38 protein-coding genes and 25 pseudogenes (1 of these 63 running past the window's edge) are annotated in these 57,671 nt (G+C 60.0%); 26 read left to right on the forward strand and 37 right to left on the reverse strand.

Annotation, left to right across the window (positions count from 1 at the left end; translation table 11 throughout):
* From CES87_RS26900 to CES87_RS26915, 4 genes and pseudogenes are all read right to left on the reverse strand, one after another.
* Positions 1 to 588 (reverse strand): annotated as a pseudogene (locus CES87_RS26900) (ArnT family glycosyltransferase); the annotation flags it as partial.
* Positions 589 to 591: 3 nt separating this feature from the next.
* On the reverse strand, positions 592 to 870 hold the full coding sequence (locus CES87_RS26905; RefSeq protein WP_128608500.1) for a lipid-A-disaccharide synthase N-terminal domain-containing protein: 279 nt from the start codon (positions 868 to 870) through the stop codon (positions 592 to 594).
* Complete coding sequence (locus CES87_RS26910) at positions 867 to 1,607, reverse strand: glycosyltransferase family 2 protein (protein ID WP_128608501.1); 741 nt, start codon at positions 1,605 to 1,607, stop codon at positions 867 to 869. Before CES87_RS26910 ends, CES87_RS26905 begins: the two co-directional genes overlap by 4 nt.
* A gap of 46 nt (positions 1,608 to 1,653) precedes the next feature.
* A pseudogene (locus CES87_RS26915) lies at positions 1,654 to 2,630 on the reverse strand (SDR family NAD(P)-dependent oxidoreductase).
* A 332-nt stretch (positions 2,631 to 2,962) separates the two neighbouring features.
* Here CES87_RS26915 and CES87_RS26920 point away from each other — a divergent pair.
* Positions 2,963 to 3,610, forward strand: coding sequence for a YceH family protein (locus CES87_RS26920; RefSeq protein WP_128608502.1), 648 nt, complete (start codon positions 2,963 to 2,965; stop codon positions 3,608 to 3,610).
* Positions 3,611 to 3,763: 153 nt separating this feature from the next.
* Here the strand turns inward: CES87_RS26920 and CES87_RS32705 are convergent.
* Positions 3,764 to 3,880, reverse strand: a pseudogene (locus CES87_RS32705) (cupin domain-containing protein); the annotation flags it as partial.
* Between the two features lie 159 nt (positions 3,881 to 4,039).
* A complete protein-coding gene (locus tag CES87_RS26930; RefSeq protein WP_128608504.1) occupies positions 4,040 to 4,858 on the reverse strand; it encodes a shikimate 5-dehydrogenase in 819 nt (272 codons plus the stop codon).
* A 243-nt stretch (positions 4,859 to 5,101) separates the two neighbouring features.
* On the opposite strand from CES87_RS26930, the gene CES87_RS26935 reads away from it, so the two are divergent.
* The 3 genes from CES87_RS26935 to CES87_RS26945 all read left to right on the forward strand — a co-directional run bounded on the left by CES87_RS26935 (position 5,102) and on the right by CES87_RS26945 (position 6,146).
* Positions 5,102 to 5,467, forward strand: coding sequence for a hypothetical protein (locus CES87_RS26935; protein ID WP_128608505.1), 366 nt, complete (start codon positions 5,102 to 5,104; stop codon positions 5,465 to 5,467).
* A 178-nt stretch (positions 5,468 to 5,645) separates the two neighbouring features.
* Positions 5,646 to 5,840, forward strand: a complete 195-nt coding sequence (locus CES87_RS26940) for a hypothetical protein (RefSeq protein ID WP_034149937.1) — start codon at positions 5,646 to 5,648, stop codon at positions 5,838 to 5,840.
* Positions 5,841 to 5,954: 114 nt separating this feature from the next.
* Positions 5,955 to 6,146, forward strand: a complete 192-nt coding sequence (locus CES87_RS26945; protein WP_128608574.1) for a hypothetical protein — start codon at positions 5,955 to 5,957, stop codon at positions 6,144 to 6,146.
* Here CES87_RS26945 and CES87_RS26950 read toward each other — a convergent pair.
* Positions 6,143 to 7,204: an AI-2E family transporter gene (locus CES87_RS26950; RefSeq protein ID WP_128608506.1), complete on the reverse strand. Its 1,062-nt coding sequence runs from the start codon at positions 7,202 to 7,204 to the stop codon at positions 6,143 to 6,145. The genes CES87_RS26945 and CES87_RS26950 overlap by 4 nt on opposite strands.
* Before the next feature lie 172 nt (positions 7,205 to 7,376).
* Between CES87_RS26950 and yegQ the strand changes: the two are divergent.
* Positions 7,377 to 8,701, forward strand: a pseudogene (gene yegQ / locus CES87_RS26955) (tRNA 5-hydroxyuridine modification protein YegQ).
* 48 nt (positions 8,702 to 8,749) lie between these two features.
* Here the strand turns inward: yegQ and CES87_RS26960 are convergent.
* Positions 8,750 to 9,613 (reverse strand): LysR family transcriptional regulator, encoded by an 864-nt coding sequence (locus CES87_RS26960; RefSeq protein ID WP_128608507.1) that lies wholly within the window; start codon positions 9,611 to 9,613, stop codon positions 8,750 to 8,752.
* Between the two features lie 98 nt (positions 9,614 to 9,711).
* Here CES87_RS26960 and CES87_RS26965 point away from each other — a divergent pair.
* Positions 9,712 to 10,619, forward strand: a pseudogene (locus tag CES87_RS26965) (DMT family transporter).
* A 110-nt stretch (positions 10,620 to 10,729) separates the two neighbouring features.
* Here the strand turns inward: CES87_RS26965 and CES87_RS26970 are convergent.
* Positions 10,730 to 11,436: pseudogene (locus CES87_RS26970) on the reverse strand (FadR/GntR family transcriptional regulator).
* A gap of 281 nt (positions 11,437 to 11,717) precedes the next feature.
* On the opposite strand from CES87_RS26970, the pseudogene CES87_RS26975 reads away from it, so the two are divergent.
* Positions 11,718 to 13,090, forward strand: a pseudogene (locus tag CES87_RS26975) (MFS transporter).
* Between the two features lie 12 nt (positions 13,091 to 13,102).
* Complete coding sequence (gene gudD / locus CES87_RS26980) at positions 13,103 to 14,446, forward strand: glucarate dehydratase (protein ID WP_128608508.1); 1,344 nt, start codon at positions 13,103 to 13,105, stop codon at positions 14,444 to 14,446.
* A gap of 120 nt (positions 14,447 to 14,566) precedes the next feature.
* On the opposite strand, the gene CES87_RS26985 is transcribed toward gudD, so the two are convergent.
* Positions 14,567 to 15,433 (reverse strand): LysR family transcriptional regulator, encoded by an 867-nt coding sequence (locus CES87_RS26985; protein WP_128608509.1) that lies wholly within the window; start codon positions 15,431 to 15,433, stop codon positions 14,567 to 14,569.
* A 159-nt stretch (positions 15,434 to 15,592) separates the two neighbouring features.
* Here CES87_RS26985 and ampC point away from each other — a divergent pair.
* A pseudogene (ampC, locus tag CES87_RS26990) lies at positions 15,593 to 16,758 on the forward strand (class C beta-lactamase).
* A gap of 150 nt (positions 16,759 to 16,908) precedes the next feature.
* Here the strand turns inward: ampC and CES87_RS26995 are convergent.
* Positions 16,909 to 17,459: pseudogene (locus CES87_RS26995) on the reverse strand (DUF4174 domain-containing protein).
* 180 nt (positions 17,460 to 17,639) lie between these two features.
* Between CES87_RS26995 and CES87_RS27000 the strand changes: the two are divergent.
* Positions 17,640 to 18,008, forward strand: a complete 369-nt coding sequence (locus tag CES87_RS27000) for a VOC family protein (protein WP_128608510.1) — start codon at positions 17,640 to 17,642, stop codon at positions 18,006 to 18,008.
* A gap of 20 nt (positions 18,009 to 18,028) precedes the next feature.
* On the opposite strand, the pseudogene CES87_RS27005 reads toward CES87_RS27000, so the two are convergent.
* Positions 18,029 to 18,813: pseudogene (locus CES87_RS27005) on the reverse strand (sulfite exporter TauE/SafE family protein).
* A gap of 217 nt (positions 18,814 to 19,030) precedes the next feature.
* Positions 19,031 to 19,711 (reverse strand): hypothetical protein, encoded by a 681-nt coding sequence (locus tag CES87_RS27010; RefSeq protein WP_128608511.1) that lies wholly within the window; start codon positions 19,709 to 19,711, stop codon positions 19,031 to 19,033.
* Positions 19,712 to 20,499: 788 nt separating this feature from the next.
* Here CES87_RS27010 and CES87_RS27015 point away from each other — a divergent pair.
* Positions 20,500 to 21,321: an aldo/keto reductase gene (locus CES87_RS27015; RefSeq protein ID WP_128608512.1), complete on the forward strand. Its 822-nt coding sequence runs from the start codon at positions 20,500 to 20,502 to the stop codon at positions 21,319 to 21,321.
* Positions 21,322 to 21,348: 27 nt separating this feature from the next.
* Entirely contained in the window at positions 21,349 to 21,819 is a 471-nt protein-coding gene (locus CES87_RS27020; RefSeq protein ID WP_128608513.1) for a DUF1810 domain-containing protein, read from the forward strand.
* Here the strand turns inward: CES87_RS27020 and CES87_RS27025 are convergent.
* Positions 21,784 to 24,139 (reverse strand): annotated as a pseudogene (locus CES87_RS27025) (DNA polymerase II). The gene CES87_RS27020 and the pseudogene CES87_RS27025 overlap by 36 nt on opposite strands.
* Positions 24,140 to 24,409: 270 nt before the next feature.
* Between CES87_RS27025 and CES87_RS27030 the strand changes: the two are divergent.
* Positions 24,410 to 24,850 (forward strand): CBS domain-containing protein, encoded by a 441-nt coding sequence (locus CES87_RS27030; RefSeq protein WP_128608514.1) that lies wholly within the window; start codon positions 24,410 to 24,412, stop codon positions 24,848 to 24,850.
* Positions 24,851 to 24,996: 146 nt separating this feature from the next.
* Here the strand turns inward: CES87_RS27030 and CES87_RS27035 are convergent, their stop codons facing one another.
* Positions 24,997 to 25,620, reverse strand: a complete 624-nt coding sequence (locus CES87_RS27035) for a glutathione S-transferase family protein (protein WP_128608515.1) — start codon at positions 25,618 to 25,620, stop codon at positions 24,997 to 24,999.
* A gap of 218 nt (positions 25,621 to 25,838) precedes the next feature.
* On the opposite strand from CES87_RS27035, the gene CES87_RS27040 reads away from it, so the two are divergent.
* Positions 25,839 to 26,243, forward strand: a complete 405-nt coding sequence (locus CES87_RS27040; RefSeq protein WP_128608516.1) for a hypothetical protein — start codon at positions 25,839 to 25,841, stop codon at positions 26,241 to 26,243.
* Between the two features lie 78 nt (positions 26,244 to 26,321).
* On the opposite strand, the gene CES87_RS27045 is transcribed toward CES87_RS27040, so the two are convergent.
* Entirely contained in the window at positions 26,322 to 27,407 is a 1,086-nt protein-coding gene (locus tag CES87_RS27045) for a DUF1615 domain-containing protein (protein ID WP_128608517.1), read from the reverse strand.
* 248 nt (positions 27,408 to 27,655) lie between these two features.
* Here CES87_RS27045 and CES87_RS27055 point away from each other — a divergent pair, with 248 nt between their 5' ends.
* A complete protein-coding gene (locus CES87_RS27055; RefSeq protein WP_128608518.1) occupies positions 27,656 to 29,191 on the forward strand; it encodes an FAD-dependent oxidoreductase in 1,536 nt (511 codons plus the stop codon).
* A 142-nt stretch (positions 29,192 to 29,333) separates the two neighbouring features.
* On the opposite strand, the pseudogene CES87_RS27060 reads toward CES87_RS27055, so the two are convergent.
* Positions 29,334 to 30,043, reverse strand: a pseudogene (locus tag CES87_RS27060) (glutathione binding-like protein).
* Positions 30,044 to 30,410: 367 nt separating this feature from the next.
* Here CES87_RS27060 and CES87_RS27065 point away from each other — a divergent pair.
* Complete coding sequence (locus CES87_RS27065) at positions 30,411 to 31,085, forward strand: histidine phosphatase family protein (RefSeq protein ID WP_128608519.1); 675 nt, start codon at positions 30,411 to 30,413, stop codon at positions 31,083 to 31,085.
* A gap of 127 nt (positions 31,086 to 31,212) precedes the next feature.
* On the opposite strand, the pseudogene mnmH reads toward CES87_RS27065, so the two are convergent.
* The 5 genes and pseudogenes from mnmH to CES87_RS27090 all read right to left on the reverse strand — a co-directional run bounded on the left by mnmH (position 31,213) and on the right by CES87_RS27090 (position 35,621).
* Positions 31,213 to 32,315, reverse strand: a pseudogene (mnmH, locus tag CES87_RS27070) (tRNA 2-selenouridine(34) synthase MnmH).
* Positions 32,315 to 33,349, reverse strand: a complete 1,035-nt coding sequence (gene selD, locus CES87_RS27075; RefSeq protein ID WP_128608520.1) for a selenide, water dikinase SelD — start codon at positions 33,347 to 33,349, stop codon at positions 32,315 to 32,317. Before selD ends, mnmH begins: the two are co-directional and overlap by 1 nt.
* Before the next feature lie 141 nt (positions 33,350 to 33,490).
* Positions 33,491 to 34,446, reverse strand: a pseudogene (locus tag CES87_RS27080) (zinc-binding alcohol dehydrogenase family protein).
* A gap of 30 nt (positions 34,447 to 34,476) precedes the next feature.
* Positions 34,477 to 34,650 (reverse strand): DUF1427 family protein, encoded by a 174-nt coding sequence (locus CES87_RS27085; RefSeq protein ID WP_128608521.1) that lies wholly within the window; start codon positions 34,648 to 34,650, stop codon positions 34,477 to 34,479.
* A 170-nt stretch (positions 34,651 to 34,820) separates the two neighbouring features.
* Positions 34,821 to 35,621, reverse strand: a complete 801-nt coding sequence (locus tag CES87_RS27090) for a helix-turn-helix domain-containing protein (RefSeq protein ID WP_128608522.1) — start codon at positions 35,619 to 35,621, stop codon at positions 34,821 to 34,823.
* Between the two features lie 148 nt (positions 35,622 to 35,769).
* On the opposite strand from CES87_RS27090, the gene CES87_RS27095 reads away from it, so the two are divergent.
* Positions 35,770 to 35,997, forward strand: coding sequence for a DUF6555 family protein (locus tag CES87_RS27095; protein ID WP_074880815.1), 228 nt, complete (start codon positions 35,770 to 35,772; stop codon positions 35,995 to 35,997).
* Positions 35,998 to 36,056: 59 nt separating this feature from the next.
* Here CES87_RS27095 and CES87_RS27100 read toward each other — a convergent pair whose 3' ends face one another.
* The 4 genes and pseudogenes from CES87_RS27100 to CES87_RS27110 all read right to left on the reverse strand — a co-directional run bounded on the left by CES87_RS27100 (position 36,057) and on the right by CES87_RS27110 (position 39,602).
* Entirely contained in the window at positions 36,057 to 36,218 is a 162-nt protein-coding gene (locus CES87_RS27100) for a metallothionein (protein WP_128608523.1), read from the reverse strand.
* A 218-nt stretch (positions 36,219 to 36,436) separates the two neighbouring features.
* Complete coding sequence (locus tag CES87_RS34600) at positions 36,437 to 37,258, reverse strand: methyl-accepting chemotaxis protein (RefSeq protein WP_371858270.1); 822 nt, start codon at positions 37,256 to 37,258, stop codon at positions 36,437 to 36,439.
* A 36-nt stretch (positions 37,259 to 37,294) separates the two neighbouring features.
* Positions 37,295 to 38,227, reverse strand: a pseudogene (locus CES87_RS34605) (cache domain-containing protein); the annotation flags it as partial.
* A gap of 58 nt (positions 38,228 to 38,285) precedes the next feature.
* Positions 38,286 to 39,602, reverse strand: a complete 1,317-nt coding sequence (locus tag CES87_RS27110; RefSeq protein ID WP_128608525.1) for a Na+/H+ antiporter family protein — start codon at positions 39,600 to 39,602, stop codon at positions 38,286 to 38,288.
* Positions 39,603 to 40,137: 535 nt separating this feature from the next.
* Here CES87_RS27110 and CES87_RS34610 point away from each other — a divergent pair.
* The 3 pseudogenes from CES87_RS34610 to CES87_RS27120 form a co-directional block, all read left to right on the forward strand.
* A pseudogene (locus tag CES87_RS34610) lies at positions 40,138 to 41,208 on the forward strand (HAMP domain-containing protein); the annotation flags it as partial.
* A 345-nt stretch (positions 41,209 to 41,553) separates the two neighbouring features.
* Positions 41,554 to 42,066: pseudogene (locus tag CES87_RS34615) on the forward strand (methyl-accepting chemotaxis protein); the annotation flags it as partial.
* Between the two features lie 237 nt (positions 42,067 to 42,303).
* Positions 42,304 to 43,978, forward strand: a pseudogene (locus CES87_RS27120) (MFS transporter).
* A 148-nt stretch (positions 43,979 to 44,126) separates the two neighbouring features.
* Here the strand turns inward: CES87_RS27120 and CES87_RS27130 are convergent.
* From CES87_RS27130 to CES87_RS27140, 3 genes and pseudogenes are all read right to left on the reverse strand, one after another.
* Positions 44,127 to 45,442: pseudogene (locus CES87_RS27130) on the reverse strand (sensor histidine kinase).
* Positions 45,439 to 46,107 carry a response regulator transcription factor gene (locus CES87_RS27135; RefSeq protein ID WP_128608527.1) on the reverse strand — a complete coding sequence of 223 codons (669 nt, stop codon included), beginning with the start codon at positions 46,105 to 46,107 and terminating at the stop codon, positions 45,439 to 45,441. The pseudogene CES87_RS27130 and the gene CES87_RS27135 overlap by 4 nt, the downstream one beginning before the upstream one ends.
* A 3-nt stretch (positions 46,108 to 46,110) precedes the next feature.
* On the reverse strand, positions 46,111 to 46,434 hold the full coding sequence (locus CES87_RS27140) for a PepSY domain-containing protein (RefSeq protein WP_128608528.1): 324 nt from the start codon (positions 46,432 to 46,434) through the stop codon (positions 46,111 to 46,113).
* 317 nt (positions 46,435 to 46,751) lie between these two features.
* Between CES87_RS27140 and CES87_RS27145 the strand changes: the two are divergent.
* From CES87_RS27145 to codA, 4 genes and pseudogenes are all read left to right on the forward strand, one after another.
* Positions 46,752 to 47,829: pseudogene (locus CES87_RS27145) on the forward strand (patatin-like phospholipase family protein).
* A gap of 86 nt (positions 47,830 to 47,915) precedes the next feature.
* Positions 47,916 to 48,272 (forward strand): 6-carboxytetrahydropterin synthase QueD, encoded by a 357-nt coding sequence (gene queD / locus CES87_RS27150; RefSeq protein ID WP_047527439.1) that lies wholly within the window; start codon positions 47,916 to 47,918, stop codon positions 48,270 to 48,272.
* A gap of 205 nt (positions 48,273 to 48,477) precedes the next feature.
* Positions 48,478 to 49,304: pseudogene (locus CES87_RS27155) on the forward strand (alpha/beta fold hydrolase).
* A 198-nt stretch (positions 49,305 to 49,502) separates the two neighbouring features.
* Positions 49,503 to 50,746 (forward strand): annotated as a pseudogene (gene codA / locus CES87_RS27165) (cytosine deaminase).
* Between the two features lie 104 nt (positions 50,747 to 50,850).
* Here codA and CES87_RS27170 read toward each other — a convergent pair.
* A pseudogene (locus CES87_RS27170) lies at positions 50,851 to 51,842 on the reverse strand (diaminopimelate epimerase).
* Positions 51,843 to 51,986: 144 nt separating this feature from the next.
* Here CES87_RS27170 and CES87_RS27175 point away from each other — a divergent pair.
* Positions 51,987 to 53,137, forward strand: a pseudogene (locus CES87_RS27175) (MFS transporter).
* Between the two features lie 175 nt (positions 53,138 to 53,312).
* On the opposite strand, the pseudogene CES87_RS33730 reads toward CES87_RS27175, so the two are convergent.
* The 5 genes and pseudogenes from CES87_RS33730 to CES87_RS34625 form a co-directional block, all read right to left on the reverse strand.
* Positions 53,313 to 53,429, reverse strand: a pseudogene (locus CES87_RS33730) (hypothetical protein); the annotation flags it as partial.
* Positions 53,430 to 53,446: 17 nt separating this feature from the next.
* On the reverse strand, positions 53,447 to 54,127 hold the full coding sequence (locus tag CES87_RS32710; RefSeq protein ID WP_256591114.1) for an amidohydrolase family protein: 681 nt from the start codon (positions 54,125 to 54,127) through the stop codon (positions 53,447 to 53,449).
* On the reverse strand, positions 54,058 to 54,945 hold the full coding sequence (locus CES87_RS33735) for a hypothetical protein (RefSeq protein ID WP_256591116.1): 888 nt from the start codon (positions 54,943 to 54,945) through the stop codon (positions 54,058 to 54,060). The genes CES87_RS32710 and CES87_RS33735 overlap by 70 nt, the downstream gene beginning before the upstream one ends.
* A gap of 53 nt (positions 54,946 to 54,998) precedes the next feature.
* Positions 54,999 to 55,763: an amidohydrolase family protein gene (locus CES87_RS34620; protein ID WP_371858271.1), complete on the reverse strand. Its 765-nt coding sequence runs from the start codon at positions 55,761 to 55,763 to the stop codon at positions 54,999 to 55,001.
* A complete protein-coding gene (locus CES87_RS34625) occupies positions 55,708 to 55,854 on the reverse strand; it encodes a hypothetical protein (protein ID WP_371858273.1) in 147 nt (48 codons plus the stop codon). The genes CES87_RS34620 and CES87_RS34625 overlap by 56 nt, the downstream gene beginning before the upstream one ends.
* Positions 55,855 to 56,052: 198 nt before the next feature.
* Here CES87_RS34625 and CES87_RS34630 point away from each other — a divergent pair, with 198 nt between their 5' ends.
* A complete protein-coding gene (locus CES87_RS34630; RefSeq protein WP_371858269.1) occupies positions 56,053 to 56,238 on the forward strand; it encodes a hypothetical protein in 186 nt (61 codons plus the stop codon).
* 35 nt (positions 56,239 to 56,273) lie between these two features.
* Here CES87_RS34630 and CES87_RS27195 read toward each other — a convergent pair whose 3' ends face one another.
* Both CES87_RS27195 and CES87_RS27200 read right to left on the reverse strand, forming a co-directional pair.
* Positions 56,274 to 57,041 carry an ABC transporter ATP-binding protein gene (locus CES87_RS27195; protein ID WP_128608529.1) on the reverse strand — a complete coding sequence of 256 codons (768 nt, stop codon included), beginning with the start codon at positions 57,039 to 57,041 and terminating at the stop codon, positions 56,274 to 56,276.
* 25 nt (positions 57,042 to 57,066) lie between these two features.
* Positions 57,067 to 57,671 carry the 3' portion of an ABC transporter permease gene (locus CES87_RS27200; RefSeq protein WP_128608530.1) on the reverse strand. It continues 109 nt past the right edge of the window, so the window shows 605 of its 714 coding nt (coding positions 110-714); the start codon falls outside the window, past its right edge; its stop codon occupies positions 57,067 to 57,069.

Below are 57,671 nucleotides of genomic sequence, written 5' to 3' on the forward strand. Positions count from 1 at the left end.
CGCACCGCAAAGGCATACGGGATCAGCAGCAGCGCTGGCAAAACCCCACCCCTTGGTGATCACGCCGATGCCCATGGCCGCGCAGCCGACGTAGAACCAGCGCCAGGCTGGCCCGAGCAGCAGATGACGCGCCAGGCCGTACAGCCCCAGGGACGTGAACAGCACCAGGTAACTGTCAATCTGCCCGGTGCGCAGGATGCTGTAGGTCTGATAGGTCGCCAGGTACAACAGCGCGGCGGTAAACCCGATGCGCTGGTTCCACAACCGTCGGCCCAGGTCATACACCATCGCCGTGACCGTCACCGCCGAAAAAAGCCCCGGTATGTACAGGGCCAGGTTGGGCTTGCCGGTGAGCCAGGCGAAGAACGCCACCGTCCACATGAATACCGGCGGCTTGTCGCCATAGATCTCGCCAGCACGGTGCGGAATCAGCCAGGAGCCGTGGTTCAGCATTTCCAGGGCCACACCGAGGAATCGCTCCTCATCGACGTTCTGTGCCTGACGCAGCCCCAGACCGGCGCCGACCAACAGCAAGGCGAGCAGCATCAGGCCCAGGCATTCAACCCTGGGCGATAGCGATCGGCGCATGATTTATTCCTTGAGATTTTTGCTTTTGGCAATCAATTGCAGGTTGCGCAGATACACGATCGAGCCAAAGGCCTGACCGGCAATGAACACCGGGTCCTGCCGGTAAATGGCATACGCCAGCAGCAAGGTGCTGCCGACGATGCTCAAGTACCAGAAGCTGGTCGGAATCACGCTGCGCTTTTTGTATTCGCTGTACAGCCACTGCAAGACAAAACGGCCGGTGAAGGCGATCTGACCGACGAAACCGACTATCAGCCACAGGGTTTCACGGGTCAGGGTCATACTTCGATCTCCTGGGCAGTGGTGTTCAAGCGGGTGCGCTTGATCAGCCACCAGACGCCCATCAGGTCGAGAATGCCCACCAGCGCCCGGTCGAGGTTGCCGTACTTGGACACCCCGACGGTGCGAGGCCGGTGGTTGACCGGATGAACGATCATTCGGCCGTTGTGGCGCTGAATCAATGCGGGGATGTAGCGATGCATGTGGTCGAAATACGGCAGGCGCAAAAACGCCGCCCGTTCGATCAGCTTCAATCCGCAGCCGGTGTCCGGGGTGGCGTCCTTGAGCAGACGGCGACGCAGGTTGTTGGCAAACCGCGAGGCCCAGCGCTTGCTCGCCGTATCGCGGCGGTTGACCCGATGCCCGGCGACCAGTTGCACATCGACCATGCCCGCCTCGCCGCGCACCAGCGCGAGCATGCCGGGAATGTCCGCCGGATCGTTCTGGCCATCGCCATCGAGGGTGGCCAGCCATTTTCCGCGTGCCTCCTGCGCCGCGTGGTACAGCGAAGTGCTTTGCCCCAGCGAGCGCTCATGGCGCAGGATCCGCAGGGTGCTCAGGCCGTCGTGCTTGATCTGCCGCAGCTCGTGCAAGGTGGCGTCGGTGCTGCCATCGTCGACCACGATGATTTCATAGGATTCCTCGGCCAAGGCCACGCGAATTTCCTCGAGCAAGGGCTTGAGGTTGTTCGCTTCGTTCTTGGCTGGAATCAGTACCGATACAAAAATGTCATGGCTCATAGAGTTCCCTCGTATTTTTTGATTTCTGCTATCAGAGGCGAACGCTTCAAATCTGATAAAACTGGCGATACCACTTAACAAACTCCCCCACCCCGGTGGCAACAGCCACCTGCGGCGGAAATCGATCCACTCGGTCAGTGCCGATACGTCGGCCCAGGTCTTGACTACATCGCCGGCCTGCAGCGGCATGTAGTTGCGCTGGGCCGCAATGCCCAGGGCGGCTTCCAAACAGTCGACGAAGTCCAGCAAGGCCACAGGTTGACCGCGACCGATGTTGAACAGGCGGTTCACACCCTCGGCTGGCTGGACCGGCACCGGTGGTTTCAGACGCAACCGGGCAATGCCTTCGACGATGTCGTCGATATACGTGAAGTCCCGCGCCATCTGCCCCTGGTTATAGATGTCGATGGGCAAGCCCTTGAGCATCGCCTCGGTGAACTTGAACAGCGCCATGTCCGGCCGGCCCCAGGGCCCATAAACGGTAAAGAAGCGCAGGCCGCTGGCCTTGAGGCCGTACAGATGGCAATAGCTTTGGGCCAGCAGCTCATTGGCGCGCTTGCTGGCGGCGTACAGCGAAATCGGATGTTCGACGGCATCTTCAACGCAAAACGGCATCTTGCTGTTGGTGCCATACACCGAGCTGCTCGACGCATAAATCAGATGCTCGGGGCGATGGTGCCGGCAGGCTTCCAGCATATTGAGGAAACCCACCAGGTTCGACTGGGCGTAGACATCAGGGTTGTCCAGCGAATAGCGCACTCCGGCCTGGGCGGCCAGGTGCACTACCTCAGTGAAGCGGTGTTCACCGAACAAGGCCATGAGCGCCGGTTTGTCGACGAGGTCGATTTTCCGGAAGCGAAAACCCGGCAAGGCTTCAAGTTCCTTGAGCCGTGCCTGCTTGAGCGTCACATCGTAGTAGTCGTTGAGGTTGTCGATCCCGACCACCTCAAGCCCTTCCTGACACAAGCGTTTGACCGTGTGAAAGCCAATGAAACCGGCAGCGCCGGTGACCAGAACAGTCATGACCCGTGCGCGCCCATCAGCGAATAGTAGCGGGTCAAAAACAGCGTCAGTTCCATGCCTTGCTCCAAATCTCAATGATAAAGCTGGTGACGTTGTCGAAGCGTCAAACACGCGGCACACTCTCTTGTTGAGCGGCCGCGCGCAGCCCCGCATACGGTGCCCGGCAAATTGTAAAAAATTTGTGAATGTTTTGTTCGTGTTTCATTCAGGCTACGTTCAGGTTTCAAATTTGTCGAGCAGATGACGCAACGATTTGTGTTGCCATTGGCGCGCGCCAATCTAAAGTGCATCCACGGCAGAGAAAAACATGAACCGGGTAGGGACGCAGAACCATGAGCACTGAGCAAGAAACGACCTTTGACGAACCGCGCCTCAACAGCACGGAAATCCGCATCCTGGGTTCGTTGATCGAGAAACAGGCTACCAGCCCGGAAACCTATCCATTGACCCTCAATGCGCTGGTGATTGCCTGCAATCAGAAAACCAGCCGCGAACCGGTGATGAACCTGACCCAGGGTCAGGTCGGCCAGAGCCTGCGCGCCCTCGAAGGACGCGGTTTCACCAAACTGGTGATGGGCAGCCGCGCGGATCGCTGGGAGCATAAGGTCGACAAGGCACTGGAACTGGTCCCGGCCCAGGTGATTCTGATGGGGCTGCTGTATCTGCGCGGCCCGCAAACCGTCAACGAACTGCTGACCCGCAGCGGGCGCATGCATGACTTCGAAGATACCGAGCAGGTCGTGCATCAGCTTGAACGGTTGATTGCCCGAGACCTCGCGCTGTTGATTGCGCGCCAGGCCGGACAGCGCGAAGACCGCTACATGCATGCCATGGGCGATCCGGCGGACATTGAGGTGATCCTCGCCGCGCGGCAGAATCCGGTCGAACGTGGTGGCGGCAGCGGTGTTTCGGTCGAGCGCATTGAAGAGCTGGAGGCCCGGATCGCAGCGCTGGAAGAGCGCTTGGCGCGGCTGGAGTAGTCTTTGTAGGAGCGAGCTTGCTCGCGATGAACTCAAATGCAACGCGTTTATTCAGAAAGAACGCGTTATCGTTAACGCCCATCGCGAGCGAGCTTGCTCCTACAGGGGATGCGCGATTCCGGAGGTTATTCACCCTCCCAATCATCCACCCCAGCCGCCCGCCGGGCAGGCAATCACGTCACCGGCGCGGATCGGAAAGCGTTCAGCGCCCAGACGCACTTCACCCTCTCCGGCCACGATATAGAACATACCGAGGTTTGCATGCATCCTGCGATTATAGGCAGGGGTTTACTTGCAAGACCGAGTCGCCCCCTTCGCGAGCAAGCCCGCTCCCACAGTTGACCGCATTTCATCTGGAGGACTCGATCGAATGTGGGAGCGGGCTTGCTCGCGAAGAGGCCAGCACAGACAACTAAAAATTTGAGCTAATCAAACCCGAGCAAAAGCCACCGCTGCCTGAAACTGCTCATCAGTCGGCCTCACGCCGGTATAAAGCACAAACTGCTCCAGCGCCTGGATCGCAATCACTTCGAGCCCGGTAATCACCTTTTTACCCTCGGCCCGCCCAAATACGATCATCGGTGTTTCCGAGGGAATCGCCACCACATCGAAGACGATATCCGCATCTCTGATGACGTCGGCCTCGAACGCCAGTTGACCGGCTTCCGGACCGCCATCCATACCGACAGGGGTCACGTTGACCAGCATCTGCGGTCGCTGGGCACCGAGTTCCGCTTGCCATTCGTATCCCAGTGAATCGGCCAGCGTATGGCCGGCACGTTCGTTCCGTGCCACGATCAGTCCGTTTTTGTAACCGCCATCGCGCAAGGCGCTGGCTACGGCCTTGGCCATGCCGCCGCTGCCGCGCAGGGCAAAAGTCGCGTCCTTGGGCACATCGTGGGTCTCCAGCAACTGGGCAATGGCGATGTAATCGGTGTTGTAGGCCTTCAGATGGCCGTTGGTATTGACGATGGTGTTTATCGACTGGATGGCGGCGGCAGACGCGTCAAGTTCGTCGACCAAGGCAATGCACGCTTCCTTGAACGGCATCGACACGCCACAGCCGCGAATGCCCAGGGCACGAATGCCACCCACCGCCCCCGACAAGTCCTGACTGCTGAACGCCTTGTAGTAAAAATTCAGCCCCAATTGTTCATACAGATGATTGTGAAAACGCAGGCCAAAGTTACCGGGGCGCCCGGAGAGGGACATGCACAGTTGGGTGTCTCTGTTCGGGTTCATCTGCATGCGGATCTCCTTGCAATGCACTTTCAGATGGACGGGATAGCCGGCCCACCTGTTCTGATCGATCATATTCCCGTGCCTGCACGCGGAATTACGCGACCCTAAGCAGGCCGGTACAGACCTTACACAAAATTTACCTGGCGGCTGTGCTGATTTTCAAAAAAACGCTGTCTTAGAAGTATCCCCGCGACAATCCTTGGGTCTATTGCAGACGCAAGCGCCGGGTCGAAGAACCGAGGAATTATCATGATCCGTAAAATCCCCACAGTTGCCTTGCTCATTGGTGCTCTGGCTATCGCAGGGCAGGCGCAAGCCCATGGTGGTGGTGGTGGTAATGACGCGGCGGTATTTGGAGCGATTGTCGGTACGGCCATCGTCGGTTCGGCCCTGATCAATGCCAACCGGCCGGTGTATGTCGCGCCGCAACCGGTTTATGCCCAACCGGTCTACGCCCAACCCGCGCCGGTTTACTACGCGCCACCGCCACCGGTTTATTACCAACCGGCTCCGGTGTACGTGCAACAACCGATCTATTACAGCCCGGCACCGGTTTATTACGGACCACCCCGTGGTTATTACTACGGCCATCCCCACGGTTATGGTCGCTGGTAACAGCCCCATCAGGCCCCGCCCCATCGGCGGGGTTTTTTATGGCCGTTCGTCGGCAGTGGTCTGGATAAATCTTGTCAGTGTCGTTCTCGGACAGTATCGACGGTTCAAGCGGGCAAGATTGATTCGCCTGTCCGCCAGCAACAGGTTGATCACAGGTTACAAAAACAAGGACGCCCTCATGCCCACTCAGAACCCGCACCGCATTGTCGGCCTATGTACCTCCAGCAAGGTGTACAACGCCCTGACCGAACTCAAGCACCTGGAAGGTCATCGCAGCGCCAAATTTCTCTCGCTGCTGACGCAAAACCTGGTGCGCAAAGGCCTGCTCAACGAGCAGGAAGTGGTCCATATGCTCGATCAGGTGGTCGACTGACCGACAGACGGTCTGTCTGGCCACAATCGCGTCAATGACCACTATCGAAAACGTTGATTGTCAGAAAATCGCCGGGCCTTAAGGTAGCTCCATAGATTGATGGAGGTACCTATGATGTCTCAAGTTCAGATCATGTCCGTTATCGGCAGCGCCGTTCCCGCATCGCTCAGAGAGTCCGGATTGCTTGCCTGCTGGTATCTGATGCTGGACGGCGAACCGATCAGCGGTCCGCTCACCTCGCTGCCGGCCGCCAAGGCGATGTCGCAACGTGTCAGCCCGGACCAGACCGGCAAACTCAGCGCTTAAGGCAGCTGAACCCGCGGTTTGGTTTCAAGGAAAATGTCCCAGCTCGACATGAATAGTGCCGCAATCAACGGGCCGATGACAAAACCGTTGATCCCGAAAACCGCCAGGCCACCGAGGGTCGAGATCAGGATCAGGTAGTCCGGCATTTTCGTGTCCTTGCCCACCAGGGTCGGGCGCAGCACGTTATCCACCAGCCCGATCACGAACACCCCGAACAACCCCAGCACCACGCCTTGCCAGATCGCGCCCGTGAACAGCAAAAACGCTGCCACCGGCCCCCAGACGATTCCCGCCCCTACCGCTGGCAACAGCGACAAAAACGCCATCAGCACCGCCCAGAGCAACGCACTGGGGATGTCCAGAAACCAGAAAATCAAACCACCCAATACGCCTTGCGTGATGGCCATCACCAGGTTGCCCTTAACGGTAGCCCTGACCACGCGATTGAACTTGAGCTGCAGACGACGTTTCTGCTGTTCTTCCAGCGGTATGGCGGCGCGCACCTTGCGTGCGAGATCCGCGCCGTCGCGCAGAAAAAAGAACAGCAAGTACAGCATGATGAAAAAGCTGACGATGAAGTCGAACGTCCCCTGGCCCAAACTGAATGCCTGAGTCGCCAGCACTTGCCCTCCGGCCACCGCGCTCTTGATAATTTTTTCCCGCATTCCGTCCAGCCCGCCCAAGCCGAAACGATCAAGTAAATGCTGGAAATACGGCGGCAGGCTGTGTTTGAACTGCGCCACGTAACCGGCAATGTCCAGTTCACCGCTTTCAATGCGCTGGTACACCGCCGCGCCCTCCTGCACCAGCAAGATGCTGAGGATGATCACCGGCAGGATCGCAATCACCAGACAGATGCCCAGGGTGAGCAACGACGTGAGATTGCGTTGCCTGCCGAACTTCAATTGCAGCCGGCGCTGCATGGGCGCAAAGAGGATGCCGAGGATCACGGCCCAGAACACCGCGCCGTAAAACGGCAGCAGAATCCAGACAAAAGCGATGCTCACCACACCCAGCAGAACCATCAGCGATTTGTCTTGCAGAGTCTCTTCGTTCATGTCCGATCCATGCCAGTGCGCCGGGACGCCCAAATGCGCCCAGGTTACGCCCTGATGCTTAGGCCGCAACGGCTCGCGCGAGTGCCATCCGTTTGTTCAAAAACATAGATCCAGATCAATAAACCCTCGGGGCAAGCCGTTTACCCTCGACGGCTTTTGCGATCGAGCCGCCATGAACCTCATTGCTCCAGAACTGCTCGCCCCCGCCGGCACCCTGAAAACATGCGTTATGCCTTCGCCTATGGCGCCGATGCCGTGTACGCCGGCCAGCCGCGCTACAGCCTGCGGGTGCGCAACAACGAATTTGATCATGCCAACCTGGCCCTCGGCATTGACGAGGCACAGGCTCAGGGCAAGCGCTTCTATGTGGTGGTGAACATCGCACCGCACAACGCCAAGCTGAAAACCTTCCTCAAGGACCTGGCGCCCGTCATCGCCATGGCGCCTGACGCCCTGATCATGTCCGACCCCGGTCTGATCATGCTGGTGCGTCGGCACTATCCGCAGATGCCGATTCACCTCTCGGTGCAGGCCAACACAGTGAACTGGGCAAGCGTGGAGTTCTGGCAACAACAGGGCTTGAGCCGGATCATCCTCTCGCGGGAACTGTCCCTGGAAGAAATCGCCGAAATCCGTCAACAGGTCCCGGCGATGGAGCTGGAGGTGTTCGTTCATGGCGCGTTGTGCATGGCCTACTCAGGTCGCTGCCTGCTGTCGGGCTACATGAACAAGCGCGATGCCAACCAGGGTAGCTGCACCAATGCCTGTCGCTGGAAGTACTCGGCGCAGGAGGCCACGGAAAATCAGTCAGGCGAGATCGTCCAGCTCTGTCAGCCGGAACCAACCCTGGGCATCGGCGCGCCCACCGGGCAAGTGTTCCTGTTGCAGGAAGCCAATCGTCCGGGCGAGCTGATGCCGGCATTCGAAGATGAACACGGCACCTACATCATGAACGCCAAGGATCTGCGCGCGGTTCAGCATGTCGAGCGCCTGACGCAGATGGGCGTGCATTCATTGAAGATCGAAGGGCGGACCAAATCGCACTTCTATTGCGCACGCACCACTCAGGTCTATCGCCGGGCGATCGACGACGCGGTGGCGGGACGGGCGTTTGACCGCAGCCTCATGACCGACCTGGAATCCCTCGCCCAGCGCGGCTACACAGAGGGTTTCCTGCGTCGGCATGTGCATGACGAATACCAGAACTACCAGAACGGCAGCTCGGTGTCGGAACGCCAACAGTTTGTCGGCGAACTGACTGGCGAGCGGCGGGATCGGCTTGCAGAGGTGAAGGTAAAAAACCGCTTTGTGCTGGGCGATCACATGGAACTGATGACCCCCAAGGGCAACTTCCACTTCGACCTGCATCAGTTGCATAACGTCAAAGGCGAGCCCATCAACGTGGCGCCAGGGGATGGGCATACGGTGTACTTGCCGATACCGGATGCAGTGGATTTGCGGTTTGGGTTGTTGATGCGGGATGTGGGCGGTATTTGAAAATACTACGGCCAAGACACATCGCTTTTTGTAGGAGCAAGGCCGCTCTCAGGCGAATTCTTCGCGCAACATCGCCACAAACGCTTCCCGCGCCGGGTGCACCCCGGCGTTTTCATGCCAGTAAAACAAGTTATCGATGGCAGTCAGCTCAGGGAATTCGTACCCCACGCAACCAGCACCCTTGGCGTATTGATCAAACACACCCTTGGGCACCAGTGCCACACCAGCCCCGGCACTGACGCATCCGACAATCGCGCCGTAACTGGCCAGGCTGACAATCGGCAGCGCCTGCCCCTGGCGTAATAACCAATGCTCCAGCGCCGCCCGATACGGACAGCCCTGGGGCCACATGAATACGGTTTTGTCGTGCAAATCCGCCATGTCGCGCACCGGTCCTAGCGATGTCGAGGCAATCAGCAACAAGTCTTCGCGGTACATCGGTGTGCGTTTGAGGTGCGAGCGCTCGACATCTACTGCGACGATGGCGCCGTCGAGCCGATGGCTCAGCGTGTCATCCAGCAACTGGCCCCAGGTGCCGGTGGTCAGTTCAAGCGCCACCGCTGGATATCGCTTGTGGAATTTCGCCAGCAAGCGCGGCAGGCGACCGGTGGCCGAAGACTCGATGGCACCAATGCGCAACGGACCGGACGGTTCGGCGGATGGGTCCACCGCACGCTTGGCTTCTGCCGTCAAAGCCAGAATCTTCGAGGCATAGGCCAGAAAAGTCTGGCCCGACGGGCTGATGCGCAGACCGCGACCCTCGCGCAGAAACAGCGCGACACCCAACTCGGCTTCCAGCGATTTGATGCGTGCCGTGATGTTCGACGGCACGCAATGCAGCACCTCGGCCGCGCGGGCGATGCTGCCGACCTCGGCCACGGTCTTGAACATGCGGATCTGCGCCAGCTCCATATACATCACTCAAAGTGAATGGTTCGCGCAGTATAAGTCAGTTGTGGCGAATGATCCCGGTTCAGATACTAAGTGCATCTGCCTCTCGGTGCACAACCATGAATGTACTCACGCCCTCCTCCAGCTCCCCCTTGAAAATCATTTTGGCCATGGCCTTCGTCGTGGCCTGCTGGGGTTATTCTCCGACCGGCATTCACATTGGCTTGCAGGCCTACAACCCTGGACATCTGGCGTTGTCGCGCTTTCTGCTGGCGTCGTTGTTCATGGCCGTGGTCGCGGTGTTCAGAGGCATTCATCGGCCAAAACTTCGCGATGTACCACTGCTGATGGCGCTGGGTTTCTTTGCGGTGAGCCTGCATCACGTGGCGATCAATTTCGGCCAGCAGGGTGTCAGCGCCGGCGCGTCGAGTGTGCTGGCGCAGTCGACGCCATTGTTCAGCACCATGCTGGCGCGCTTTGTGTTCAAGGACCGAGTGAGCCTCTGGCGCTGGGGTTGCGTGGTTTTGGGATTGATCGGCGTGGTGATTGTGGTGGCGGGCGATCACGGCTTGGGCAGCATTGACGCCCATGGCTTGTTGATCCTGTTGGCGGCGTTGTCCTGGAGTCTTTACTTTGCCCTGCAAAAGCACCACACCGGGCGTTATGACGGGTTGACGCTGGTGTGCTACACGGTCTGGTCGGGGACGGCGCTGCTGCTGATTTTCCTGCCGGGGCTGGCGGATCAAGTCGTCAAGGCCCCATTGCGCGTGCAGTTCGCAGTGCTTGCCTTGGGATTTTCCCGAGTGCCCTGGCGTATCTGGCGTGGGCCTATGTGCTGGCGCATGTAGACCTTAGCCGGGCGACGATGACGCTGTACCTGGTGCCGCCGATGGCGATGGCAATTGCGTCCGTGGCGTTGGGCGAGCAGCCGACGTTGATGGTGGCGATTGGTGCGATGGTGGTGTTGATCAGTGTGCTGGCTTTGAATCTGGAGCGGCGGACGGTGGTTCAGGTGGCTCGTGCCTGATCACCGTAGATACCCTGTAGGAGCGAGCCTGCTCGCGATGAGCCCGGGCCCACCGCGGGGAGTCAGGTACCCAACGTTATCGTTAACGACCATCGCGAGCAGGCTCGCTCCTACAGCGAAAACCGGTCCCGGCTATTGGTCAAGTGCAACCACATCGCCGCCCGCGCCGCGTCCGGGTCCTCGCGTTTAATGGCGTTAAGGACCGCTTCGTGTTCCAGGTTGGCCAACTGCCCGAGCTTGCTCAAGTCCACCGCGCCGCGTTCGGCCGCGTTGACCCGGGTTCGCGGAATCATGGCGCTGCCCAGATGCTGCATGATTTCGGTGAAGCACACATTGCCGGTGGCTTCGGCAATCAGCAGATGAAAGCGCCGGTCTGCTTCGACGCAACTGTCGTTGTTGGCCAGCAGGTTTTGATAGTCATCGAGCGCTTGGCGCATCTGCGCCAATTGCTGATCGGTTCTACGAATCGCGGCCAGCGCCGCCGCCTGGGTTTCCAGGCCCATGCGTAACTCCAGAATGCTGCGCACCCCAGCGCGGTATCGACATTGAGCCGCAGCCCCTGCTCCGGCGCCCGCTCCAGCACAAAGGTGCCGATACCGTGACGGGTTTCCACCAACCCTGAAGCCTGCAATTTCGAAATGGCCTCGCGCACCACCGTGCGACTGACACCGTGCTCAAGAACAATGCTGTTCTCCGACGGCAACTTGTCGCCAGGCAGCATCTGCCCGAGCAGGATGCTCTGGGTCAGCTTGGCCACCAGGTCGTGGGCCAGATTGTGGCTGCGTTTGCGGGCAGGCGCGTCGAGGTCTTCTTGCATGGCGATCATCCAAAAGCAGAACTGATGGAATCGTAGCACCGCGCTCGTTTGCAATCTCGAGAAAACAACTTCAACTTGTATGACAACACTCAACAACCATCACGATAACGACCATTTCAGCCCCCATACAAAACCGCAAAAAGAATAACAACCACCCGATTCAACGCGATTTCGTTGGACAAAATCTGTTGCGGACCGAAAAAACCTAGTTGTATGATGTCTATCAACAGCGCAGCACTTGGTTGCACCCCGCATAAAAATAACGAGTGGGAGAAAACGCAGTGAATACATCCATCTCAGGGATGGACAGTGGCGCCAATTCGGCCTTGCAGTCCGCGATCTCGAAAGTCAAACGTCACGTCTTGCCGCTGTTCGTCATCATGTTCATCGTCAACTACATTGACCGCGTGAACATCGGCTTCGTCCGCGCCCACATGGAACACGACCTGGGCATTGGCGCTGCCGCCTACGGCCTCGGTGCCGGTCTGTTCTTCATCGGTTACGCACTGTTCGAAGTACCCTCCAACATCCTTCTGCAAAAGGTCGGCGCACGCATCTGGCTGACCCGCATCATGCTGACCTGGGGCCTGGTGGCCGCGGGCATGGCGTTCATCCAGAACGAAACCCACTTCTATATCCTGCGATTTCTGCTGGGCGTGGCCGAAGCCGGATTCTTTCCCGGGTGATCTACTACTTCACCCGCTGGTTGCCCGGCGTAGAGCGCGGCAAGGCGATTGCGATTTTTCTCAGCGGCTCGGCGATTGCCTCGCTAATCTCCGGTCCGCTGTCCGGCCTGCTACTGCAAGTCAGCGGTTTTGGCCTGCACGGCTGGCAATGGATGTACTTCATCGAGGGGATGTTCTCGGTGGGCCTGTGCTTCTTTGTCTGGTTTTGGCTGGACTCCAAACCCCACGACGCCAAATGGCTGACTCGTGATGAGCAGGACGCACTGGTCAAGGCCATCGACGACGAACAGCTTGCCCGTGAGGCTGCGACGCCGATCAAACCGTCCTTGGGCAAACTGCTAAAGGACCGGCAGATCATCCTGTTCTGCGTGATTTACTTCTTCATCCAGCTGACCATCTACGCCGCGACCTTCTGGCTGCCGAGCATCATCAAGAAGATGGGCGACATGAGCGACTTCCAGGTCGGGATGTTCAACTCGATTCCGTGGCTGCTGTCGATTATCGGCATGTACGCCTTCGCTTCGCTGTCGGCCAAATGGAAGCACCAGCAAGCCTGGGTTGCCACCGCTTTGCTGATCGCTGCCGCCGGGATGTTCATGTCCACCACTGGCGGGCCGGTCTTCGCCTTTGTTGCGATTTGCTTTGCCGCGCTGGGCTTCAAATCGGCATCGTCGCTGTTCTGGCCGATTCCCCAGGCCTATCTGGATGCACGCATCGCCGCTGGCGTCATCGCGCTGATCAACTCGGTGGGTAACCTCGGCGGCTTCGTCGCGCCAACCACTTTCGGTCTGCTGGAAGAACGCACCGGATCCATCCAGGGCGGGCTGTATGGCCTGGCCGCGACCTCGATCATCGCCGCGATCATCGTCTTCGCCGCACGCAACAAACCCAAAGCGGCACCCATTACTGCACCGGGCAAACCATCGCCCAATCACGCCCGAAGCATCACGCCTGAACACAAGTTTTAAAAGGATAAGAAAATGACCGCACACGAAACCGCCAAAGCCCCGATCATCACCAGCATGCAAGTCGTTCCAGTGGCCGGCCACGATGGCATGCTGCTCAACCTGAGCGGCGCCCACGGGCCGTTTTTCACCCGCAACATCGTGATCCTCAAGGACAACGCCGGCCACACCGGCGTCGGCGAAGTACCGGGTGGCGAGCGCATTCGCCAGACCCTCGAAGACGCACGCAGCCTGGTGGTCGGTAGCCCGATCGGCACTTATCAGAAAATCCTCAACCAGGTGCGCCAGACCTTCGCCGACCGCGATGCCGGCGGTCGCGGTTTGCAGACTTTCGACCTGCGCATCACCATTCACGCCGTGACCGGCCTGGAAGCCGCGCTGCTCGACTTGCTCGGCCAGCATCTGGACGTACCGGTCGCCGCTCTGCTCGGCGAAGGCCAGCAGCGCGATGAAGTGAAGATGCTCGGTTATCTGTTTTATGTCGGTGATCGCAACGAAACCGACCTCGCCTATCGCGACGAGCCCGACGCCGACAACGACTGGTTCCGCGTGCGTCACGAAAAAGCCATGACCGCGGATGCGGTGGTGCGTCTGGCGGTCGCCGCCCACGCGCGCTATGGCTTCAAGGATTTCAAGCTCAAAGGCGGCGTGCTCAGCGGCGATGCCGAAATCGAAGCGGTCACCGCTCTGGCCGAACGCTTCCCCGATGCGCGCATCACCCTCGATCCGAATGGCGCGTGGTCACTCAAGGAAGCGATCCGTTTGTGCCGTGATCAGCATCACGTGCTGGCTTATGCGGAAGATCCTTGCGGCGCGGAAAACGGTTACTCGGGCCGCGAAGTCATGGCTGAATTCCGCCGCGCAACGGGCCTGAAAACCGCAACCAACATGATTGCCACCGACTGGCGGGAAATGGGTCATGCGATCCAGTTGCAATCGGTCGATATCCCGCTGGCCGATCCGCACTTCTGGACCATGCAGGGTTCGGTACGTGTCGCCCAGATGTGCCACGAATGGGGCCTGACCTGGGGCTCGCATTCCAACAACCACTTCGACATTTCCCTGGCGATGTTCACCCACGTCGCGGCGGCCGCGCCGGGTGAAATCACCGCCATCGACACCCACTGGATCTGGCAGGACGGCCAGCGCCTGACCAAAGCCCCGCTGCAAATCGTCGACGGCTGCGTGCAGGTGCCGCAGAAACCGGGACTGGGCGTGGAGCTGGACCTGGATCAACTGGCCAAGGCCCATGAGCTATATAAAGGCATGGGCCTGGGTGCGCGGGATGACAGCGTGGCCATGCAGTTTTTGATTCCGGGCTGGAAGTTCGATAACAAGCGGCCGTGTCTGGTGCGCTAGCACCCTACTCCCTGTAGGAGCGAGCACGCTCGCGATGGTCGTGAACGATAACGCGGGAAACCAGATGCCCCGAGGCGCCTTCTGGTTTTTCGCGAGCATGCTCGCTCCTACAGAAGACGGTCATTGCATCAGCAACCAGCTCTTGAACGCCGCCATCGCCGACGTTTCAGGCCGCGACTGCAACCGGGTCAGCCAGTAGCTTCCGGTGGTAATGTGAATCGGGAAAGGCTGCTGAATCACATCCGCCGCCAATTGCCGCGAGAACATCAGCGGCGGCGCCAACGCCACGCCCGCTCCTTGCAAGGCAGCCTCCATCATTGCTAATGACGAGTCGAAAACAATGCTTCTGGGCGATGCCGCCAAGGTCGACAGTCCGGCAGCCTGGAACCACTCGGGCCACTCGTCCGCGCGGTAGGAGCGCAGCAGCGTTTGCTGCAAAAGGTCGGTCGGTGATTTCAATTGCCGGGCAATCTCGGGCACACACAACACCGACAACGGCGCCTCGATCAACCGCACCGCTTCGATGCCGTGCCACGCCCCTGCGCCAAATCGTATGGCGTAATCCAGTCCTTCAGCGGCGACATCCACCCGATTATTGTTGGTCGACAGCCGCAAATCTATGAACGGATGTTTCGCATGGAAGTCCGCCAGTCGCGGCAACAACCACCCGATGGCAAACGTCCCCACCGCCCCGACCGTCAGCACCTCACGAAAATGCCCGCCCTCAAAGCACTCAAGGGTTTCGGCAATACGGTCGAAACACTCGCGCAACACCGGCAGCAGGGTTTCCCCTTCACGGGTCAGCATCAGCCCGCGGGGCAAGCGCTTGAACAGGGTCACGCCGAGTTGGGACTCAAGGCTTTTGACCTGATGACTCACCGCCGCCTGCGTGACGCACAACTCCACCGCTGCCCGGGTAAAACTCAAGTGTCGAGCCGAAGCCTCGAAGGCGCGCAATGCATTGAGCGGTAATTGAGGCCGGATCATGCCAACTCCATAATTTTTCTAATGGCTCATCCGAAATTTCGTCGTTTGTCTATGATCGGCAGAATGAATAGATTGGGCACGCTCATCGGCGACCCGATCCAGGAACCGCTCGGAGTGTAGCGGGTTAAACCATATAACTTCATGGACAGCAGCTCAATCATGCACAACTTAAGACTCAGCAAGGCCTTATCCTACAGCGCTTTCGGACTATTCTTGAGCACAGGTTACTGCGTTGCAGGGAATCACACCGACCAGCAGATCGAGGCGGTGGTCAAAGATGCCGTTACGCCGGTCATGCAGCAACAGAACATTCCGGGGATGGCCGTCGCGATCACCCTCAACGGTCAACCGCATTACTTTAACTACGGCGTGGCCTCAAAAGAAACCGGCAAGGCTGTCACTGAAGAAACCCTGTTCGAGATCGGTTCGGTGAGCAAAACCTACACTGCCACCCTCGCCGCCTACGCCCAGGCCAGCGGTAAATTGTCCCTGTCAGACAAGGCCAGTCAGATCCTGCCGGAGCTGCGTGGCAGTGCGTTCGACAACATCAGCGCATTGCAGCTCGGCACCTACTCAGGCGGAGGGCTGCCGCTGCAATTCCCAAGCGATGCCGATACACCGGACACAATGCTCGGCTATTTCAAACAGTGGAAACCGACCTATACCCCTGGCAGCCATCGACAGTATTCGAACCCGAGCCTGGGGCTGTTTGGTTACCTCGCGGCCCAACGCATGGGCGCTCCGTTTGATGAGGTGATGGAAAAGATCTTGCTGCCAAACTCGGCTTGAAGCACACCTTCCTCAAGGTTCCGCAGGATCAGATGGCGCTTTACGCCCAGGGCTACAACAACGACGACAACCCCGTACGAGTCGGCCCGGGCGCACTGGATTCAGAGGCATACGGCGTGAAAACCAGCGCCTCGGATTTGCTTCGCTATGTTGAAGCGAACATGAAACCGGCGAAGCTGGAAACGCCATTGCAACAGGCAATCGCCATCACCCACACCGGTTACTACACGGTCGGTGGCATGACTCAGGGCCTGGGCTGGGAGTACTACCACTACCCGGTAACACTCAAGACATTACTCGCGGGCAACTCGTCGGAAATGGCCTATGAAGCCCAAAAAGTCCAATGGCTGAACCCGCCGCAAACACCTCGGCAGGACGCACTGTTCAACAAAACAGGCTCGACCAGCGGCTTCGGTGCTTACGTGGCCTACGTGCCCGCGAAAGACATCGGCATCGTGATTCTGGCGAACAAAAACTACCCGAACCCGGAACGGATCAAAATCGCTCACGCGATATTGAGTGCGCTGGATAAGTAACTGAGAGACGCGATTCCCTGTAGGAGCTGGCTTGCCAGCGAAGGACTCAAGAGAGACGGTTAACCAATCTATGCGCGTAATCGTTAACGACCATCGCTGGCAAGCCAGCTCCCACAGGTAAGTCACTGGCCACAAAGGCTGCGCACCGATTCAATCATCCGGCATTTCAGGCGGCTTGGTGGGTTTCGCCGGTTTGCCGTTTTTTGCGCCCTTGACGCCCTTGACCGCCGGTTCGGGTTCGGCAGCGGGCACTATCGTTGGCGGTGGGGTTTCCTTTTCGGCTGCCGGGAGTTGGTCGACAGCGGCGAATACTTCTTTCAGCTCAATTGGGCCTGCCTGATCAAGTTTCTTTTCACCGTCCTTGCCGACCAGAATCACCTTGGTCCTGGCCCCGGCACCCAGTTTCAGTGAGCGGATCAAGGCCGCAGTGTCTTGCGGCCCCAGGTCCTTGCCGTCGCGCTGCCCCATCAGATTGAGTACGGTGTACAGCACCATGTTCCGCTCGGTAAAACCCTTGCGATTTTCCGGCTCATCCAGCGATTTTTTAAGGCTGACCCACGTCGGGTCGACCGTGCTGGGTGCGATGACAATCAGTGGTCGGGCCCTGCCCTTGTCCATATCCAGCGGTGAGTCGCCATCGGCGGCGAACAGGGGCCGGCGACGGCCAGCAGGGTAGCCAGGGTCAGTAACCTGATGAGCATGCGCATCTCCTTTTGATATCCACGCTCTAATGATTGCGCATCGCGGCGAACGTTCCGGGTGACGCTCCGCAAATGTTCTTTGCCTTGACCCAAGCTTAGGTCAGGGCGGTCATTGCGCAATAGGCTGGGCTAATCTCAGGTCTCATACAGACACTTCTGATACGCCCTGAGGACCACGCCATGAGCGCCCGGTTGAACCACACCATCGTCTGGTGCCGCGACAAGCAGGCCTCGGCCAGTTTTCTCGCCGACCTGCTCGGTTTGCCCACCCCACAACCTTTCGGGCCAATGCTGGTGGTCAAATTCGATAACGGTGTATCGCTGGACTTTTACGACAACGACCCGCCGATAGCCTCGCAGCATTACGCGTTTTTGCTCGACGATGACGACTTCGACAATGCCTTCGCGCGGCTACAAGCGAGCGGGCTGCCGTGGTGGGCCGATCCCGGTAAGCAGCGGCCGAAGGAGGTCAATGATTATGCGGGTGGGCAGCGGGTGTATTTCGATGATCCGGACGGACATCTGCTGGAAATCTTCACCCGCGAATGAAGCTGGCGTCCTGTATTGCATTAGAACGCCAGTTTGTAACCGATCAATACCAGCATGGTTGCCAGGCAAGGACGCAACAGTTCGTCAGAGATGCGCCCGGTCAGGTGGCTACCCAGGTAAATCCCCGGCAGCGAACCGACCAGCAAGTAACCCAGCACGTGCCAATCCATGTTGCCCATGCTTGCATGGCCAAGACCGGCGACCAGGGTCAGGGGACGGCGTGGGCGATTTCCGTGCCCACCAGGCGGCGGGTCGGCAGCAGCGGATAGAGAATGAACAACGCCACAGTGCCCAGGGCGCCGGCGCCGATAGAAGTCAGCGCAACCATGGTGCCCAGGACCAGACCGGTGATCACTGTCATCACATTCAAGCGCTTACCGCTCGGCTTGTAGTTGCCACCGGCGCGTTTGTGAGCGAAATCGAGCAGGCGTTTCTTGAACAGGATCGCCAGCGCCGTGGCAAACAGGACGAAGCCCAGCGCCTGTTTGATGATCGCGTTCATCGCATCGGGCGCTTCGTTCAGACTGCTCAGGAACCACAACGTCAATGCCACCGCCGGCACACTGCCGAGGGTCAGCCAACCGGTAATCGCCCAGTCGATGTTGTTGTTCTTTTTGTGAACCAGCACGCCGCTGGACTTGGTGATGGCCGCGTACAGCAGATCGGTGCCGACCGCCGTTGCCGGGTTGATGCCGAAGCCCAGAAGGATAGGCGTCATCAACGACCCGCCACCCACGCCCGTCATGCCGACGATGAAGCCCACGACCAGCCCGGCAACAACCAACCCGATGTTCACTAAATCCATTGATACGTCCACATAGACCGCAGGGAAAATATGGCCCGCAGCATAGCGATTTTTCTTATAACCACTTATATCGATGCGATCTATCTTTATGCCTAAATACCAAATCACCCTGTGGGAGCGGGCTTGCTCGCGAAAGCGGTGTGTCAGCCAATACATGTGCCGACTGATATGCCGCTTTTCGCGAGCAAGCCCGCTCCCACAGGGATTTGTGGCGTTCTCATTGCACCGGCAAGAAATTCAGGAACAACAGGCTCTGCGCGTAATTCAGGCCGATCCTCCGGTAGCGCTCATCGAGCATCTGGGTCAGAAGGTCCAGCCGCGCGACGATCTTGCCGAACTCCACGGCAAAACTCAGGTTGCTGCCCTCCTCCGAGATTTCGTTGGAGAACAGCATGGGCTGGCCTTCCTTGTTCTGCCGCTGGCTCAATATCCAGGTGGCGATTTCGATGTTGCGCGCCGCGTTGCTGACGAACGTCGGGTTGATCGCGTCCGTCATATAGAACTCCAGGCGATTGCCGTGGGCGGTGACCAGCATGCTGCCGATGGCATAAATGAACGCACCGATCCGGTCGCCAAGAAACTCTGGACTCATGGCAAAACGAAGCGCCGCCAGGTCCTTTTTGCCGCCCAAGGTGGGTAACGGCTGTTGCTGTTCAATCGCCATGCGCACTTGCTTGCCAGCGGTACGGGCGTCGAGGAAACCGGACTTTTTCAATTCGTCCGGGTTGCGCAGGTAGAGCTTACTCATCAGCAAATAGAGGCTGTCGAGGTTGTCGCGCATGGTCAGCGTGGCCATGCGGTCGACGCTGGTTTGCAGGAACTCCTGGGGTTTTGCGTCGCGCAACTGGGTGACCAAATCGTTTCCGGGCTGCTGGCTGCAACCGCTGGCACAAAGCAGTAACAGACCGGCTAACAGGTGAATTCGGGCAGGGTTAAGGGCAACACTCGAACCATAAGGGATTGGGCAGACACATTCCTGTGCGGCGGGATTCGCCGCAACGGCTATGGATAGAGCCGGTCATTTTGGAAAAGTGCAGTGTTGGCGGTGATCAATCGATCATCGGCATGGGAAAGGATCGACAAAGTGTAGTGTTTGAGGATTGGGTACAGCCGAAAAGGATTGGTCGACTGAAAGGTCGCTATCGCGAGCAGGCTCACTCCTACAGTTGGATCGGGGACATCTGCAAGAAATTGGTCGGCTGTCAGGCCGCCTTCGCGGGCAAGCCTCGCTCCTACAAAAGCTGATTGGCGTGCCCACGCTTTTCACCACTCAACAGGCCGAGCGTTAGCTCGCCTGCAGCTCTTGATCTTGATCCACCCGCCCCTCGGGAGGCTGAGTGGAGGTGTTCATCCGGGGATTGGCGCGCAGCGCCGTTCGACGCAGTCGAACACGCTGCATGTAGGTGCAGCGAAGCCAACCGGAGGGCAGTGTCCCCGGATGGATGCCGGAGCGAAGGAACGCCGAGCCCCAGCGAGGGGCCGGACGCCTGGGCGAGACCTTTTGGTTCCTTTTGGGGCGTTTGCCAAAAGGGACTCGACCGTCAGGGCGAAACCATAAGTGGCCGTTACCTCAGCAACGGATATGTACACACCCCAAAAAACAGTTTGGTCGGCTATAAGGCCGCCAAGACGGAACCCGAGGGCTATCCTGATGCCAACCACAATACTGAGTAAAGGGATTCAACCATGCGAACTCTGCAACTGGCCGGCACCCAGGTGCCCGTCATCGGCCAAGGCACCTGGCAAATGGGCGAAGACCAATCCCGCCACAAAGAAGAAGTCGCAGCCTTACGCCAAGGCATCGAACTGGGCATGACCCTCATCGACACCGCCGAAATGTACGCCGAAGGCGGCGCCGAGGAAGTCGTGGCCCAAGCCATCGCCGGCCAGCGCGACGAGGTCTTCCTGGTCAGCAAGGTCTACCCGCACAACGCCAGCCGCCAAGGCATCCCCCAGGCCTGCGAACGCAGCCTGAAGCGGCTCGGTACCGATCACATCGACCTGTACCTGCTGCACTGGCGCGGCCAATATCCGCTGGAAGAAACCGTCGAAGCCTTCGAACGCCTGCGCGAAACCGGCAAGATCGGCCGTTGGGGCGTGTCCAATTTCGACGTCGACGATTTGCAGGAACTGAGCACCCCGGCCTGCGCCACCAATCAGGTGCTCTACAACCTGGAGGAACGGGGGATAGAATTTGATTTGCTGCCCTGGTGCCAGCAACACATGATGCCCGTTATGGCCTACTGCCCAATCGGCCAGGGTGGGCAGATGCTGGTCAATGCCACGCTAAAGCAGGTGGCCGCACGCCATGGCGTGACGCCTGCGCAGGTATCGCTGGCCTGGCTGCTGCGCCACAATGGTGTGATCGCCATCCCCAAAGCGGTTCTTCCTGCGCATGTGCGACTTAACGCCCAAGCCGCCGGATTGCAGCTTGAAGCCGGGGATCTGGAGGCGCTGGACCAAGCGTTTCACGCGCCCAAACGCAAGCAGCGGTTGGCCATGGTCTGAGCCATCACGCTGTCAGAGGGCTTCGTCATGAGAAGCACCGATCAACCGGACGCCTTTAACCTGCAACGCTTTATCCAGGCGCAAGACGCGGTGTTCGACCGTGTTCAGGCCGAACTCAATGCCGGCCACAAGCGCAGTCACTGGATGTGGTTCGTCTTTCCACAGTTCGCCGGGCTGGGTGACAGCGAAATGTCCCGACGGTACGCGATCCGCACCCGCGAAGAAGCACAGGCCTACCTTGAGCACCCCTTGTTGGGTGCCCGGTTGCGCACCTGCACCCAGGAAGTGCTGAACACCCAGCAGCGTTCGGTGGCGGCGATTTTCGGCCATCCGGACGACCTGAAATTTCATTCATCGATGACCCTGTTCGCCCAGGTCGCCTCGGACGACAGTCCATTTCATCAAGCCCTGAACCGGTATTTTCACGGCATTCTGGACGACTGGACGTTGTCGCTGCTGGACTCAAAACAAGCCCAGTTGCCCCCCAATCAGCGTTGAGAAGTCGTCATCGACAAACGGCAGGATCGCATCCGCCACCGGTTGCAGTTGCTTGGTGATGTAGTGATCGTAATCGATGGTGCGCTACGGGTTTCCAGCGGCTCGGGGCCGGCGACGCTGATCACGTAGCTGATCCAGCCACCGTTCTGGTACTGCCGCGGACGGCCCTGCCGGTCGTTGTAATCGTCGGCGATGCGCGCCGCCCGCACATGAGGCGGGACGTTGCGCTGGTAGTCGTCGAGCGTGCGGCGAAGGCGCTTGCGGTAAATCAGGCGCTCGTCGAATTCGCCGGCCAGGGTCTTGGCCACGTAGTCGCGCACGTAGTCTTGATAAGGCTTGCGCTGGAAGATTCGCAGGTACAGCTCCTGCTGGAATTGCCGGGCCAGTGGCGACCAGTCGGTACGCACGGTTTCCAGGCCTTTGTAGATCATCTCGTCAGTGCCATCGGCGCGAGTGACCAGCCCCGCATAACGCTTCTTGCTGCCCTCCTCCGCACCGCGAATGGTCGGCATCAGGAAACGCTTGTAGTGAGTTTCGTACTGCAACTCCAAGGCACTCTCCAGCCCATACTCTTGACGCACGTGCTCGCGCCACCACTGGTTGACGTGATCCACCAAAGCTTTGCCGATCTGCGCGGCTTCCTGTTGGCCGTGGCGCGACGCAGCCAGACGAAGGTCGAGTCGGTGTCGCCATAAATCACTGTGTGTCCCTGAGCCTCGATCAACTGGCGGGTGCGCAGCATGATTTCATGGCCGCGCAAGGTAATGGACGACGCCAGACGCGTATCGAAAAAACGGCAGCCGCTGGAGCCGAGGACACCGTAGAACGCGTTCATGATGATCTTCAGTGCCTGGGACAGCGGCGCATTGTGCTCGCGCTTGGCGGTTTCCCGGCCTTCGGCGACCCGGGCAACGATGGAGGGCAGGCAATGCCGGGTGCGGGAAAACCGTGCCCCGCGAAAGCCCGGCACCGAGTCGGCGTTGTCTGGATGCCTGAGACCTTCGATCAGGCCCACCGGGTCGATGAGGAACGTGCGGATGATCGAGGGGTAGAGGCTCTTGTAGTCGAACACCAGCACCGATTCGTACAGCCCCGGTTGCGAATCCATGACAAAACCGCCAGGGCTGGCTTGCGGCGGACGCCCGCCGAGGTTTGGCGCGACGAAACCCTGACGATGCATTAACGGCATGTAGAGGTGAGTGAACGCCGCCACCGAACCGCCCATGCGATCGGCCGGCAGACCGGTGACACTGGCCCGCTCAAGTAAAAAAGTCAGCAACTGGGTCTGGGCGAAGATCCGCGTGACCAGCTCACAGTCCTTGAGGTTGTACTTGGCCAGCGCCGGTTTGTCCTCGGCGAACATACGGTTGATTTCGTCCATGCGCTGGTAGGGTTGTCGATGGACTTGCCCTCGCCGAGCAGGGTTTGCGCGACGTTTTCCAGGCTGAACGAGGGAAGCTCCAGGTCGCCGAACGCAGGGCTTCGATGCCGTCGATGATCAGCCGGCCGGCGGCGGATGCAAAGTAATGGTTGCCGTTACCATGTTCACGCCACTGCATTTCCTCACCGCCACGCCCCAGTTTCAACGGCACGCCCAGGCGCCGGGCGTGTTCGTGCAACACCCGCAGGTCGAACTGCACAACGTTCCAGCCGATGAGCGCGTCGGGGTCATGCCGGGCGAACCAGTCGTTGAGTTTTTTCAGCAGCAGGGTTCGCGACTCGCAGTATTCGAGCTGGAAATCCACCTGGCTGTCGTCGCCATTAGGCGGCCCGAGCATATACACCTGACGCTCGCCGCAGCCTTCGAGCGCGATGGAGTACAAATCGCCCTGGGCAGTGGTTTCGATGTCCAGCGACACCAGTCTTAGGTTCGGCCGATAGTCAGGGTCGGGTTTCATCTGCGCGTCGAGCAACAGCCCTCGGCACCCGGCGTGCCGCCAAAACGCACCGGCGCGGTGATGAAGCGCTCCATCATGTAGCGTTCCGGCGGGCGCACGTCGGCTTCGTACACTTCGACACCGGCCCGGCGCAGCGCGCTCTCAAGACGCATCAACTGGCCGTGCTGCCGGCAATACAGACCGAGCACCGGGCGGTGCTCGAAATCCTCAAGGGCCAGGGTGCGCAGCTCGACGTTTTTTTCGTCGTGCAACAGCGTCTCGGCCTGCTCGCGCTGACAGGCCGGAATGAACGCCACCGACGGCTGATGAGGCAGGCGAATGCGCCGGGGACCGCTGTCGGTCGCCAGCCAGAACTCGACTTCCGTACCCGCCGGGGTATCGCGCCAATGCCGGGTCAGGACGAAGCCCTGGGGTAAATCCACCACTGCAAACCTCGGATTTGATTCAGGCTGTTGATTCTACGCGTGATCCCATAGAGATAGAGTCGAACCTCTAAAAGATCGCAGCCTTCGGCAGCTCCTACAGGGGTATGCGTTCTACTGTAGGAGCTGCCGAAGGCTGCGATCTTTTGAGGGTTAAGCAAGAAAACCGCCGAATGGCGTTTTTTGCGTGTTATCTGCCGCTTTCGCCCTTGCCCTGCGCGCTTGGGTCTACGATCCTTCAAGGACAACGACAATACCCGGGAAACCGCCATGAAAACCGTCGCGCAACTGCTCAAGCTCAAAGATCAGAAAAACCAGGAAGTGCACCAGATCAAACCTGATCATATGGTGCTCGAAGCGCTGATGAAGATGGCCGAAAAGAACGTCGGCGCCTTGCTGGTGGTGGAGAATGACGAGGTAGTGGGCATCATCAGCGAACGCGATTACGCGCGCAAACTGGTGCTGCATGGCCTTTCTTCCGTGGGTACACCAGTGAGCAAAATCATGGTGTCGCCGGTGATCACCGTGGATACCCATCAAACCGTCGATACCTGCCTTGGCATCATGTCCGACAGGCGCCTGCGTCACCTGCCGGTGGTGGAAGACGGCAAGTTGATCGGCTTGTTGTCGATCGGTGACCTGGTCAAGGAAGCCATCGCCGAACAGGCCGAGCTGATTCGCCAGTTGGAGCAGTACATTCGCGGGGAGTAACTCCAAGTCCTCCCTTGTAGGAGCCGGCTTGCTGGCGAAGGCGGTGTATCAGTCGACACATGTATTGACTGATACACCGCCTTCGCCAGCAAGCCGGCTCCTACAGGGTTTGGGGTGTTCCGCCGGGACAGTGCCATTTTGGGTGTTCAGGCGGGCCAATGCCGGGCAAAGACCGGTGCCAGTGTCGGATGTCGGTCGATGCGTTCCAGCCAAGCGGAAAAGCCCGGTCGGGTGCGGCGCAAATGCTCCCGGCTCCCCGCCCACCGCGTGATCACCGCCGCCAGAACGTCCAGCGCGCCTGGTGTCTCGTCATCCAGATACAGCTCTGCCGAAAACTGATCGGCAAACACTTCCCAACTCCAATGCAGCCGCGCTCGGCTGCCGGCCATGAGGTTTTGCCGCGAAGCTTCATCCCCTTCGGCCAGCCAGCGTTCCGGGTAATCGATGACGCCAATGGCGCTGTAACAATTGCTGACGATATAGACCAGGCCGCGTATGGCCTGGTCGCGGTCGGCAGGGTTGTCCGGCAGCAGGTTCGACTCGGGAAACGTCAGCCCGAGGTGAATCAGGATTGCCGCGCTCTCGGTCAGGATGCTGCCGTCAGGCAATTGCAGCGTCGGGATCTGCTTGAGTGGATTGAGCTTGTGTAAATCCTGAGCCGCTTCGGCAGACGCCTCGACATCGATGAAGCGAAAGGGAACCGCGCACAGCACAAGTGCAGCCTCAATCGCCGCGGCGCCAGAGTTTTGATAACCGTAAAGCTGGTACATGCACACCTCCTTGCTGACTGCGCAGCTAACCAGTGTAGAAGCAGCCACCGACCGCGCCTTGGCGATCCGACGACCGCATCATTACGCTCACTATGCGTAGGCCACGCGCCCTATCAATGCCGTCGATGTTCACAATCACGTCAATGAAGTTCTCTTAAAAATCCTGCGGCGTAACATCTGCTCCATACCAACTGATAACACCCCCGGAGCACATGATCATGAAACGCCAAACCATCCTCAGCATCGCTTTCTCGGTTTTCGCAGTTAACGCTTTCGCCGCTACCTCTGCTCAACCAGTAGTCGCTGAAGGCGGCTCGGATCGTCTGATCGAAAGCCGTGTGGCTGAAGGTGGTTCGGATCGTCTGATCCAGAATCGTGTGGCTGAAGGCGGTTCTGATCGCCTGCTCGAAAAACGCGCTGTTGCTGCTGATGGTTCTGATCACCTGCAAGGCAACACCGTTGCTGCCGATGGTTCTGACCACCTGAAAGGCAACACCGTTGCATCTGATGGTTCTGACCACCTGCAAGGCAACACCGTCGCTGCCGATGGCTCCGACCACCTGCAAGGCAACACCGTCGCTGCCGATGGCTCCGACCACCTGCACGGCAACACCGTCGCATAAACAAATCGCTTTAGCGCAGCACCCAACAAAAAGCCCGGCCTGATCAGCCGGGCTTTTTCATGCTTGATTCAGGTCCGTTCAACGCGCCATGCAGCGCTGATAACGCTCATCGACCCGTTTGGCAAACCACGCTGTGGTGAGTTTTCGGGTGATTTTCGGGCTTTGCAGCACGATCCCCGGCAGCACCGCACGGGGCAGTGGCCGGCCTTCAGCCTGTTCGGCCAGGGCGAAGACCCGCTCATAGAGCCTGGTGTTCTCGAAACCCAGCGTATTGCCCTCCTCCAATTGATCCCTGATCGTCGAGTTGCGCATCTCCAATTGCTTGCCAAGGGTGCGCACGGCCAGTTCCGTGGTGCCAGGCATGATCGAGTCATAGCGGACCAGATCGCCATCCAGCGCCAACGCAATGCCCGAGGCCCGGCTCACGGCGTTCTGGAACGCGGCATTGCGACTGGCGTACCAACCGGCATTGAAATCGGCGAAGCGATACAGCGGTTGTTGGTAGCTCACCGGATATCCCAGCAAGTGCGCGATGCCGAAGTACATGCCGCCGCGGCGGGTAAAGACTTCATGGCGGATCGAACCCTCCACCGGGTAGGGATAGTTCTTCGCCTGTTTCTGCGCAAAGTCGATGCTGACCTGCATCGGCCCCCCGGTGTGCACCGGGTTGAAGCCTGCAAATAACGTCTGGCCCATGGGCACCATGCCGATGAAGTCGTCGAAAATCGCGCTCAGTTCCTTTTCGCTGCGTGCCGCATTCAGCCGGTCGCTGTAGCTTTTGCCATTGGGTGAGCGAACCTGCAATGCACCGCTGACCAACAGGCCGGGGATGTGCGCCTTGGCTGCGCGCCGGTCGATTTCGTCACGGGCGATCTTGCCCAGGCCCGGCACGGAGGGATCTGCCTGAAAGGTCGACTCCTGCTCGGTGACGGCCAGTACCGAACAGAGATTTTGCGTGGTTGGCGCAATCTTCTGCGCGGCAAACGCGGCATAGATGTCCGTGGCCCAGCCCTGGCGGTCGACGGCTTTGGCCGGCAGCAGGCGCACGATTTCGGCCTTGACCTCGGCGGGCGTGCGCGCCGGTGGTTCACGGGTCCGTTGGCTGCTGCAACCGGCCAGCACCAGCAAGGCGGCAATGCTCATGATTAATGGGTGGGTTGGCATGTTGCTCCTGGTCATTCGATGCGCCGAATCAACCATACGGCCGATGGCATGACGCTGGCTATGACTGTCTGTAGGAGCGAGCTCGCTCGCGATGGGCGTCAACGATAACGCGCCCTCCCTGACTGGGCGCGGCGCTTTCAATTGCATCGCGAGCAAGCTCGCTCCTACGGGGTTTGCCCTTGGGCAAACAGCCTGGCTGCCCGGCATGTTTGGACCATACTTGATCCACTCAACAAGGAGGAAGGCTCATGCAACGTAGCGACGTGTTGATCATCGGCGCCGGCCCGACCGGGCTGGTACTGGCGCTGTGGCTGAGCAAACAGGGCATTCGCGTACGCATTGTCGACAAGGCTTCAGCCCCCGGTACCACGTCGCGGGCGCTGGCCGTGCAGGCGCGGACGCTGGAGTTGTATCGTCAGCTCGACCTCGCCGACGCCGTCGTCAAGAACGGCCATCGAGTGGCCGCGGCCAATTTCTGGGTCAAGGGCGAGCCGGTGGCACGCTTGCCGCTGAGCCGCGTCGGCGAAGGCCTGACGCCTTACGCGTTCCTCGAAATCTATCCGCAGGACGAACACGAACGGCTGTTGATCGATCGCCTCGAAACTTTCGGCATTACCGTAGAACGCGACACCGAACTAACTGGTTTCGAGGAAATCGGCAATGGCATCAGCGCGACGCTGCGCCTGCCCGACGGTCAGCAGGAAAACTGCGAGGCCTGTTACCTGGCCGGTTGCGACGGCGCCCGTTCGGTCGTGCGCAAGACCTTGGACACCGGATTCCCCGGCGGCACGTATCAGCAGATTTTCTATGTCGCCGATGTGCAGGCCAGCGGTCCGACGTTCAACGGTGAACTGCATGTGGACCTCGACGAAGCGGATTTCCTCGCGGTGTTCCCGCTGGCAAGCAAGGGTCGTGCACGCTTGATCGGCACGGTACGCGACGAGCGCGCCAAACAGGCCGAAACCCTGCGATTCGAAGACGTCAGCGGCCGGGCCATCGAGCATATGAACGTCAAGATTGAGCAACTGAACTGGTTCTCGACCTACCGCGTGCATCATCGGGTGGCGGATCACTTCCGCACCGGGCGTGCGTTTTTACTGGGCGACGCCGCTCATGTGCACAGTCCCGCCGGTGGTCAGGGCATGAACACCGGGATTGGCGATGCAATCAACCTGGCGTGGAAACTCGCGGCAGTACTGAGCGGTGGCGCCGAGGCACAATTGCTCGCCACCTATGAAACCGAACGCATCGCGTTTGCCCGCAAACTGGTGGCCACCACCGATCGGGTCTTCACGTTCGTCACCGCCGAAGGACGCATGGCCGACTTGTTGCGCACACGCCTGGCGCCATTCCTGATTCCGAAAATGGCCTCGTTTGAAACATCCCGCGAATTTCTCTTCCGCACAGTGTCGCAGATCACCCTGAACTACCGTGGGATGCCCCTGAGCACTGGCGTTGCCGGGCACGTTCATGGCGGCGACCGCCTGCCCTGGGCGCATGATGGCGAGGGGGACAATTTCGAACCGCTGAAGTGTCCGACCTGGCAGGTGCATGTGTATGGCGACACCAGTGACGAAATGATCGCCTGGTGCCACGAGCATCATCTGCCGCTGCATGTGTTCGACTGGCGACCGGCGTTTGAATCGGCAGGCCTGGGGCGCAATGGTTTTTATCTGTTGCGGCCGGATACATATGTGGCTATTGCCGAAACGTGCTCCGATCCGAAGGTGATCGAGCGGTATTTCCGGGATCACGGGATCCGGCCGTTTTTCGGCAAGTCCTGAAAACACCAGTCCATTGTAGGAGCGAGCCTGCTCGCGATGGTCGTCAACGATAACGCGGCTAGCCTGATACCCCGCGGCGATCTCGGGTTTTTCGTCGGAACGCCGCCCGGAGCAGGCTCGCTCCTACAGGGTTTTGCGTAAATCAGTTAGAGAGGGGTTTCGGGATTTCCAGCCCGCGCTTCACCGCCGGTCGCTCCAGGAAACGTTCCAGTACCCGCGTGACGTTAGGAAAGTTCTGGATACCCACCAGATCGCCGGCCTCATAGAAGCCGATCAGGTTGCGCACCCACGGAAGGGTGGCGATATCGGCAATGGTGTAGCGCTCGCCCATGATCCAGTCCCGACCTTCCAGGCGTTTATCGAGCACACCCAGCAAACGCTTGCTTTCTTCAACGTAGCGATCTCGGGGACGCTTGTCTTCGTAGTCCTTGCCGGCGAATTTGTTGAAGAACCCGAGCTGGCCGAACATCGGACCTATCCCGCCCATCTGAAACATCAGCCACTGGATGGTTTCGTAGCGTGCTGCCGACTCCTGGGCCAGCAGTTGCCCACTCTTGTCGGCCAGGTAAATCAGAATCGCCCCGGACTCGAACAGCGGTAACGGCTGGCCCCCGGGCCGTGGGGATCGAGGATGGCGGGGATCTTGTTGTTGGGGCTCAACGACAGGAATTCGGGGGACATCTGATCGTTGGTGTCAAAACCTACGCGGTGAGGCTCATAGGGCAGACCGATCTCTTCGAGCATGATCGAGACCTTGACGCCGTTGGGGGTCGGCAAGGAGTACAGCTGAATCCACTCCGGATACTGGGCCGGCCATTTTTGGGTGATGGGGAACGCAGACAAATCGGTCATGGGGAGGATCCACGAGAAATTGAGAATGCCGATCATAATGTAGATGACGCGGGGTGCGACGTCCGGCGCCATCAATATCGCTGATGGTCAAGATCGAAAGAGATCACAGCGCTCTTTCGCGCCATTGCGTGTAATGTGTCCACAATTTCGCAATATCCTGTCGATAACCTTTACACCAACCGTTTAAGGTTACCGGTACATTGCTTCGCCCGTGGCCGGAATAGAACCAAATGGGCGTCAGAGGACTCTGAGCACTGCCCCTTTGAAAACGGACTGGCTTAATGACATGGAAAACACCCGACGCAGGAAATTCGCGGTGTCAAGGTATGTCAGCCTTAACCCAACACGCTGAAGAACTCATTTGTCCATGACGAATTTTCTGAAACTCGCCAAACGCTTTAAACATCGCGCCTATATTTTCCTGCCCGCCTTGCTGGCGGCCGGCGCGTTGTTCATGTTGATGGAGTCGCGCGAAAGTCGCGCGCAGCCGGCGGACGGCACCCAGACGCTGGTGTTCCTGCGCCACGCGGAAAAGCCGGCCGGCGGCCTGGGCCAGCTCAATTGCCAGGGCCTGAACCGCGCAATCGATCTGGCTACCCTGCTGCCGGAAAAATTCGGCAAGGCCAATTATGTATTTGCCGCCAACCCGACGCGTAATGTCGAGGAAGGCGAACTGGACAACTCCTACAGTTACCTGCGTCCATTGCTGACAATCAGCCCCAGCGCGATCAAGCTCGGCTTGCCGGTGAACATCGAGTTCTCGGCCAACGACACCGACGACCTGGCCGAAGAACTGCTCCACGACAAGTATCACAACTCGGTCATCTACACCGCCTGGTCCCATGGTTATTTGCCGGCACTGATCAACAAGGTCGCCGGGGAAGCCGTCGGCCAGAAGCAGACGATCACCGAGGATTGGGAATCGAACGACTACGACTCGCTATACGTGCTGACTCTGACCTGGCACAACGGCAAGGCCAGCCTGGTGAGCCGCAGTTACAAGCAAGGGCTGGATAACGGGCCGCAGACTTGCCCGATCTGAGTTTTGTGGTGGCTGTTCCGGCCCCTTCGCGAGCAAGCCCGCTCCCACATTAAACCGCATTCATTCTGGAAAAATGCGATCAAATGTGGGAGCGGGCTTGCTCGCGAAGAGGCCGGCAAAACCAACCTCACTCTCGCTGACTCACCCTCTCGCGCAAATACTCGATAACCGCCCCCGCTCCCCCGCAAACTCGATCCGCACCCCTTTCTTCTCCCGCTGAAACGCGTACATCGGGTCGTAATACTCAACCAGCAACCCCTCGATCCAGCCCCGGTGCAAATCCACCGCGCCGCTGCGTCCTTGCTCCGCCAATGCCTCTTCCATCAATACCAGCATCCGTCGATGGCGCTCGCCGCCCAGGCGCTTCTGTACGTTGTCCAGGCTCGCGAGCATGCGTTCGCAAAACAGCACAAAGCCTTCATCGCCATGCACATGGATGAACTCGGCACACAAGTCCACCACGTAATCACGCAGGATCCGTTCGACCCGCCCTTGCAGGCTGTCTTCGAGCCAGACCATCGCAAACTGCTGCATGCCCTGATACAGCGGCAATGGCAATGCGCAACGGCCGATCGCACGGTTCTCGTCTTCCAGCACGAATTGTTCGATGCCGTGGGCGCGCTTCTTCAGCAGGTCCACCGCCAGGCGATTCTCAAAGTCGATATTGGACGGTTGGCCGGTGGCACGTTTGCCGAAACTGGAGCCGCGATGATTGGCGTGACCTTCAAGGTCCAGCCCGTTGTGCAATTGCGTGAGCACTTCGGTTTTCCCGGTGCCGGTCATGCCGCCGAGCAACACGAAATCGCACTGGGCAATGGCTTGGTCGACCGTCTCCAGCAGGAAATTACGCATAGCCTTATAGCCGCCAGCGACTCGGGGATAATCGATGCCCGCCTCGGCCTTGAGCCACTGCTGGACGATCTGCGAACGCAAGCCGCCGCGAAAACAATACAAAAACCCATCGGGATGCGCCCTGGCGAAGTCCGCCCAGGCCTGGAGGCGTTCGACCTTGACGGCGCCGGACACCAGTTGATGACCCAGCTCGAGAGCGGCTTGCTGACCCTGTTGCTTGAAGCAGGTGCCGACCCGTTGCCGCTCGTGATCGTTCATCAGCGGCAGGTTGACCACACCGGGGAAAGCGCCCTTGGAAAACTCGACTGGCGCGCGGACATCCATCATCGGCCGGTCGTTGAGGAAGATGTTGCGGTAGTCGGCGCATTCGACAGACATCAGGACACCTCGACGGCGTGGCTCTGTCGTTCGACCAGTTCGCCGATGGGTTCAAGGTTCAGGCCCAGTTCGGCGGCCACTTCAAGGAACTGTTGATTGCCCTCGGGAGTGACCGCAACCAGCAGACCTCCACTGGTCTGCGGGTCGCACAGCACGCGTTTGTGCAGTTCCTGAAGTCGCCCCAACTTGCTGGCATAGCTGTCGAAGTTGCGTAAGGTGCCGCCGGGAATGCAGCCCTGTTCGAGGTAATACTCGACACCCGGCAGACGCGGCACCCGGTCGTATCGGATACGCGCGGTCAGCTTGCTGCCATCAGCCATTTCCACCAGATGCCCAAGCAGCCCGAAACCGGTAACGTCGGTCATCGCCGTCACGCCGTCGAGCTTGCCGAAGCGGCTGCCGGGTTTGTTCAGGGTGCACATCCAGTCGCGCGCCAGGCCGATGTCGGCGGTGCGCAACTTGCCCTTCTTTTCGGCGGTGGTAAGGATGCCGATGCCCAGGGGCTTGGTCAGGTAAAGCAAGCAGCCAGCGGTGGCGGTGTCGTTGCGCTTCATGTGGCGTTTTTCCACCAGGCCGGTGACGGCCAGCCCGAAGATCGGTTCCGGCGCGTCGATGGAGTGTCCGCCAGCCAGTGGAATGCCCGCCTCGTCGCACACCGAACGGCCGCCACGAATCACTTCGCGGGCAATCTCCGGCGCCAGCACATTGACCGGCCAACCGAGAATCGCAATCGCCATCAACGGGTCGCCGCCCATGGCGTAGATATCGCTGATGGCATTGGTCGCGGCGATGCGGCCGAAATCGAAGGGATCGTCGACGATCGGCATGAAAAAGTCGGTGGTCGAGACCACGCCGCGCTCTGCGTCAATCGAATAGACCGCCGCGTCATCGCGCGAGGCGTTGCCGACCCAGAGCTTCGGGTCCAGATTCTGCGCGCCGCTGCCGGCCAGAATCACTTCCAGAACCTGAGGGGAAATCTTGCAACCGCAACCAGCGCCATGGCTGTACTGGGTCAGGCGAATCGGCTCGCTCATCGCATGGATCTCTTGGGATAGGTGCGACCGATTCTAGCCCTGTGGGAGCGGGCTTGCTCGCGAAAGCGGTGTGTCAGTCAATGCATGTGCCGATTGATACACCGCTTTCGCGAGCAAGCCCGGCTCCCACATTGATCAGGGTTACGGCAGCAGAATCACTTTATCGCCGCTACCCTGATTCACCTGCGCATAGCGCTCCAACCCCTCGGCCAATGGCGACTCGAACAATCCTTGTGGCAATGGCAGCAAATCCTGATCGAAGAATTTGCCGAACTGATCGAGCATCGCCGCGCAGGCTTGTACGCCGTACAGCAACGAGTTGATACCCACCACCGATCCGCCTTTGCGATACAGCGCCAGTGCCGGCAACTGCACCATGCCATCTACCGGTGCGGCGATGATGGCGATGCGCCCGAACGCGGCAAGTGCCGCGACGGAGGCCGGCAGCCAGAAGCCGGTGGTGTCGAAAATCACGTCAGCGCCACCGCTGAAAACGGCATTTACCTGTGCACCCAAATCCTCGGGCTTATCGAGTTGCAGTGTCTGATAACCCTGGGCCTGCAAGTCCTTGACCTGCTCCGGCCGGCGCGCCGCCGCCAGCACCTGGGCGCCACGCACTTTCGCCAAGGCCAGCGCGGCATTGCCTACCGCCCCGCCGCCGATCACCAGCAACCGGGTTTGTGCCGTCACCAGGCTGCGCTCCAACGCATCCCACGCCGTGGTGTAGGGCACGCCAAGGCTGGCAGCTTGAGCGAAGCTCAAATGTGTGGGTTTAAGGGCCACGCCATTGGCCGGCAGTTTGACGAATTGCGCATGGGAGCCGTCGGCGAAAAAGCCCAGCTCACGGCCAGTGCCCCAGACCTGCTGGCCGATCAGCGCTTGCGGGCCCTCAACGACGATGCCGGCGAAGTCACGACCGGGAATGCGCGGCAAGGTGGTGTAGGGAAAGCGTCCCAGTACGTTTTTCACATCGCTGGGTTAAGGCCGGCCGCCTTGATCTCGACCAGCACTTCATCGGCGCCGGGAACGGGGGTTGGCACCTCGACATAGCGCAGGGCCGAGAGATCGCCGGTTTTATCGAACTGTAGTGCTTTCATGGGGGGTTCCATCGAGTAGATAAACAGGGTTCAGGAGACCCAGCCCGCAACCAGTTGCCGGCCCATCGGCCAGAGCTTTTCCCCGGCCAGCATGCCGAGCAGGCCTATCAGCGCGATGGCCGGAGGTGCGGGTGAACGAAAATCCAGGGCGCCGTAGAGCAGACCGACGCTCAGACCGATAACCAGCGAAATGAAGTAGCTCATGGCAGACTCCGTAGGCAATTGAGGTATGCCTGAAAGTCTAAATCGTGGTCCCGGCGAGCAACGGTCAAGCGCTTCTGAATTCCGGCCAATTTACCGCAAGACCTGTAGGAGCGAGCCTGCTCGCGATGGACTACAAAACACCGCGTTTAACCAGAAAATACGCGTTATCGTTAACGTCCATCGCGAGCGAGCTCGCTCCTACAAGGGCCAGCGGCAAATTGCGAAGGCGCGACACCCAGTTCGCGGCGGAACATGTCGCTGAAGCTGCTGGGGGAATAACCCAACTCCCGCGCGATGGCACTGACCGGCACACCCTGGATCAACTCGGCCGCCGCCGTCGCCAGTTGTACCTGGCGCCGCCACTCGGCGAAACCCATACCCAGGCCATCCTTGAACAACCGCGCCAAGGTACGCACGCTGGCACCGGCATTTTCGGCGTGTTGTTCGAAGGGAATGTCCAGCGAGGGCTGGGCCATGACCGCCTGACACAGGTTCATCAGACGCCGGTCGGAATCGTCCGGTAGCGCGATTCTCATCAGCGAACGCCTGGCCCGCTTCAGCTCCAGCAGCGCCAGCCCCACCAATGCCTCGTAATACTCCGGGGCACCGTCGTTGCCCTGCTCCACCAGACCCACGATCAACTCGCGCAACAGCCCGCCCACTTCAATTACCTGCACATTGTCATCAAGCGTTGCAGCCAGTGAGGGTCGCAGGTAGATGTTGCGCATCTGCAGGTCGGAAACCACGCGAATCCCGTGGGGCACGCCCGGCGGCAACCAAACGGCCCGTTGCGGCGGCACCACCAGTGCCTCGTGGGGCGTCTCGACCCACATCACCCCGCTCATCGCATACAGTAACTGCCCCCAGACATGCTCGTGCGGCTCGATGAACAACCCGCGCGGATAGGTACGCGCCAACGGTTGCACGGGCACATCGGTGTCACTCAAATCGGGTGGCGCGGCAAGAGCCATGGGCAATAATCATTGGGGTTGGGGGGGAAGCTACATGTTAACCAGACGCTACACCTGCCGCCAGCGAACGCAACCGTCTGCCAATCCGACTGAATTTTCCGCGAGGCCAGCGATCCGTTTATTTACGACAGGGAGGAATACAGGCCAAATGAACAATGCAAAACTCTTCGTCATCGAATACACCCTTCATGGCGCCCCCAAATCGTTCATTATCCGCCTGGATAAAATGGACAACGCCGAGGCTTGGCATTGGGCGAGTTGCGACGCGGGAATCGGCAGGATTCCACGCTTTGGCCGGGAAAAGGTGCAAAAGACCAGCAAGCCGATGGCAGAGAAGTTCGGCGTGGAAAACGTCAAATGGCGGCCGGCGAACTGACGCCTCGCAGCCTGGAGATGGAGCCCGACCGGGCTCCGTTGTTCTGTGCGTGATCCCTATCAGCCATGGGCGCACTTGCAACCTTGATGGGCGCATTCTTCACCGTGCTCGTGGTGCTTGGCACAAGCCTCACAGCAAAAGTGCTTGCCGTGACGCACGATCGGATGTTCACCGAGCTTGCAGTTGCATTTAGGACAGTCACATTTACGGTCATCGGTCATGGAGCTGACTCCTTGTGTAGTGGTCGTCGGGGCTGGACAACAACCCGTGTTAACAGTGTAGGAGCTGCCGCAGGCTGCGATCTTTTGAAGTTGAAGATCAACTGTAGGAGCGAGCCTGCTCGCGATGGACGCAAGGACACCGCGGGCTTTCAGGATGCCCGCGTCATCGTTGACGTCCATCGCGAGCAGGCTCGCTCCTACAGGTCAGGCAGTGTCTGTCAGATCCGGAATTGCCCGACCAGACTGCCCAACCGCTGCCCCAGATCAGCCAGGCTTCGCGATGTCTGCGCACCCAGTTGAGTCTCGCCGGCAACGTTATCCACCGCCACCGCAATCTGATGCACGCTGCGATTGATCTCTTCAGCCACAGCGGTCTGCTCTTCAGCGGCACTGGCGATCTGTGCGTTCATCGAATTGATGGTGGCAATCAGTTGCGCCATGGTGTCCAGGGACGCGCCGGCTTCGTTGGCCTGGGCCGAAGTGCCGTCACCGGCCTCGCTGGAACGGCGCATGGCTTCCACCGCTGACTGGGTGCCGGCCTGCAAGCGGTCGATCATGCCCTGGATTTCCTGGGTGCTGATTTGCGTGCGACTGGCCAGTGCCCGGACTTCATCGGCCACCACCGCAAAACCACGCCCGGCTTCACCGGCGCGGGCCGCTTCGATGGCCGCGTTGAGCGCCAGCAGGTTGGTTTGATCGGCGATCGAGCGGATCACCCCGAGCACGCTGACAATCGACGACACGTCTTTTTGCAGACTGTCCAACGACACGCCACTGCTGCGAATATCATCCACCAGCGCATGAATCTTCACGATGCTGCCGGCCACCACACGCTTGGCGGCCTGGCCTTCTTCATCGGTCTGCTGGGCGGCCACCGCGGCGTTTTGCGCGCTCTTGGCCACTTCCTGGGCGGCGGCCGACATTTCATTGATCGCCGTGGCGACCTGATCGGTCTCGTGCCGCTGACGCTCCATGGCCTGGTCCGAGCGGTGGGCCTGGTCGGAGACCTGATTCACCAGCCCGGTCAGTTGCGAGGTCATTTCGGTGATCTGGCGCACTAGGCCGTGGATCTTGTCGACAAAGCGGTTGAACGAACCGGCCAGCTCGCCCAGCTCATCCTGGCTGGTGATGGTCAGACGCCGGGTCAGGTCGCCCTCGCCCGCCGCGATGTCGTCGAGGTTGGCTTTCATCAGGTTCAGCGGACGCAAAATGGTATTGGCCAACAGCATCCCCGCCGCGGCAATCAGCAACAGCACCACCACGGCCACGCCGACAATACTCAGCACCACGCCTTGCATGCGCTCCTGAACCTTGTCTTGGACCACGGCCACTTGCGCCTCAATGCCATCGAGATTGACCGAGGTACCCACCGCCATGTCCCACTTCGGCAGGTATTCGGTGTAGCCGAGCTTGGGCACCAATACCTGGTTATTGCCCGGCAGCGTCGATGTGTATTGCAGGTAATGTGTTCCGTCTTTGGCGACTTTCACCAGGTCGCGGTTGTAGTAGACCCCGTTCGGATCGCGGTTGTCCCTGAAGCTCTGGCCCACGCCTTCGGGACTGTTGGCCTTGAACAGGCGCACGGTGTTGGAATCGTAGCCGAAGAAGTAGCCTTCCTTGCCATAGGCGATGCTCGACAGCAACTTGATCGCCTGGGCGCGCGCTGCGTCGTCGCCCTGAGCGGCGGCGTCGTACAGCGGTTTGATCGTGGTCATGGCGACGGCAACGTAGCTTTGCAGGGTAGCCTTGGCATCGCTGAGCAGGCGCTCGCGGGTTTCCTCGACTTCGTGACGAGCCTGGCCCTGGAGGATGAACAACGTCGTCAGGCTGATGACCAGAGCAAAGAGCAACACCGGGAGGACGGCAAGGGACAGGACTTTAGCCTTCAGGCTCATGCGCATGACGTTCACTCTTTTGATTTTATTGTCGTGGTTAAAGGCTTTAACGGCACGCCAACAAAAAACTGTAGGAGCACGGCTTGCCGGCGATGGCGTCCTGAGATTCAACATTGATGTCGACTGGTACACCGCTATCGCGAGCAAGCTTTGCTCCTACAGGGTTCCCTGGTTAGAGGACCATCGCCGCCAACCAGCCAAACGCCAGCAGCGGCAGGTTGTAGTGCAGGAAGGTCGGGACCACGGTGTCCCAGATGTGGTGATGCTGGCCGTCGATGTTCAGACCGGAGGTCGGGCCGAGAGTGGAATCCGAGGCAGGCGAACCGGCGTCACCGAGGGCGCCTGCGGTGCCGACGATGCACACGATGGCGATCGGGCTGAAGCCAAGCTGCATGCACAACGGCACGAAAATCACCGCCAGGATCGGTACCGTGGAAAACGACGAGCCGATGCCCATGGTCACCAGCAGCCCCACCAGCAACATCATCAGCGCGCCAATGGCTTTACTGTGATCGATCCACGCGGCCGACGCTTCGACCAGTGTCTGCACTTCTCCAGTGGCCTTGATCACTTCGCCGAACCCGGAAGCGGCGATCATGATGAAACCGATCATCGCCATCATCTTCATGCCTTCGGTGAACAGGTCATCGGTATCACGCCACTTGACGATGCCCGACAGCGAAAAAATCAGGAAGCCCACCAGCGCGCCGATGATCATCGAATCCAGCAGCAACTGAACAATGAACGCCGCCGCGATGGCCAGGCCTGCGACCATCAGACTCAACGGGTTGTATTGCACTGCGACCTGTTCCACTTGCTCGATCTTTTCCAGGTCGTAGACACGTTTTTTGCGATAGCTGATAAACGCCACCCCGAGCCCGACCAGCATGCCCAGCGCCGGAATGCCCATGGCATGGGTGACGTTGATGTCGCTGATGTCCACGCCGCTGCGGGCGACGTTGGCCAGCAGGATTTCATTGAGGAAGATGTTGCCGAAGCCCACCGGCAGGAACATGTAAGGGGTGATCAGGCCGAAGGTCATGACGCAGGCGATCAACCGGCGGTCCAGTTGCAACTTGGTCAGCACGTATAAAAGTGGCGGCACCAGCAACGGAATGAACGCGATATGTATCGGCAAGATGTTCTGCGAGGCAATGGCCACCACCCAGAGCAGGCCGATCAGCAGCCATTTGACCTGACCGCCACCGGTGGCGTGCTGGCGGTCGACCATCGCCAGCGCCTTGTCGGCCAGGGCGTGGGCCAGGCCGGACTTGGCAATGGCCACGGCGAAAGCACCGAGCAACGCGTACGACAATGCCACCGTCGCCCCGCCGCCCAGGCCGCTGTTGAAGGCCTTGAGCGTCGCCTCGATGCCCAGGCCTCCGGTCAGGCCGCCCACCAGCGCGCCGACGATCAGCGCGATGACCACATGCACGCGCGACAAACTGAGTATCAGCATGATGCCGACCGCGGCAATCACTGCATTCATTTCGTTACCTCAAGACAAACGGAAAGACTCCGTCCGGCAGTCTGCGAGAGCCGCCAGCGGATTTAAGGAATGGGTTTTATTAGAGGGCGCGCACTGTGCCGCAGCATCACCGCCTTGTCAAAGCGAACGCGGTCCCCTGTAGGAGCTGGCTTGCCAGCGAAGACGGCCTTGAAAATGGCGCACTTCCCGAAGGCCCCTTCGCTGGCAAGCCAGCTCCTACAGTGTGTTTGATATTCGACGGGAGGGATAAAGAAAGCCAAATCCCGGCCGCTACAGTGCAAAGTCTCAGATATTTATCGAATAAAAGGACGTCTCCATGTCGCTCAGACAACTTTCCATTCAATGGAAAATCACCCTACTGGCCGGGTTGTGCCTGGCGGGCATCGTGACCCTGCTGGTGGGTCTTTCGCTTTATCGCATGGAGCACAGCTCCGAACTGGTGAAAGCCTCGAGCATGGAGATGTTGACCGAAGCCGCCCAGGCGCGGATCGAGTCCCAGGGTGAAAACCAGGCGCTGGGCATTCGCCAGCAGTTCATGGACGCCTATCAATATGGCCATGGTTTTTCGCGGCAGGTGCTGTTTCTGCGTGATCAGGCCGAGAAGCGCTTTCTCGATGCCTTCGACCTGCGCGAAGACCTGACGCGCCAGGTCAAGTCGGCCCTGCAAGCCAACCCGGATTTACTTGGGCTGTCCCTGGTGTTCGAACCCAACGGGCTAGACGGCAAGGACGAGCTATTCGCCGGCCAGAGTGACGTCGGCAGCAATGAAAATGGGCGCTTTGCCTTGTACTGGTCGCAACCGACGCCAGGAAAGCTGACCTCCATGCCACTGCCGGAAAAAGACATCGCCGATACCAGCACCGGCCCCAGCGGCGAAGCGGCCAATGCCTGGTTCACCTGCCCACGCACCCGCCTCAAGCCCTGCGTGATCGAACCGTACTTCTATGTGATTGACGGCCAGAACGTGCTGATGACCAGCATCGTTTTCCCGTTGATGGTCAACGGCAAGGTCATCGCTTCGCTGTCGGTGGACATCAACCTCAACAGCCTGCAAGCGGTCAGCCAGAGCGCGAGCAAGAAACTCTATGACGGCCAGACCAGCGTCAGCATCGTCAGCCCGGCCGGTCTGCTCGCCGGCTACAGCCCGGATGCCAGCAAGCTCAGCCAGCGCCTGGAGGCCGTGGACCAGCGCAGCGGTGCCGAGCTGATGCGCATGCTCGCCGCCGCCAGCAAAATCACCAGCCTGCACAGCGATCATCAACTCAAGGTGTTGGCGCCGTTCCAGCCGATTCCCGGCGGTAAAGCCTGGGGCGTGTTGCTCGATGTGCCGGAGAAAGTCCTGGTCGGCCCTGCCGAAGCACTGAAGAAGCAACTGGATGAAAGCAACACCGCCGGCACCCTGACCGAACTCGGCCTGGGTGTGCTGGCCGCGTTGATCGGCCTGTTGCTGGTGTGGTTGATGGCCCGCAGCGTGACCAAACCAATCCTCGGCGTGGCGCATATGCTTGAAGACATCGCCAGCGGCGAAGGTGACCTGACCCGACGCCTGGCCTACGACAAAAAGGATGAACTGGGCCAGTTGGCCGGCTGGTTCAACCGTTTCCTCGACAAGCTGCAACCGATCATCGCCGAGGTCAAACGCTCGGTGCAGGATGCGCGCAGTACAGCGGATCAGTCATCCGCCATCGCCACCCAGACCAGTGCCGGCATGGAGCAGCAATACCGTCAGGTGGATCAGGTCGCCACCGCTTCACACGAAATGAGCGCCACAGCGCAGGACGTCGCTCGCGGCGCAGCCCAGGCAGCCCAGGCCGCGCGCGACGCCGATCAGGCAACCCGTCAGGGCCTGACCGTGATCGACCGCACCACCACCAGCATCGATAACCTTGCCGCCGATATGAGCGCGGCGATGGTCCAGGTCGAAGGTCTGGCCGCCAACAGCGAGAAGATCGGTTCGGTACTGGAAGTGATCCGCGCCATCGCCGAACAGACCAACCTGCTGGCGCTCAACGCCGCGATCGAAGCGGCCCGTGCCGGTGAGGCCGGGCGCGGCTTTGCCGTGGTGGCCGATGAAGTGCGCAATCTGGCGCGGCGCACTCAGGAGTCGGTCGAAGAAACCCGACTGGTGATCGAACAATTGCAGAGCGGTACCCAGGATGTGGTGGGTTCGATGGGCAACAGCCATCGCCTGGCCCAGGGCAGCGTCGAGCAGGTCGGCCAGGCCGTGACGGCGCTGCGACAGATCGGCGACGCGGTCACCGTGATCAGTGACATGAACCTGCAGATCGCCAGTGCCGCCGAAGAACAAAGTGCTGTGGCCGAAGAGATCAATAACAACGTGGCGACCATTCGCGATGTGACCGAGTCGCTGTCGGGACAGGCCAATGAATCGGCGCGGGTCAGTCAGTCGCTCAACAGCCTGGCCAATCAACAGCAGAGGTTGATGGACCAGTTCCGCGTGTAACCCACACCCTCCCCCTGTAGGAGCGAGCATGCTCGCGATGGACGATCTGGCACCGCGGGCATTCAGGTTCCCCGCGTTATCGTTGACGACCATCGCGAGCATGCTCGCTCCTACAGGTTCTGCGTCTGCCGTGATGGCGAGTGGATATCTACCCAAAGCCGATTATGCTTTTAGAGACCTTGCAGCGATGTGAGGCCGTCAGTTCGTGTCCAAAAACAAGAACAACGGAGAATTCTAATGGCGGTTATCGACGGCACAACCTCGGGCAGCGCGCCCCACTACGGGGTCTCCAGGGAAGAGCGCAAGGTTATTTTCGCTTCCTCCCTGGGCACCGTGTTCGAATGGTACGACTTCTACCTCTACGGCTCGCTCGCCGCGATCATCGCCAAGCACTTCTTTGCCGGTGTCAACGAGACCACTTCCTTCATCTTCGCCCTGCTCGCGTTTGCCGCAGGCTTTGCCGTGCGGCCCTTCGGGGCGATTGTGTTCGGCCGGCTGGGTGACATGATCGGGCGCAAACACACCTTTCTTATCACCATTGTGATCATGGGTATTTCAACGGCGGTGGTGGGTTTTCTGCCCGGCTACGCAACCATTGGCGTGGCGGCGCCGATCATCCTGATCAGCCTGCGCCTGTTGCAAGGCCTGGCCCTGGGCGGTGAGTACGGCGGTGCGGCGACCTACGTGGCCGAACACGCGCCGAAAGGCAAGCGCGGCTACTTCACCTCGTGGATTCAGACCACTGCGACCCTCGGCCTGTTCTTTCGCTGCTGGTGATCCTCGCCTGTCGCACTGTACTCGGTACTGAAGCTTTCGAGGCGTGGGGCTGGCGCATTCCGTTCCTGCTGTCGATCCTGCTGCTGATCGTCTCGGTGTACATCCGCCTGCAACTGAGCGAGTCACCGGTGTTCCTGAAAATGAAGGCCGAAGGCAAGGCTTCCAAGGCGCCGCTGACCGAGTCCTTCGCCCGCTGGGACAACCTCAAGATAGTGATCATGGCCCTGCTGGGCGGTACCGCCGGCCAAGCCGTGGTTTGGTACACCGGGCAGTTCTACGCGCTGTTCTTCTTGCTGCAGACGCTGAAGATCGACCCGCAGACCGCCAACCTGCTGATCGCCGGTTCGCTGCTGATCGGCACGCCGTTCTTCGTCATATTCGGCAGCCTGTCGGACCGCATCGGTCGCAAGGGCATCATCATGGCCGGCTGCATCCTCGCGGCGGTCACGTATTTCCCGATCTTTCATGCGCTGACCCAATACGGTAACCCCGACGTGTTCATCGCGCAGGAGAAGAATCCGGTCACGGTGATTGCCAATCCCGACCAGTGTTCGTTCCAGTTCGACCCGGTAGGCAAGGCCAAATTCACCAGCTCCTGCGACCTGGCCAAAACCGTGTTGGCGAAGCGGGCCATCCCCTATAAGAATCTGAAGGCCGAGCCCGGCACCGTTGCGCAGGTGCGCATCGGCGAGAAAGTGATCGAGAGCTTCGAGGGCACCGGCATGCCGGCCGCCGACTTCAAGACGAAGAACGACGCTTTCACCGCCACGCTCGCCACCGCTCTCAAGGATGCCGGCTACCCCGAGAAGGCCGACCCGGCCAAGACCAACTACCCGATGGTGCTGCTGCTCCTGACGATCCTGGTGATCTACGTGACCATGGTCTACGGCCCGATCGCCGCCTGGCTGGTGGAACTGTTCCCGGCGCGCATTCGCTACACCTCAATGTCCCTGCCCTACCACATCGGCAACGGCTGGTTCGGCGGCTTCCTGCCGACGGTGGCATTCGCCATGGTCGCGGCCACGGGGATATCTACTACGGGCTGTGGTACCCGATTGTCATCGCGGTGATGACGGCCGTTCTGGGGATTTTCTTCATGCCGGAAACCAAGGATCGGGAGATTCATCACACGTGACTGCCCACTCTCTTAAGGGTTAACACAATCCAATGTGGGAGCGGGCTTGCTCGCGAATGCGGTGTGTCAGACAACATCTTCATTGACTGATACACCGCATTCGCGAGCAAGCCCGCTCCCACAGGTTCGGTGTCCCGTCAGTTAGATCTCAGGTGCGCTTGGGCAGTTTGATCAACACTCTCAACCCGCCCCAATCGCTCCCCTGCAACCGCAAAACCCCGCCCCAGGTGTCGACGATGTCACGCACGATGCCCAGGCCCAGACCATGACCATCGGTCTGTTCATCCAGCCGTGTGCCGCGGCTGAACACTTGATCACGGGAATCTTCGGGAATGCCCGGCCCGTCGTCCTCCACACTCAGCTCAAACCCTTCTGCGGTCTCACTCACACCCAAGCGAACCTCGGCATCCGCCCATTTGCAGGCGTTGTCCAGCAGATTGCCTAGTAATTCCAGCAAATCTTCGCGATCCCACGGCAACTGCAGGCCGGCCGGCGCCCGATAACTCAAGTCCAGGTGTTGGCCGTGGATCATGTTCAGCGTCGCCAGCAAACCCGGCAATTCGGCGTCGCAGTCAAACAGTGCGCCGGGCAGTGCGTCGCCGGATAACCGGGCGCGGTTGAGTTCGCGGTTGAGGCGCTGCTGGACCTGTTCCAGTTGCGTCTTGAGGATCTTGCGCAGCTGCGGATGCGCGTCGAGTTGCTCGCTTGAAGCCAGGCTTAAAAGCACCGCCAAAGGGGTTTTCAAGGCATGACCAAGATTGCCCAGGGCATTGCGCGAACGCTTGAGGCTGTCTTCGGTATGGGCCAGCAAATGGTTGATTTGCGCCACCAGCGGTTCCAGCTCCACCGGCACCTGATCATCGAGTTGCGAGCGCTGGCCCTGTTGCAACTGCGCGATCTGTTCGCGGGCCTTTTCCAGTGGCCGCAAGGCGCGACGCACGGTGATCCGTTGCAGCAGCAGAATCAGCAGCAACCCCGTCACCCCAGTCCGAGACCGACCTGCCGCATCCGCTGGAAGCTCTCTCGCACCGGGGTGTAATCCTGCGCCACGCTGATGGAGATCGACTGACCCAGGCGACGATAGTCCGAACGCAACACCAGCAGCTGCTGACCCTCGGGGCCTAGTTGCAAGTTGCTGTGCAGACCGGGATGGTCGAGGGGCGGCAATTCCTGATCCCACAGTGAACGGGAGCGCCAATGGCTGTCGGCAAAATCGATACGGAAGTAATGCCCGGAAAACGGTCGTTGATAGGCCGGCGCCAGGTGTCGTTCATCCAGCTGCAAACCCTGCGGGCCGCGCACGAGCGCCACCAGCAAGTTCTCGCTGTCGTTGCGCAGCCCGGCTTCGAGATAGCGCTGCAAGCCCAGTTCGAACAGCCACAGGCTGGTTTGCGCCAGCACCAGGCCGACGACCACCATTACGCTGATCAGGCCCAGGCTCAAGCGGCGCTGGATCGACCTCACCGTGCCTGCCCACCAAACAGATAACCCTGGCCGCGACGGGTTTCGATCACGCTGCGCCCCAGTTTGCGTCGCAGGTGATTGACGTGGACTTCCAGCACGTTGGAGTCGCGCTCGGTTTCACCGTCGTAGAGATGTTCGGCGAGGTGGCTTTTGGAGAGGATTTGTTCCGGGTGCAGCATGAAGTAACGCAGCAAGCGAAATTCGGCGGCGGTCAGCTGAATGTCCGCGCCATCGCGGACCACGCACTGGCGCCCCTCATCCAGGTGCAGCCCCGCAGCCTTGAGCGTGGGTTGATTGACCTGGCCATGGGAGCGGCGCAGCAGCGCCTGGACCCGCAGGTGCAGCTCTTCAGGATGAAAAGGCTTGGTCAGATAGTCGTCGGCACCGGCCTTCAGCCCTTCGATGCGTTCGGCCCAGGAATCGCGCGCCGTGAGGATCAGCACCGGCGTGGCCAGCCCGCCCGCACGCCACTGCGCCAGCACCTCGAGCCCCGGCAAACCTGGCAGGCCGAGGTCGAGGATGATCAGGTCATAGGGTTCGCTGCTGCCCTGATACACCGCGTCACGACCGTCGGCCAGCCAGTCCACGGCGTACCCTTGGCGATTGAGGCCGGCCATCAGTTCGTCGGCCAAGGGCACATGGTCTTCCACCAGGAGCAAGCGCATCGGTCAATCTTCCTTGTCTTTGAGTAAACGGCCGGTGGAGGCATCGAGTTCAAGCTCACGGACCACGCCTTCTGCGGTCAGCAATTCGACTTCGTAAATGTAGACGTCGTGCTTCTCTTCAAGCTCCGCTTCCAGCAGTTTGGCGCCCGGATAGCGGTCCAGCGCCTGTTGCAGCAATTGTTCGAGCGGCAGGATCACCCCTCGCTGGCGCAGGCGCAGGGCTTCGTCCTGGTCCAGGCCACGGGCCATGACCACCGAGCAGACAGCCAGAAGCGCCAGCACCAGCCAACGGCTAGCGCGTCGATGAGTAAAAGAAAGCAGCGTCATTACGAATCCTGATGATCCTTGAGAATCTGCCCGCTGACAGCGTCTAATTCCATGTCCATGTATTTTCCACGTGTTGCCTGCGAAGGGCACCATAGCGATATGAACTTAATTGAAACTGAATGGCCATCATCGGACAGGGTTTTGTGGTCGCCATCAATGGTTGTGGCAACAAAAAACCCTGTGGGAGCGGGCTTGCTCGCGAAGGCGGTGTGTCAGTCACCATTAATGCCGATTGATACACCGCCTTCGCGAGCAAGCCCGCTCCCACATTAGAACGCGTTTACAATTCTGCCTGCGTGCCAATATTCGAGACCCGCATGACCGCCATCCACATCAAATTCCCTTCCCTGACGATCAAGGCCGGTCCGCGTGCTTTTGCGCGCATTCGTGAACACGGACTCAGCGCCGTCGATGTCGGTACGCTGCCGGGCGCCGCGGGTGGGCCGAAGGCGCTGGGGATTCAGGGGCTGGACCTGGCGTTGTTCGGCGAATGGCTGCCAGCGGCGCCACGGGAGCGCTCGCTGATTGGTGCATCGGTCGGTTCCTGGCGTTTCGCCAGCGCCTGCCTGCCGGACGCCGCCGAAGGCATACGCCGTCTTGGCCGGCTCTACACCGAGCAGAACTTCGCCAAGGGCGTGACCATGGCGCAAATCAGCCAGAGCTCGCGGCGCATGCTCGATGACTTGCTCGACGGCCGTGATGCCGCCTCCTCGACAACGCCCATTACCGCCTGAACATCATGGTGGTCAAAAGCCAAGGCCTGCTGGCGGACGATCATCGCGGCCGACTGGGCCTGGGCCTGTCGTCGGTAATCGCCGATAACTTGCGCGGTCGCGCGCGGCTGTCGCGGCACTTCGAACGGCTGATCATCCACGATCCGCGCCTGGCGCCGCCGGTCAATGCGCTGAACGACTTCCCGTCGCGCTTCGTGCCACTGGATGCTGGCAACCTGCGCCAGGCCCTGCTCGCCTCGGGATCGATCCCCATGGTGATGGAAGGCGTGCGCGACCTGCCGGGTGCCGGCGCCGGCACGTTCCGCGACGGCGGCCTGCTGGACTATCACCTCGATCTGCCCTACAGCGGCAACGACATCGTGCTCTACCCGCATTTCACCGACCGGGTAATTCCGGGTGGTTCGACAAGACCCTGTTATGGCGTCGCGCCTGCCCGACACGCTTGCAGGATGTGCTGCTGTTGGCGCCGTCAAAGGAATACCTGTCGCGCCTGCCCTACGGCAAACTGCCGGACCGCAACGACTTCAAGCGCTTTATGGGCGACGCCCCGAGCCGGCAGAAATACTGGCGCACGACGATGGATGAAAGCCGCCGGCTGGGGGATGAGTTTCTCGAACTGGCCGCCAACGGTCGCCTTGGCGAACGCTTGCTGACCCTTTAGTCAGGACAAACTGGTAAACTCGTCGCCTGTCAAAATTGCCCCAGCGTCGCCACGGCGATCGCCACCTGAACAGAGCTGAAACCACTGTGGAAATTTTCAAAGAATTCACCTTCGAATCCGCCCACCGCCTGCCCCACGTCCCGGACGGCCACAAGTGCGGGCGCCTGCACGGCCACTCGTTCAAAGTGGCGATTCACCTGAGTGGCGATATCGATCCGCATACCGGCTGGATCCGCGACTTCTCGGAGATCAAGGCGATCTTCAAGCCGCTGTATGAGCGCCTGGACCATAACTACCTGAACGATATTCCCGGTTTGGAAAACCCGACCAGTGAAGTGCTGGCCAAATTCATCTGGGCTGAACTCAAGCCGCTGCTGCCAGAGCTGAGTGCAATCCGGATTCACGAGACCTGCACCAGCGGCTGCATCTATCGCGGCGAATAAACCAGACAACACTGCCCCCTGTAGGAGCGAGCCTGCTCGCGATGGACGTCAGAACACCGCGGATTGCCAGATACCCCGCGTTATCGTTGACGCTTTTCGCGAGCAGGCTCGCTCCTACAGTTTGTCAGGGAAATAGAGAACAGCCTTCAACGGCTGTTTTTTTATGCCTATGCTTTTTGGCTCTCCCCGCCAAGAGGACACAACCATGACTGACTGGCCATTGGCTCAAACCTACCGCTTCAACGGACAATCCGTTCGCTACGCAGTACGGGTGACGGCCCGCCCTTGGTGTTCGTGCATGGCACGCCCTTCTCTTCTTATGTCTGGCACCGAATCGCCCCGCACTTCATCACCACGCACCGGGTGCATTACTTCGATCTGCTGGGCTATGGGCAATCGGAAAAACCCGACGGCGATGTCTCGCTCGGGTGCAGAATCAACTGTTGGCGCAGCTGCTGGAGCACTGGGGCCTGGATCGCCCCGACGTGGTGGCCCACGATTTTGGCGGCGCAACGGCCCTGCGTACCCACCTGCTCAACGGCAAGGATTACCGCAGCCTGACACTGATCGACCCGGTGGCGCTGACGCCCTGGGGCTCGCCGTTCGTGCAGCATGTGCGTCAGCATGAGGCCGCGTTCAGCGGCTTGCCCGACTACATCCAGCGGGCGATCGTGCCGGCTTACATTCGCGGGGCGATCCAGCGTGAAATCCCGGACGATGAACTTGCCCCGTACGTGCAACCGTGGCTGGGAGATCCGGGGCAGGCGGCGTTCTATCGGCAGATCGCACAGATGGACGAGCGCTACACCCGCGAAGCCGCGGTGTTGTATCCGACGATCCGCTGCCCGGTGCAGATTCTCTGGGGCGAGGACGATCAGTGGATTCCCATCGAACGCGGGCGCGCCTTGCAGGGCATGATTCCCGGGCGCAATTTCACGCCATTGCCAACGCCGGTCACCTGGTTCAGGAAGACGCGCCGAGGCCATTGTCGCTGCGCTAATCCGATTTCTACCCGAACCAAAATCCCCCTGACGAAACAGAATCCCTGTGGGAGCTGGCTTGCTCGCGAAGGCGGTCTGGCATTCAACAATGATTGTGACTGACACGGCCTCTTCGCGAGCAAGCCCGCTCCCACATTTGGTCTGTGTACATCAATGCCACTGGCGGGGATTGCCACCACCGAGCTAACGTAGGAGTACTGACCACCAGCTTTATAAAAGGACTCTCCCGATGCACATCATCAACGCCCGGCTGCGCAACCAGGAAGGCCTGCATGAGTTGCACCTGGAAAACGGCCTGATCACCAGCATCGCCCGGCAAACCGAGGCCCCGACCCTGGGGCCTGAAGATCTGGACGCCGGGGCAACCTGGTGGTGCCACCCTTCGTCGAGCCGCATATCCACCTCGACGCCACCCTGACCGCCGGCGAGCCGCGCTGGAACATGAGCGGCACACTGTTCGAAGGCATCGAGTGCTGGGGCGAGCGCAAGGCGACCATTACCCTGGAAGACACCAAAACCCGGACGAAGAAGACCATTCAGAGCCTCGCCGCCCACGGCATCCAGCACGTGCGTACCCACGTCGACGTCACCGACCCGCAGCTGACCGCCCTGAAAGCGATGCTCGAAGTGCGCGAGGAAAGCCGCCACCTGATCGATATGCAAATCGTCGCCTTCCCCCAGGAAGGCATCGAGTCGTACCGCAACGGCCGGGACTTGATGGAAGAGGCGATCCACATGGGCGCCGATGTGGTGGGGGGCATCCCGCATTTCGAATACACCCGCGATCAGGGCGTCAGCTCGGTGAAGTTCCTGATGGACCTGGCCGAGCGCACCGGTTGCCTGGTGGATGTGCATTGCGATGAAACCGACGACCCGCACTCACGCTTTCTCGAAGTACTGGCCGAAGAAGCTCGCAGCCGCGACATGGGTTCGCGGGTTACCGCCAGCCACACCACGGCGATGGGCTCCTACGACAACGCCTACTGCGCCAAACTGTTTCGCCTGCTCGGGCATTCGGGGATCAGTTTTGTTTCCTGCCCCACCGAAAGCATTCACCTGCAAGGGCGCTTCGATAACTTTCCGAAACGTCGGGGTGTGACCCGAGTCAACGAGTTGCTCGAAGCCGGCATGAACGTGTGTTTCGGCCAGGACTCGATCGTCGACCCGTGGTATCCGCTGGGCAACGGCAACATCTTGCGGGTGCTCGAAGCCGGTCTGCATATCTGTCACATGCTCGGTTATCGCAACCTGCAAAGCGCGCTGGACCTGGTCACCGACAACAGCGCCAAGGCCCTGGCCCTGGGTGATCGCTACGGCCTTGTCGCGGGACGGCCGGCGAATTTGCTGATCCTTTCGGCGCAGAGCGACTACGAGGTAATCCGCAGTCAGGGTTTGCCGCTGTACTCGGTGCGCGGCGGCAAGGTGCTGATGAAGCGCACGATGCCGGTGGTGGAGTTCAGTGATCTGAGCTGAGATTTGCATTGGCTGGGCTGACGCCTTCGCGGGCAAGCCTCGCTCCTACAGAATTAACACACCTCCCGTAGGAGCGAGGCTTGCCCGCGAAGGCGATCTTAAATTTAACCCACCAACCGAGCCGTACCAAACAGGCTGACCCGACTCAACTCCCCCTGCTCCTCTTCCAGCAAAATCGGCGCCGTCCCCCCGGCATCACCACCTTCACTTCCCCGGCACTGACCCAACCGACCCGCCACGCGGCACAAGCCACCGCCGTGGCGCTGGTGCCCGAAGACGCGGTCGGCCCTTCGCCGCGTTCGAACACCCGCGCGACCACTCGCTGCCCGGACTCATGCATCGCCCATTGCAGGTTGATCCCGGCCTGACACGGTCGCCCCGCGCCCGCCGGCATGGCGTAAGCGATACGCATCAGCCCTTCGGACAATACCGATTCACGCATCTGCTCATTGCTCGGCAAGGCATCCGCGCTATCCACAAGGGTCACGCAGTGCGGATTGCCGACACGCGCAAACTGACTGCGCGACCATGCAGCATCAAGTGAAGCCAACGGCTGCACATGACTGAGTTCTCGACCATTGAACACCACGCTTTCAACACCGTGAGCACTGACCGCTTGCGGCCCGAATCCTGGCTTGCCCAAATCCAGCCAGAACCCATTCACGCCTTCGACCTGCGCCGCTTTCACCGACGTCTCCCCCGGTGAAAGCACATCGGCCTTGTCGTGATGAACCCTGAGAACACATGCCTCGTCCCTCGGCAAAAGCCCCTGATCGCTGAGCGCCTGGGAGAAAATCGTCAGCCCGTTGCCGCTGCGCTCGGCCAAGGTGCCGTCGGTGTTAACGATCAATAGATCAAAGGGAGGGGACGACTGGAACGGGCCGACCAACAAACCATCACTGCGATGATCCTTGCTGCCGGGCGGTTGCGTGCCTGGGGCCCAGGAACAGCATGCCTCGATGGCCGCCAACGCCCATGTTTCGAGGGTTTGCGCAGCGTCGCTGGCCTGATCGGGCAAGGCGATTGCGTTGCGGCGCAAGTCTTCTGGCGCCACAACTATGTAGATATTGCCCCGTGCATCGTACATCTGCGCCATGGCGCCCTCCCTGCTGGAATGATCGGTCTGGCTCAACATATCGCGAAACACGCTCTGGCTGTGCAAGGATGTACGGACGCTGATCGAACCCTCGCCGCTCGATCACTGTCCTTAAGGGACGCGACTTTTTTGCCAAGGATTGATATGACCAACCTCAACAACCAGAGCTCATTCGTTCCGGGGCGCCTGGAACAAATGTCCACGCGCATCGCCTTTTTCATCGCAGGCTTAGGCATTGCCGCGTGGGCACCACTGGTGCCATACGCCAAGGCGCGGGCCGGGCTGGATGAAGGCACGCTCGGTCTGTTGCTGCTGTGTTTGGGGGTGGGCTCGATTCTGGCGATGCCCATGGCCGGGCTTCTGGCAACGCGCTTCGGTTGCCGCAAAGTGGCGACCGGCGGGACGTTGTTGATCTGTGTGGCACTGCCGTTGTTGGCGACGGTGTCGTCGATCCCGGCGCTGATCGCGGCGTTGTTTCTGTTTGGCGCGGGCCTGGGCACCGTGGATTCGACGGTGAACCTGCAAGCGGTGATCGTCGAGCGGGCCAGTGGCAAGAACATGATGTCGGGCTTCCATGGCATGTTCAGCCTGGGCGGGATCGTCGGCGCGGCGGGCGTCAGCGCGCTGCTCGGCCTCGGGCTTTCGCCGCTGGGTGCCACGCTGGTGGTGATCATCTTGCTGCTGGTCGCACTGGCGAAAGCGGCTCCTCACCTGCTGCCTTATGGCAGTGAACGTTCGGGGCCGGCGTTCGCCGTTCCCCATGGCATCGTGCTGTTCATCGGCGGGATGTGCTTCATCGTATTCCTCACCGAAGGCGCGGCGCTCGACTGGAGCGCGGTATTCCTGGCGCAGGAACGCGGGATCGATAAGGCCTATGCCGGATTGGGTTACGCGGCGTTTGCGCTGACCATGACCGTGGGCCGCTTGACCGGTGATTCGATCGTGCATCGTCTTGGCGCGACGCGAGTGATTGTCTTCGGTGGGGTGACGGCTGCAATCGGGCTGTTTCTGGCGACATTCGCCCGAGCTGGGAAGCGGCGCTGCTGGGCTATGCACTGCTGGGCGTCGGCTGCTCGAACATTGTGCCGGTGCTGTACACCGCCGTGGGCAAGCAGACGGTCATGCCAGAGAGCATCGCTGTGCCGGCCATTACCACTCTCGGCTACGCGGGGATACTTGCGGGACCTGCAGTGATCGGGTTTATCGCCCATGGCAGCAGCTTGAGTTTTGCCTTCGGTCTGATGGCGGTGTTGCTGCTGGCGGTGGCTATCGGTGGGAAAGTGTTGAAGGTCTGAAAGCATCGCTGTAGGAGCGAGCATGCTCGCGATGGTGGTCGACGATGACGCGGGCTGCCTGATTAACCGCAGTGCTCTCAGGTGTTTCGCGAGCATGCTCGCTCCTACAGTTGACCCGTATCGAACACAAATCTGCTGTGGGAGCGAGCCTGCTCGCGAAAGCGGCCAACCCGATCTATCGGAACCCGACGCTGGCCTGTACGAAGAACGTGCGCGGCGCCCCGACATACATGCCTGAGTTGTTATCGCTGGAGCGGGTGAAGTACTGCTTGTCGAAGATTTTTTTCAGCCCGCGTCGTTGCAGTCGCGCTACTCATGCCACGCAGCGTGATAGCGTGCCGCCCGCCAGAGGTTTTTCGATTCTTCTGTCAGATGGCGCAAGCCGCTACGGTCCAGCATGCGTTCCGACTCCTCTTGCACCGCAGCCAGCACAGCAGCCTCGTCGACGGCGCCTACGACGTAGTCTTCCATCAGGATCTTGCCATCGACAATGGTCGTACACACGTCCCCGCCGTTGGCGAAACAAGTGACACGGTGGATCGGCATGTTCATCGGCATCAGGTGAGGTTTGAACAGGTCGATCAGAATGATGTCAGCTTTCTTGCCGACTTCCAGCGAGCCGATCTCATGTTCCATCGACAGTGCCTTGGCGGCGTCGATAGTGACCATTTCCAGCACTTTGCCCTGCGGCAGGATGTCCGGGTCTCGGAAATGGCGGCGGTGGTAGTGCATGCATTGGAACATGTGGCGGAACATGTCATAACCGCGGTCTGGGGCGGCGCCGTCGGAACCGAGGGCGACGGTTACATTGGCCTCGATCAGTTCCGGTACCGGGCAGCGACCCAGAATCGACATGATGGCGCTCGGGTTATGCACGATCTTGGTCTGTGTCTCGCGGCACAGGGCGATGTCTTCCGAGGTCAGGTCAATGCAATGCGACATGAAGGATGTCGGGCCGAGCAGGCCCAGTTCGCGGTGGGCCAGCGCCAGCGTACCGGCGCGGTGGCCATCCTGGGTAAACGTAAGGCCGTAGCGGTGGGCCAGCGCCAGATAATCCTGTGCTTGCTGGCGGAACAGAGGTGCCAGCTCCCGATGGCTGGGCTCGTATTGCGGCGCGTACACCGGCAACGTGATGGCAATGCGCACCCGGCCGTCCCCATACCGTCGCAGCTCCTGGCGATTTCTTCGCAGGCCTCGAACATGGTCTCAAAATTGACGTCGCGCCGGGTGGGCGGTTCGGTCGACCAGTCCAGGTAAGTGCGCGGCGCTGGCGGCCGGGACGGCCCAACGGCCACCACCGAGCGGGTACCGATTTCGGCGATAGCCTGGGCGTGGCGTTGCGCGTAAATCGGGTCGTCGACGCGCATGATCGAATCGCCGCCGCCCAATAGCGACACGCCGGTGGTGGTGCCGCATTTCAGCCGCTCCAGTGCCGACAACCTGGCCTCAACCTCCCAGAACTCGACTCCGGAGGCCGAGGTGTAGATGGTCTGGCAAGCCTGCGTCCAGGCATCGCCCTCCCCGCCGCCGATGGTTTTGAGCATCGCGTGGCCGGCATGGGCGTGGCTGTCGATCAAGCCTGGCAGCACCGCCTTGTTGCGTGCATCAATGATTTTTTCAGCAGTGAAGCGCGCCCGCAGTTCATCCGTGCGCCCCACCGCTACGATGCGGTTGCCAAGCACGGCCACTGCGCCGTCCTGAATTACCCGCCGTTGGTCGTCCACGGTGATGACCACGCCGTGCTCGATCAGCAGGTCTGCTTTGTTGAGGGGGGCGTTCGCGTCGTACTGATGTGTCATACAAGGCATCCGATTCAGGCTGGGGGGCAGTTTGAGAAACATCTGTGGGCACGTGTTTTGAGTCACAAGCGGCTCTGGAGCAGACTGCCATTTTTCGCCACGACGATTCCGCGGCTGATCACCGTCCGCGCTAGCGGACGAGCCACAACCGCTTCACTGAGTGTCTCTGCAGGCAGCAACAATAGGTTGGCTGTTTGCCCCGTTGCCAATCCGTAATCACTTCGCCCAAGTGCCCGAGCCCCATTGCTGGCAGCCGCTTCGAACGCTGCGCAGATTTCAGCGTCCGTTCTCATGCCGCAGCGAAACGCGAGCAGCATCGCGCGTTCAAGCATGTCGCCATTGCCCATCGGGGTCCATGCGTCCCGGATGCCATCTGAACCGAGGCAGACGTTTACCCCAGCGCAGAGCAGTTCGGCAAAGGGTGGTATGGCAATATCAGCTGGCGCCGTGGTCATGAGTGAAATTCGATTGGCAGCCAACCGTTCAGCCAACGGGAGCACTTGAGCCCAGTTCTTCATGCCCAGGCAAAAGGCATGGCTGATCATGACTCGCCCCTGACGCTGATAGCGCTCTGTGAAGTCGATGATGCGAGCAATCTGCCAGAGCCCTAGCTCCCCACTGTCATGCAGGTGGATATCGATACCGCGATCAAACTTGTCCGCGAGCTCGAACAGGATGGAGAGGTGCGCGATTGGGTCGTTGTCTATGCCGCAAGGGTCCAACCCCCCCACTACCTCCACCCCAACTCCAAGGCTTCTCGCATCAATGCCTCTACCCAGGGCGGTTGACCAGGCCGACTTGAGGGAAGGTGACGAACTCGATATCAACCAGGTCGGCGTAGCGTTCGCGCAGCTCCAACATGGCTTGCACATGCTTGATACCCAACTCCGGATCGGCATCTACATGACAACGAAACATCAGTGAGCCGCGAGCGATGCATTGCTCCAGCAGAGCACCCCCGCGCTCTGCAATGGGTGATTTGAGCTCTCGCAGGATTTGGCGCTCATTCGATATGCGCGCTTTAAGCGTTGGGCCTGCACTGTGCGGCCGCCACGGTTGTCCCCATAGGGTCTTATCCAGATGAATGTGGCTTTCTACCAGGGACGGAACGAGTAATTGACCTTGCCCATCAAGGTCAGAGTCATCGACTGGATTGCCACTGGCTGGCTGACGATCGCCGATACGACTATCAATAATCTGTATGTCTTCAACTTCGCCGCCATAGGGCGGACATTACGCAACCAGAACGATTTGATCATTTGTGTCTCATCACTGTTTGGGCGAGCCCCTGCCGCCAGATAAGCAACGGGGGCACCGTTTACGGAGTCACTAAAGGGCTACTTCAAGTTACCGGCAAGGAACTGCTTGAGGCGCTCACTTTTGGTGTGCTTGAACAGTTGCTCCGGGCTGCCTTCTTCCTCGATTTTGCCCTGGTGCAGGAAGATCACATGGTTGGACACCTCGCGGGCAAAGGCCATCTCGTGCGTCACCACCACCATGGTCCGACCCTCTTCGGCCAAGGCCTGCATCACCTTCAGCACCTCGCCGACTAGCTCGGGGTCGAGCGCCGAGGTCGGCTCGTCGAACAGCATCACTTGCGGTTCCATCGCCAAGGCCCGGGCGATTGCCACACGCTGTTGCTGGCCGCCGGACAGGTGCGACGGGTACTTTGCTTCCATGCTGGCCGGCAGGCCGACTTTGGCCAGGTACTTGCGTGCGCGGGACACCGCCTCATCCCGGCTGAGGCCAAGCGCATGCATCGGCGCCTCGATAACGTTTTCCAGCACTGACATGTGCGCCCACAGGTTGAAGTGCTGAAACACCATGGACAGCTTGGTGCGCATACTTTGCAGCTGCTTCTGGTTGGCCACGCGCAGCCCACCGTTCTTATCCTTCTCGGTTCGGATTTCCTCGGCGTTCACCGTAATTCGCCCGGCGCATGGCTGCTCAAGGAAGTTGATGCAACGCAAGAAGGTACTCTTGCCCGAACCGGAGGAGCCGATGATGCTGATCACATCGCCTGCCTTGGCCTTGATCGACACGCCCTTGAGCACCTCGTGGTTGCCATAGTTTTTGTACAGATCGTCTACGGTCAGTTTGTACATGGTGTTGACCCTGCGTATGCGGCCTTCAGGCGGCCTGGGGTTTCAGGAAAGCCAGCCAGCGGGTTTCACCGCGACGAAATAGCCAGACAAGTGACAGCGCTATTACCGCGTACAGCAGTGCGGCGATGAAGAAGGCCTCGAACGACGCGTAGGTCGCCGAGTTGACGTCGCGGGCAACCTTCAGAAGGTCGGGGACCGTGGCGGTAAACGCCACCGAGGTCGAATGCAGCATCATGATCACTTCGTTGCTGTAGTACGGCAGTGCGCGACGCAGCGCCGAGGGCAGGATGATGCGGCGGTACAGATTGAACTTCGACAGGCCGAAGGCTCGGGCCGCCTCTACCTCGCCGTACGGCACCGACTTGATCGCACCTGCGAAGACTTCCGTGGTGTAGGCGCAGGTATTGAGCGCGAACGCCAGCACCGTACAATTGAAGCCCTCGCGAAAGAACATGTCGAGGAATTCGTGCTCGCGCACCACGCTCAGGCTGTATACACCGGTGTAGATGATCAACAGCTGTATATAGAGCGGCGTGCCACGAAACACATAGGTGTAAAACCAGACCGGAAGTCGGACAAACCGGTTTTTTGACACGCGAGCCACGGCCAGCGGCACCGAAAGCACGAAGC

The organism is Pseudomonas sp. ERMR1:02, from assembly GCF_002277815.1.
In the GTDB taxonomy this organism is placed as follows: Bacteria; Pseudomonadota; Gammaproteobacteria; order Pseudomonadales; family Pseudomonadaceae; genus Aquipseudomonas.

Excerpts from the sequence above, each read along its gene's own strand:
- CES87_RS26905 (WP_128608500.1), bottom strand. The coding sequence starts at position 870 with ATGACCCTGACCCGTGAAACCCTGTGGCTGATAGTCGGTTTCGTCGGT.
- CES87_RS26910 (WP_128608501.1), bottom strand. The coding sequence starts at position 1,607 with ATGAGCCATGACATTTTTGTATCGGTACTGATTCCAGCCAAGAACGAA.
- CES87_RS26920 (WP_128608502.1), top strand. The coding sequence starts at position 2,963 with ATGAGCACTGAGCAAGAAACGACCTTTGACGAACCGCGCCTCAACAGC.
- CES87_RS26930 (WP_128608504.1), bottom strand. The coding sequence starts at position 4,858 with ATGCAGATGAACCCGAACAGAGACACCCAACTGTGCATGTCCCTCTCC.
- CES87_RS26935 (WP_128608505.1), top strand. The coding sequence starts at position 5,102 with ATGATCCGTAAAATCCCCACAGTTGCCTTGCTCATTGGTGCTCTGGCT.
- CES87_RS26940 (WP_034149937.1), top strand. The coding sequence starts at position 5,646 with ATGCCCACTCAGAACCCGCACCGCATTGTCGGCCTATGTACCTCCAGC.
- CES87_RS26945 (WP_128608574.1), top strand. The coding sequence starts at position 5,955 with ATGTCTCAAGTTCAGATCATGTCCGTTATCGGCAGCGCCGTTCCCGCA.
- CES87_RS26950 (WP_128608506.1), bottom strand. The coding sequence starts at position 7,204 with ATGAACGAAGAGACTCTGCAAGACAAATCGCTGATGGTTCTGCTGGGT.
- CES87_RS26960 (WP_128608507.1), bottom strand. The coding sequence starts at position 9,613 with ATGGAGCTGGCGCAGATCCGCATGTTCAAGACCGTGGCCGAGGTCGGC.
- gudD (WP_128608508.1), top strand. The coding sequence starts at position 13,103 with ATGACCGCACACGAAACCGCCAAAGCCCCGATCATCACCAGCATGCAA.
- CES87_RS26985 (WP_128608509.1), bottom strand. The coding sequence starts at position 15,433 with ATGATCCGGCCTCAATTACCGCTCAATGCATTGCGCGCCTTCGAGGCT.
- CES87_RS27000 (WP_128608510.1), top strand. The coding sequence starts at position 17,640 with ATGAGCGCCCGGTTGAACCACACCATCGTCTGGTGCCGCGACAAGCAG.
- CES87_RS27015 (WP_128608512.1), top strand. The coding sequence starts at position 20,500 with ATGCGAACTCTGCAACTGGCCGGCACCCAGGTGCCCGTCATCGGCCAA.
- CES87_RS27020 (WP_128608513.1), top strand. The coding sequence starts at position 21,349 with ATGAGAAGCACCGATCAACCGGACGCCTTTAACCTGCAACGCTTTATC.
- CES87_RS27030 (WP_128608514.1), top strand. The coding sequence starts at position 24,410 with ATGAAAACCGTCGCGCAACTGCTCAAGCTCAAAGATCAGAAAAACCAG.
- CES87_RS27035 (WP_128608515.1), bottom strand. The coding sequence starts at position 25,620 with ATGTACCAGCTTTACGGTTATCAAAACTCTGGCGCCGCGGCGATTGAG.
- CES87_RS27040 (WP_128608516.1), top strand. The coding sequence starts at position 25,839 with ATGAAACGCCAAACCATCCTCAGCATCGCTTTCTCGGTTTTCGCAGTT.
- CES87_RS27045 (WP_128608517.1), bottom strand. The coding sequence starts at position 27,407 with ATGCCAACCCACCCATTAATCATGAGCATTGCCGCCTTGCTGGTGCTG.
- CES87_RS27055 (WP_128608518.1), top strand. The coding sequence starts at position 27,656 with ATGCAACGTAGCGACGTGTTGATCATCGGCGCCGGCCCGACCGGGCTG.
- CES87_RS27065 (WP_128608519.1), top strand. The coding sequence starts at position 30,411 with ATGACGAATTTTCTGAAACTCGCCAAACGCTTTAAACATCGCGCCTAT.
- selD (WP_128608520.1), bottom strand. The coding sequence starts at position 33,349 with ATGAGCGAGCCGATTCGCCTGACCCAGTACAGCCATGGCGCTGGTTGC.
- CES87_RS27085 (WP_128608521.1), bottom strand. The coding sequence starts at position 34,650 with ATGAGCTACTTCATTTCGCTGGTTATCGGTCTGAGCGTCGGTCTGCTC.
- CES87_RS27090 (WP_128608522.1), bottom strand. The coding sequence starts at position 35,621 with ATGGCTCTTGCCGCGCCACCCGATTTGAGTGACACCGATGTGCCCGTG.
- CES87_RS27095 (WP_074880815.1), top strand. The coding sequence starts at position 35,770 with ATGAACAATGCAAAACTCTTCGTCATCGAATACACCCTTCATGGCGCC.
- CES87_RS27100 (WP_128608523.1), bottom strand. The coding sequence starts at position 36,218 with ATGACCGATGACCGTAAATGTGACTGTCCTAAATGCAACTGCAAGCTC.
- CES87_RS34600 (WP_371858270.1), bottom strand. The coding sequence starts at position 37,258 with ATGACCTCGCAACTGACCGGGCTGGTGAATCAGGTCTCCGACCAGGCC.
- CES87_RS27110 (WP_128608525.1), bottom strand. The coding sequence starts at position 39,602 with ATGAATGCAGTGATTGCCGCGGTCGGCATCATGCTGATACTCAGTTTG.
- CES87_RS27135 (WP_128608527.1), bottom strand. The coding sequence starts at position 46,107 with ATGCGCTTGCTCCTGGTGGAAGACCATGTGCCCTTGGCCGACGAACTG.
- CES87_RS27140 (WP_128608528.1), bottom strand. The coding sequence starts at position 46,434 with ATGACGCTGCTTTCTTTTACTCATCGACGCGCTAGCCGTTGGCTGGTG.
- CES87_RS33735 (WP_256591116.1), bottom strand. The coding sequence starts at position 54,945 with ATGCCTTGTATGACACATCAGTACGACGCGAACGCCCCCCTCAACAAA.
- CES87_RS34625 (WP_371858273.1), bottom strand. The coding sequence starts at position 55,854 with ATGTTTCGTTGTCATGTAGATGCCGATCCGGAGTTGGGTATCAAGCAT.
- CES87_RS27195 (WP_128608529.1), bottom strand. The coding sequence starts at position 57,041 with ATGTACAAACTGACCGTAGACGATCTGTACAAAAACTATGGCAACCAC.